The 57,671-nt window shown below is 32.6% G+C and carries 46 protein-coding genes, 1 tRNA gene and 1 pseudogene (1 of these 48 running past the window's edge); 18 read left to right on the forward strand and 30 right to left on the reverse strand.

Going from position 1 to position 57,671, the window contains the following annotated elements:
• From ABD766_RS14940 to ABD766_RS03505, 5 genes and pseudogenes are all read right to left on the reverse strand, one after another.
• Positions 1-115, reverse strand: a pseudogene (locus ABD766_RS14940) (PorP/SprF family type IX secretion system membrane protein); the annotation flags it as partial.
• Positions 116-161: 46 nt separating this feature from the next.
• Positions 162-12,404: a T9SS type B sorting domain-containing protein gene (locus ABD766_RS03490; RefSeq protein WP_344815398.1), complete on the reverse strand. Its 12,243-nt coding sequence runs from the start codon at positions 12,402-12,404 to the stop codon at positions 162-164.
• A gap of 248 nt (positions 12,405-12,652) precedes the next feature.
• Complete coding sequence (locus ABD766_RS03495; RefSeq protein WP_344815399.1) at positions 12,653-13,309, reverse strand: response regulator transcription factor; 657 nt, start codon at positions 13,307-13,309, stop codon at positions 12,653-12,655.
• The gene (locus tag ABD766_RS03500; protein WP_344815400.1) at positions 13,302-13,934 is read right to left on the reverse strand and encodes a response regulator; all 633 of its coding nucleotides are present in this window, start codon (positions 13,932-13,934) and stop codon (positions 13,302-13,304) included. The genes ABD766_RS03495 and ABD766_RS03500 overlap by 8 nt, the downstream gene beginning before the upstream one ends.
• A 127-nt stretch (positions 13,935-14,061) precedes the next feature.
• A complete protein-coding gene (locus ABD766_RS03505; protein WP_344815401.1) occupies positions 14,062-14,916 on the reverse strand; it encodes a leucine-rich repeat domain-containing protein in 855 nt (284 codons plus the stop codon).
• Positions 14,917-15,099: 183 nt separating this feature from the next.
• On the opposite strand from ABD766_RS03505, the gene ABD766_RS03510 reads away from it, so the two are divergent.
• Positions 15,100-15,576 carry a DUF1761 domain-containing protein gene (locus ABD766_RS03510; protein ID WP_344815402.1) on the forward strand — a complete coding sequence of 159 codons (477 nt, stop codon included), beginning with the start codon at positions 15,100-15,102 and terminating at the stop codon, positions 15,574-15,576.
• Positions 15,577-15,630: 54 nt separating this feature from the next.
• A complete protein-coding gene (locus ABD766_RS03515) occupies positions 15,631-16,809 on the forward strand; it encodes a GNAT family N-acetyltransferase (RefSeq protein ID WP_344815403.1) in 1,179 nt (392 codons plus the stop codon).
• Positions 16,810-16,899: 90 nt separating this feature from the next.
• Here ABD766_RS03515 and ABD766_RS03520 read toward each other — a convergent pair whose 3' ends face one another.
• Both ABD766_RS03520 and ABD766_RS03525 read right to left on the reverse strand, forming a co-directional pair.
• Positions 16,900-17,280 (reverse strand): DUF4345 domain-containing protein, encoded by a 381-nt coding sequence (locus tag ABD766_RS03520; protein WP_298302456.1) that lies wholly within the window; start codon positions 17,278-17,280, stop codon positions 16,900-16,902.
• Between the two features lie 5 nt (positions 17,281-17,285).
• Complete coding sequence (locus tag ABD766_RS03525; RefSeq protein WP_344815404.1) at positions 17,286-19,193, reverse strand: ABC-F family ATP-binding cassette domain-containing protein; 1,908 nt, start codon at positions 19,191-19,193, stop codon at positions 17,286-17,288.
• 66 nt (positions 19,194-19,259) lie between these two features.
• On the opposite strand from ABD766_RS03525, the gene ABD766_RS03530 reads away from it, so the two are divergent.
• On the forward strand, positions 19,260-19,646 hold the full coding sequence (locus tag ABD766_RS03530) for a DUF983 domain-containing protein (RefSeq protein WP_344815405.1): 387 nt from the start codon (positions 19,260-19,262) through the stop codon (positions 19,644-19,646).
• Here ABD766_RS03530 and ABD766_RS03535 read toward each other — a convergent pair.
• The 7 genes from ABD766_RS03535 to topA all read right to left on the reverse strand — a co-directional run bounded on the left by ABD766_RS03535 (position 19,609) and on the right by topA (position 29,333).
• Complete coding sequence (locus ABD766_RS03535) at positions 19,609-20,676, reverse strand: NAD(P)/FAD-dependent oxidoreductase (RefSeq protein ID WP_344815406.1); 1,068 nt, start codon at positions 20,674-20,676, stop codon at positions 19,609-19,611. The genes ABD766_RS03530 and ABD766_RS03535 overlap by 38 nt on opposite strands.
• Positions 20,677-20,767: 91 nt before the next feature.
• The gene (gene porN / locus ABD766_RS03540; protein ID WP_344815407.1) at positions 20,768-21,682 is read right to left on the reverse strand and encodes a type IX secretion system ring subunit PorN/GldN; all 915 of its coding nucleotides are present in this window, start codon (positions 21,680-21,682) and stop codon (positions 20,768-20,770) included.
• Between the two features lie 51 nt (positions 21,683-21,733).
• A complete protein-coding gene (porM, locus tag ABD766_RS03545) occupies positions 21,734-23,269 on the reverse strand; it encodes a type IX secretion system motor protein PorM/GldM (protein WP_344815408.1) in 1,536 nt (511 codons plus the stop codon).
• 54 nt (positions 23,270-23,323) lie between these two features.
• Positions 23,324-23,971 carry a type IX secretion system motor protein PorL/GldL gene (porL, locus tag ABD766_RS03550; RefSeq protein WP_298302439.1) on the reverse strand — a complete coding sequence of 216 codons (648 nt, stop codon included), beginning with the start codon at positions 23,969-23,971 and terminating at the stop codon, positions 23,324-23,326.
• A 56-nt stretch (positions 23,972-24,027) separates the two neighbouring features.
• A complete protein-coding gene (porK, locus tag ABD766_RS03555) occupies positions 24,028-25,428 on the reverse strand; it encodes a T9SS ring complex lipoprotein PorK/GldK (protein WP_298302436.1) in 1,401 nt (466 codons plus the stop codon).
• Positions 25,429-25,682: 254 nt separating this feature from the next.
• Positions 25,683-26,828, reverse strand: coding sequence for a formimidoylglutamase (locus ABD766_RS03560; RefSeq protein ID WP_344815409.1), 1,146 nt, complete (start codon positions 26,826-26,828; stop codon positions 25,683-25,685).
• A gap of 3 nt (positions 26,829-26,831) precedes the next feature.
• On the reverse strand, positions 26,832-29,333 hold the full coding sequence (topA, locus tag ABD766_RS03565; protein ID WP_344815973.1) for a type I DNA topoisomerase: 2,502 nt from the start codon (positions 29,331-29,333) through the stop codon (positions 26,832-26,834).
• Positions 29,334-29,699: 366 nt separating this feature from the next.
• On the opposite strand from topA, the gene miaB reads away from it, so the two are divergent.
• The 7 genes from miaB to groL all read left to right on the forward strand — a co-directional run bounded on the left by miaB (position 29,700) and on the right by groL (position 36,526).
• Positions 29,700-31,148: a tRNA (N6-isopentenyl adenosine(37)-C2)-methylthiotransferase MiaB gene (gene miaB / locus ABD766_RS03570; RefSeq protein ID WP_344815410.1), complete on the forward strand. Its 1,449-nt coding sequence runs from the start codon at positions 29,700-29,702 to the stop codon at positions 31,146-31,148.
• 32 nt (positions 31,149-31,180) lie between these two features.
• The gene (locus tag ABD766_RS03575; protein ID WP_298302427.1) at positions 31,181-32,440 is read left to right on the forward strand and encodes a sigma-54 interaction domain-containing protein; all 1,260 of its coding nucleotides are present in this window, start codon (positions 31,181-31,183) and stop codon (positions 32,438-32,440) included.
• 64 nt (positions 32,441-32,504) lie between these two features.
• Positions 32,505-33,008, forward strand: a complete 504-nt coding sequence (locus ABD766_RS03580) for an LptE family protein (protein WP_344815411.1) — start codon at positions 32,505-32,507, stop codon at positions 33,006-33,008.
• Positions 33,009-33,106: 98 nt separating this feature from the next.
• Positions 33,107-33,922 carry a tetratricopeptide repeat protein gene (locus tag ABD766_RS03585; protein WP_344815412.1) on the forward strand — a complete coding sequence of 272 codons (816 nt, stop codon included), beginning with the start codon at positions 33,107-33,109 and terminating at the stop codon, positions 33,920-33,922.
• Positions 33,923-33,925: 3 nt separating this feature from the next.
• Complete coding sequence (secG, locus tag ABD766_RS03590; RefSeq protein WP_344815413.1) at positions 33,926-34,300, forward strand: preprotein translocase subunit SecG; 375 nt, start codon at positions 33,926-33,928, stop codon at positions 34,298-34,300.
• Positions 34,301-34,560: 260 nt separating this feature from the next.
• Positions 34,561-34,836, forward strand: a complete 276-nt coding sequence (locus tag ABD766_RS03595; protein ID WP_344815414.1) for a co-chaperone GroES — start codon at positions 34,561-34,563, stop codon at positions 34,834-34,836.
• Positions 34,837-34,894: 58 nt separating this feature from the next.
• Entirely contained in the window at positions 34,895-36,526 is a 1,632-nt protein-coding gene (gene groL / locus ABD766_RS03600) for a chaperonin GroEL (protein WP_344815415.1), read from the forward strand.
• Between the two features lie 96 nt (positions 36,527-36,622).
• Here the strand turns inward: groL and ABD766_RS03605 are convergent, their stop codons facing one another.
• From ABD766_RS03605 to xrtF, 8 genes are all read right to left on the reverse strand, one after another.
• The gene (locus ABD766_RS03605; protein WP_298302409.1) at positions 36,623-37,291 is read right to left on the reverse strand and encodes a DedA family protein; all 669 of its coding nucleotides are present in this window, start codon (positions 37,289-37,291) and stop codon (positions 36,623-36,625) included.
• A 173-nt stretch (positions 37,292-37,464) separates the two neighbouring features.
• A complete protein-coding gene (locus ABD766_RS03610; protein WP_344815416.1) occupies positions 37,465-37,806 on the reverse strand; it encodes a heavy-metal-associated domain-containing protein in 342 nt (113 codons plus the stop codon).
• A 19-nt stretch (positions 37,807-37,825) separates the two neighbouring features.
• A complete protein-coding gene (locus ABD766_RS03615; protein ID WP_425556567.1) occupies positions 37,826-39,808 on the reverse strand; it encodes a TonB-dependent receptor plug domain-containing protein in 1,983 nt (660 codons plus the stop codon).
• A gap of 128 nt (positions 39,809-39,936) precedes the next feature.
• Positions 39,937-40,356, reverse strand: a complete 420-nt coding sequence (locus ABD766_RS14945; protein WP_425556556.1) for an HYC_CC_PP family protein — start codon at positions 40,354-40,356, stop codon at positions 39,937-39,939.
• 52 nt (positions 40,357-40,408) lie between these two features.
• Complete coding sequence (locus ABD766_RS03625; protein WP_344815418.1) at positions 40,409-41,764, reverse strand: MBL fold metallo-hydrolase RNA specificity domain-containing protein; 1,356 nt, start codon at positions 41,762-41,764, stop codon at positions 40,409-40,411.
• Positions 41,765-41,766: 2 nt separating this feature from the next.
• Positions 41,767-42,597: an ATP cone domain-containing protein gene (locus tag ABD766_RS03630; protein ID WP_344815419.1), complete on the reverse strand. Its 831-nt coding sequence runs from the start codon at positions 42,595-42,597 to the stop codon at positions 41,767-41,769.
• 40 nt (positions 42,598-42,637) lie between these two features.
• Positions 42,638-43,081 (reverse strand): exosortase F system-associated membrane protein, encoded by a 444-nt coding sequence (locus ABD766_RS03635; RefSeq protein WP_298302395.1) that lies wholly within the window; start codon positions 43,079-43,081, stop codon positions 42,638-42,640.
• A complete protein-coding gene (gene xrtF / locus ABD766_RS03640) occupies positions 43,056-43,613 on the reverse strand; it encodes an exosortase family protein XrtF (RefSeq protein WP_344815421.1) in 558 nt (185 codons plus the stop codon). Before xrtF ends, ABD766_RS03635 begins: the two co-directional genes overlap by 26 nt.
• A 71-nt stretch (positions 43,614-43,684) precedes the next feature.
• On the opposite strand from xrtF, the gene ABD766_RS03645 reads away from it, so the two are divergent.
• The 4 genes from ABD766_RS03645 to ABD766_RS03660 all read left to right on the forward strand — a co-directional run bounded on the left by ABD766_RS03645 (position 43,685) and on the right by ABD766_RS03660 (position 48,239).
• The gene (locus ABD766_RS03645) at positions 43,685-44,140 is read left to right on the forward strand and encodes a GAF domain-containing protein (RefSeq protein WP_344815422.1); all 456 of its coding nucleotides are present in this window, start codon (positions 43,685-43,687) and stop codon (positions 44,138-44,140) included.
• 155 nt (positions 44,141-44,295) lie between these two features.
• Entirely contained in the window at positions 44,296-44,565 is a 270-nt protein-coding gene (rpsO, locus tag ABD766_RS03650; protein ID WP_133533524.1) for a 30S ribosomal protein S15, read from the forward strand.
• A gap of 144 nt (positions 44,566-44,709) precedes the next feature.
• On the forward strand, positions 44,710-46,860 hold the full coding sequence (locus ABD766_RS03655) for a polyribonucleotide nucleotidyltransferase (RefSeq protein WP_344815425.1): 2,151 nt from the start codon (positions 44,710-44,712) through the stop codon (positions 46,858-46,860).
• Between the two features lie 107 nt (positions 46,861-46,967).
• The gene (locus tag ABD766_RS03660; protein ID WP_344815426.1) at positions 46,968-48,239 is read left to right on the forward strand and encodes a hypothetical protein; all 1,272 of its coding nucleotides are present in this window, start codon (positions 46,968-46,970) and stop codon (positions 48,237-48,239) included.
• Positions 48,240-48,445: 206 nt separating this feature from the next.
• Here the strand turns inward: ABD766_RS03660 and ABD766_RS03665 are convergent, their stop codons facing one another.
• A complete protein-coding gene (locus tag ABD766_RS03665) occupies positions 48,446-49,099 on the reverse strand; it encodes a hypothetical protein (RefSeq protein ID WP_344815427.1) in 654 nt (217 codons plus the stop codon).
• Between the two features lie 3 nt (positions 49,100-49,102).
• A complete protein-coding gene (locus tag ABD766_RS03670; protein WP_344815428.1) occupies positions 49,103-49,759 on the reverse strand; it encodes an LA_2272 family surface repeat-containing protein in 657 nt (218 codons plus the stop codon).
• 102 nt (positions 49,760-49,861) lie between these two features.
• On the opposite strand from ABD766_RS03670, the gene ABD766_RS03675 reads away from it, so the two are divergent.
• The 3 genes from ABD766_RS03675 (at position 49,862) to rpe (ending at position 52,718) form a co-directional block, all read left to right on the forward strand.
• Positions 49,862-50,824 (forward strand): hypothetical protein, encoded by a 963-nt coding sequence (locus ABD766_RS03675; protein WP_344815429.1) that lies wholly within the window; start codon positions 49,862-49,864, stop codon positions 50,822-50,824.
• An 83-nt stretch (positions 50,825-50,907) separates the two neighbouring features.
• Positions 50,908-51,771, forward strand: a complete 864-nt coding sequence (locus tag ABD766_RS03680) for a sigma-70 family RNA polymerase sigma factor (protein WP_007804760.1) — start codon at positions 50,908-50,910, stop codon at positions 51,769-51,771.
• Between the two features lie 284 nt (positions 51,772-52,055).
• The gene (rpe, locus tag ABD766_RS03685; RefSeq protein ID WP_344815430.1) at positions 52,056-52,718 is read left to right on the forward strand and encodes a ribulose-phosphate 3-epimerase; all 663 of its coding nucleotides are present in this window, start codon (positions 52,056-52,058) and stop codon (positions 52,716-52,718) included.
• A gap of 31 nt (positions 52,719-52,749) precedes the next feature.
• Here the strand turns inward: rpe and ABD766_RS03690 are convergent, their stop codons facing one another.
• Positions 52,750-53,169, reverse strand: coding sequence for a CBS domain-containing protein (locus ABD766_RS03690; protein WP_344815431.1), 420 nt, complete (start codon positions 53,167-53,169; stop codon positions 52,750-52,752).
• A 113-nt stretch (positions 53,170-53,282) separates the two neighbouring features.
• On the opposite strand from ABD766_RS03690, the gene ABD766_RS03695 reads away from it, so the two are divergent.
• Positions 53,283-54,227 (forward strand): tRNA dihydrouridine synthase, encoded by a 945-nt coding sequence (locus ABD766_RS03695; RefSeq protein WP_344815432.1) that lies wholly within the window; start codon positions 53,283-53,285, stop codon positions 54,225-54,227.
• A 66-nt stretch (positions 54,228-54,293) separates the two neighbouring features.
• On the opposite strand, the gene ABD766_RS03700 is transcribed toward ABD766_RS03695, so the two are convergent.
• The 5 genes from ABD766_RS03700 to ftsZ form a co-directional block, all read right to left on the reverse strand.
• Positions 54,294-55,169, reverse strand: a complete 876-nt coding sequence (locus ABD766_RS03700; protein ID WP_344815433.1) for a hypothetical protein — start codon at positions 55,167-55,169, stop codon at positions 54,294-54,296.
• A 121-nt stretch (positions 55,170-55,290) separates the two neighbouring features.
• Positions 55,291-56,088 (reverse strand): zinc-dependent peptidase, encoded by a 798-nt coding sequence (locus ABD766_RS03705; RefSeq protein WP_344815434.1) that lies wholly within the window; start codon positions 56,086-56,088, stop codon positions 55,291-55,293.
• Between the two features lie 135 nt (positions 56,089-56,223).
• Positions 56,224-56,297 (reverse strand) — tRNA-Arg (locus tag ABD766_RS03710).
• A gap of 71 nt (positions 56,298-56,368) precedes the next feature.
• Complete coding sequence (locus ABD766_RS03715) at positions 56,369-56,818, reverse strand: GatB/YqeY domain-containing protein (RefSeq protein WP_344815435.1); 450 nt, start codon at positions 56,816-56,818, stop codon at positions 56,369-56,371.
• Positions 56,819-57,096: 278 nt separating this feature from the next.
• Positions 57,097-57,671, reverse strand: partial view of a cell division protein FtsZ gene (gene ftsZ, locus ABD766_RS03720; protein WP_344815436.1) — the end only. Its footprint extends 1,369 nt past the window's final position; the window shows 575 of its 1,944 coding nt (coding positions 1,370-1,944); the start codon falls outside the window, past its right edge — the gene reads right to left on this strand; its stop codon occupies positions 57,097-57,099.

Below are 57,671 nucleotides of genomic sequence, written 5' to 3' on the forward strand. Positions count from 1 at the left end.
AAGCAGGATTCACATTAATCGTGTTGTACATGTATTGAGTGTACTGAGCATCTTGCTGTGAATAACTCACAAGGCTCATTAACAACATAGCGAAAAGTATTATTCTTGTTCTCATTTTTTGGGTGTTTATTCCGAGGATATTTCTATCCTCGTAAGATTAACTATTTTCTATTAATGTATAAGTATCCTGCTTTTTCTTTAGTAATTCCACTAGTTTTAGTGTATTTTATGATATAGAAGTAAGTTCCTTCTGGTAACTCTTCAGATTGTTTAATAGTAACACGTCCTTCAGAAATACCTCTAAATACTTTAGTATTATTATCATATCCTTTAGCATCATATACTAACACTCCCCAACGATTATATATTTCAACTGAATTATCAGGATATTTTTCAATACCTTCAAGAATAAAGTATTCATTATTAGTATCATTACCCGGAGACAAATAGTTATATATAACAATATCGCAAGAATCTGCACTATCATCAAAATCACATGGGTCTTTCACTGTAATTATAGCAATTGCAGTATCACAATTATTTGGATTAATAATATCGCAAATTTGATAAACAATAGTATAAGTACCTGTTGGTGTTCCTGGAGGCATGATTAAATTACCTGATGAATCTATTGTCGCACCATTAATACCACCATTATCAACCAAAGTAAATGTAACTTCAATTGGGATTAAAGGATCTTGATTTAGTGTATCATTAGTGTAAAGAGGAATAGTTGCTCCTATTTCAGAGTTTACAATATCATTATCTAAATCATCAACAGCATCAATAGGTGGTGCTGTAATAACAACTGTAATTGTTGCTTGATCACAATTCGTTGGATTCAATACTTCACATATGCTATAAATAACAACATAATTTCCAGCAGGTGTTCCACTTGGAATAGTTATATCACCATTATTAGCTATTGACAAACCAATAATACCACCATTGTTTACAACTGAAATTGTAACTTCATTAGGAATAATAGTTGAATTATTCAAAGTATCCTGGCCATTACCATTATTTACAAATATGTTTCCTGGAGTACCACCTTCATATCCATTAATTGGATTTGAAGATAAATCATCATTCTCAGCATTTATTGGCGCTGCACTAACAACTACTGTAACAGTAGCAGGGTCACAATTTGCTGGAATTGCTCCTACTTCACATAAATTATATGTAAAAGTATAAGTTCCTGCGGCTGTTTGTGGATTAACACCAACTTGTCCTGTTAAAGTATTAAAAGTAATTCCTGACGGCAATGTACTAGTTAAAGTAATAGTTACTTGAGAAGTATTAACAAGTACACCATTTAATGTATCATTAACTAATACATTAGGAATTGCTAAGCCACCGTCATATCCGTATACTGGAATAATATTAGTATCATCATTAGCAACTATAGGATTAAGAACTACAACTGTAGCAGTAGCAGTATCACAATTCGATGGATTAGCTCCTACTTCACATAATTGGTACGTAATTGAATAAGTACCTGATGTAGTATTTGGTGCTAATGTTAAAACTCCTTCTGAATCAATACTCAATGGTCCTGTGGTAATCGGGGTAACATCTGTGTTAGCTGCCGTTACTGGAACTCCATTTAAGGTATCATTATCTGTTACATCACCAACTGTTGTTGGAGCTGTTGTACTTGGTGTTTGAACTGGATAAGTGTTATCATCAACTGCATCAATTGGATTAAGTACCACAACTGTAGCAGTAGCCGTATCACAATTCGCTGGATTAGCTCCTACTTCACATAATTGGTACGTAATAGTGTAAGTACCTGATGTAGTATTTGGTGCTAATGTTAAAACTCCTTCTGAATCAATACTCAATGGTCCTGTGGTAATCGGGGTAACATCTGTGTTAGCTGCCGTTACTGGAACCCCATTTAAAGTATCATTATCAGTTACATCACCAACTGTTGTTGGAGCTGTTGTACTTGGTGTTTGGGTTGGGAACGTATCCACAACTGCATCAATTGGATTAAGTACTACAACTGTAGCGGTAGCCGTATCACAATTCGATGGATTAACTCCTACTTCACATAATTGGTACGTAATTGAATAAGTACCTGATGTAGTATTTGGTGCTAATGTTAAAACTCCTTCTGAATCAATACTCAATGGTCCTGTGGTAATCGGTGTAACATCTGTGTTAGCTGCCGTTACTGGAACTCCATTTAAGGTGTCATTATCAGTTACATCACCAACTGTTGTTGGAGCTGTTGTACTTGGTGTTTGGGTTGGGAACGTATCCACAACTGCATCAATTGGATTAAGTACTACAACTGTAGCAGTAGCAGTATCACAATTCGATGGATTAGCTCCTACTTCACATAATTGGTACGTAATTGAATAAGTACCTGATGTAGTATTTGGTGCTAATGTTAAAACTCCTTCTGAATCAATACTCAATGGTCCTGTGGTAATCGGGGTAACATCTGTGTTAGCTGCCGTTACTGGAACTCCATTTAAGGTGTCATTATCAGTTACATCACCAACTGTTGTTGGAGCTGTTGTACTTGGTGTTTGAACTGGATAAGTGTTATCATCAACTGCATCAATTGGATTAAGTACTACAACTGTAGCGGTAGCCGTATCACAATTCGATGGATTAGCTCCTACTTCACATAATTGGTACGTAATTGAATAAGTACCTGATGTAGTATTTGGTGCTAATGTTAAAACTCCTTCTGAATCAATACTCAATGGTCCTGTTGTAATCGGTGTAACATCTGTGTTAGCTGCCGTTACTGGAACTCCATTTAAGGTGTCATTATCAGTTACATCACCAACTGTTGTTGGAGCTGTTGTACTTGGTGTTTGGGTTGGGAACGTATCCACAACTGCATCAATTGGATTAAGTACTACAACTGTAGCGGTAGCCGTATCACAATTCGATGGATTAGCTCCTACTTCACATAATTGGTACGTAATAGTGTAAGTATCTGATGTAGTATTTGGTGCTAATGTTAAAACTCCTTCTGAATCAATACTCAATGGTCCTGTTGTAATCGGTGTAACATCTGTGTTAGCTGCCGTTACTGGAACTCCATTTAAGGTGTCATTATCTGTTACATCACCAACTGTTGTTGGAGCTGTTGTACTTGGTGTTTGAACTGGATAAGTGTTATCATCAACTGCATCAATTGGATTAAGTACCACAACTGTAGCAGTAGCCGTATCACAATTCGCTGGATTAGCTCCTACTTCACATAATTGGTACGTAATAGTGTAAGTACCTGATGTAGTATTTGGTGCTAATGTTAAAACTCCTTCTGAATCAATACTCAATGGTCCTGTGGTAATCGGTGTAACATCTGTGTTAGCTGCCGTTACTGGAACTCCATTTAAGGTGTCATTATCAGTTACATCACCAACTGTTGTTGGAGCTGTTGTACTTGGTGTTTGAACTGGATAAGTGTTATCATCAACTGCATCAATTGGATTAAGTACTACAACTGTAGCGGTAGCCGTATCACAATTCGATGGATTAGCTCCTACTTCACATAATTGGTACGTAATTGAATAAGTACCTGATGTAGTATTTGGTGCTAATGTTAAAACTCCTTCTGAATCAATACTCAATGGTCCTGTTGTAATCGGTGTAACATCTGTGTTAGCTGCCGTTACTGGAACTCCATTTAAGGTGTCATTATCTGTTACATCACCAACTGTTGTTGGAGCTGTTGTACTTGGTGTTTGGGTTGGGAACGTATCCACAACTGCATCAATTGGATTAAGAACTACAACTGTAGCAGTAGCAGTATCACAATTCGCTGGTACTGCAGTCTCACAAATAGTATATACAACTGGGTAAGTTCCAGATGGCACGTTAGAAGCTACCGTAATTGTCCCATCAGGATTTAAAGTCAATCCTACTGGCACACTTACAGGTGTTAATGTTATATCTGATGGAACTACTGGCAATCCGTTTAAAATATCATTTATTAATACACTTGGAGTACTGTCTCCACTTGATATTGTTGGTGGATTGTCATTAACTGCATCAATTTCAGATATTAATACATTAGCAGTAGCTGTATCACATACTAATGGATTTGCAACTTGACAAATTTGATAAACAACTGGATAAGTGCCATTAGGTGTTCCTGGCGCAACCGTTATTGTTCCGTCAGGATTAAATGTTAATCCAGCTGGTACACTTGTTGGTGTTAAAGTAACATCTGTTGGCACCACTGGTAATCCATTTAAAGTATCATTAACTAGTACACTTGGAGTTGTTCCTCCAATTGCACTTGGTATAGCTACCGGAGTATCATCAACTGCATCAATTGTTGTCACTACAACATTTGCTGTAGCTGTATCACAATTTGTTGGAACTGCAATTTCACAAATAGTATATACAACTGGATAAGTTCCTGCTGGTGTATTTGGATCAACTGTTATTGTTCCGTCAGGATTTAATGTAAGTCCTGCTGGAACACTTGTTGGTGTTAATGTAACATCTGTTGGCACTAATGGTGATCCATTTAAGGTATCATTAGCTAGTACACTTGGTGTAGTTCCACCTGGTGTTCCATTAATTGGTGTTGGTGTGTCATCAACTGCATCTATTGCAGCAACTACAACACTTGCCGTAGCTGTATCACAAACTGTTGGATTAGCAACTTGACAAATTTCATAAACAACTGGATAAGTACCATTAGGTGTTCCTGGTGCAACTGTAATAGTTCCGTCAGGATTTAATGTTAATCCGGCTGGAACACTTGTTGGTGTTAAAGTAACATCTGTTGGTACTACTGGTAATCCATTTAAAGTATCATTAGCTAGAACACTTGGTGTTGTTCCACCTGTTGCACTTGGTATAGTTGCAGGAGTGTCATTTACTGCATCAATTGTTGTCACTACAACACTAGCTGTAGCAGTATCGCAAACTGTTGGATTAGCAACTTGACAGATTTCATAAACTACTGGATAAGTTCCTGCTGGTGTGTTTGGATCAACAGTTATTGTTCCGTCAGGATTTAATGTAAGTCCTGCTGGTACACTTGTTGGTGTTAAAGTAACATCCGTTGGATTTAATGGTGAACCATCTAAAGTATCATTAGCTAAAACACTTGGTGTGCTTCCGCCTGGTGTACCATTAATAGGTGTTGGTGTATCGTTTACTGCATCAATTGTTGTTACTACAACACTAGCTGTAGCAGTATCACATATTGATGGATGAGTAACTTGACAAATTGTATAGGTTACTGGATAAGTTCCTGCTGCTGTTCCTGGCGCTACAGTTACTGTTCCGTCAGGATTTAATGTAAGTCCTGCTGGTACACTTGTTGGTGTTAAGGTTGCATCTGTTGGATTTAATGGTGAACCATCTAAAGTATCATTAGCTAAAACACTTGGTGTGCTTCCGCCTGGTGTACCATTAATCGGTGTAGAAGCATCATTTATTGCATCAATAGTAGCAACTACAATTGTAGTAACTGCTGTATCGCAAACTGTTGGATTAGCAACTTGACAAATTGTATAAGTAACTGGATAAGTTCCAGCTGCAGTTCCTGGTGCAACAGTAATAGTACCATCTGCATTCAATGTCAATCCTGCTGCTAATGGTAATGAAGTTAAAGTAACATCTGTTGGTACAAATGCAACTCCATTTAAAGTATCATTAGTAAATATTGTTGGAACCGTAGCTCCGGTTGTACCATTTACAACTGATGGTGTATCGTTTACCGCATCAATTGTTGTCACTACAACACTAGCTGTAGCTGTATCACAATTTGTTGGAACTGCAATTTCACAAATAGTATAAACCACTGGATAAGTTCCTGCTGGTGTATTTGGATCAACAGTTATTGTTCCGTCAGGGTTTAATGTTAATCCTGCTGGAACACTTGTTGGCGTTAATGTAACATCCGTTGGTACTAATGGTGATCCATTTAATGTATCATTAGCAAGCACACTTGGTGTAGTTCCACCTGGTCTACCATTTATTGGTGTTGGTGTGTCGTTTACTGCATCTATTGCTGCAACTACAACACTAGCCGTAGCTGTATCACAAACTGTTGGATTAGCAACTTGACAAATTTCATAAACTACTGGGTAAGTACCATTAGGTGTTCCTGGTGCAACTGTAATAGTTCCGTCAGGATTTAATGTTAATCCGGCTGGAACACTTGTTGGTGTTAAAGTAACATCTGTTGGTACTACTGGTAATCCATTTAAAGTATCATTAGCTAGAACACTTGGTGTTGTTCCACCTGTTGCACTTGGTATAGTTGCAGGAGTGTCATTTACTGCATCAATTGTAGTCACTACAACATTAGCTGTAGCTGTATCGCAAACTGTTGGATTAGCAACTTGACAGATTTGGTAAACTACTGGATAAGTTCCTGCTGGTGTGTTAGGATCAACAGTTATTGTTCCGTCAGGATTTAATGTAAGTCCTGCTGGTACACTTGTTGGTGTTAAAGTAACATCCGTTGGATTTAATGGTGAACCATCTAAAGTATCATTAGCTAAAACACTTGGTGTGCTTCCGCCTGGTGTACCATTAATAGGTGTTGGTGTATCGTTTACTGCATCAATTGTTGTTACTACAACACTAGCTGTAGCAGTATCACATATTGATGGATGAGTAACTTGACAAATTGTATAGGTTACTGGATAAGTACCTGCTGCGGTTCCTGGTGCAACAGTTATTGTTCCGTCAGGATTTAATGTCAGTCCTGCTGGTACACTTGTTGGTGTTAAGGTTGCATCTGTAGGGTTTAATGGCGAACCATCTAAAGTATCATTAGCTAAAACACTTGGTGTGCTTCCGCCTGGTGTACCATTAATCGGTGTAGAAGCATCATTTATTGCATCAATAGCAGTTACTACAATTGTAGTAACTGCTGTATCGCAAACTGTTGGATTAGCAACTTGACAAATGGTATAGGTAACTGGATAAGTTCCTGCTGCTGTTCCTGGTGCAACAGTAATAGTACCATCTGAATTCAATGTCAATCCTGCTGCTAATGGTAATGAAGTTAAAGTAACATCTGTTGGTACAAATGCAACTCCATTTAAAGTATCATTAGCAAATACAGTTGGAACTGTTGCTCCTGTTGTACCATTTACAACTGATGGTGTATCGTTTACCGCATCAATTGTTGTCACTACAACACTTGATATAGCCGTGTCACAAACTGTTGGATTAGCAAGTTGACAGATTTGGTAAACTACTGGATAAGTTCCTGCTGGTGTGTTTGGATCAACAGTTATTGTTCCGTCAGGATTTAATGTAAGTCCTGCTGGTACACTTGTTGGTGTTAAAGTAACATCTGTTGGTACTAATGGTGATCCATTTAATGTATCATTAGCAAGTACACTTGGTGTGCTTCCGCCTGGTGTACCATTAATTGGTGTTGGTGTATCGTTTACTGCATCAATTATTGTTACTACAACACTAGCTGTAGCGGTATCACATATTGTTGGATGAGTAACTTGACAAATTTGATAAACAACTGGATAAGTTCCTGCTGCTGTTCCTGGTGCAACAGTTATTGTTCCGTCAGGATTTAATGTAAGTCCTGCTGGTACACTTGTTGGTGTTAAGGTTGCATCTGTTGGGTTTAATGGTGAACCATCTAAAGTATCATTAGCTAAAACGCTTGGTGTGCTTCCGCCTGGTGTTCCATTAATTGGTGTAGAAGAATCATTAATTGCATCAATAGTCGCAACTACAATTGTAGTCACTGCTGTATCGCAAACTGTTGGATTAGCAACTTGACAAATGGTATAGGTAACTGGATAAGTTCCTGCTGCTGTTCCTGCTGCAACTGTTATTGTTCCATCTGCATTCAAGGTTAATCCTGCTGGTAATGGTAATGAAGTTAAAATAACATCTGTTGGTACAAAAGCAACTCCATTTAAAGCATCATTTGTAAATATTGTTGGAACTGTTGCTCCTGTTGTACCATTTACAACTGATGGCGTATCATTTACCGCATCAATTGTTGTTACTACAACACTAGCTGTAGCGGTATCACATATTGACGGATTAGCAACTTGACAAATTTGATAAACAACTGGATAAGTTCCTGCTGTTGTTCCTGGTGCAACAGTTATTGTTCCATCTGGATTTAATGTCAATCCTGCTGGAACACTTGTTGGTGTTAATGTTGCATCTGTCGGGTTTAATGGCGAACCATTTAATGTATCATTAGCTAAAACACTTGGTGTGCTTCCACCTGGTGTTCCATTAATCGGTGTAGAAGAATCATTTATTGCATCAATAGTCGCAACTACAATTGTAGTAACTGCTGTATCGCAAACTGTTGGATTAGCAACTTGACAAATTGTACAAGTTACCGGATAAGTACCTGCTGCTGTTCCTGGTGCAACAGTAATAGTACCATCTGAATTCAATGTTAAACCAGCTGGTAATGGTAATGAAGTTAAAGTAACATCTGTTGGTACAAAAGCAACTCCATTTAAAGTATCATTTGTAAATATTGTTGGAACTGTTGCTCCTGTTGTACCATTTACCACTGATGGTGTATCGTTTACCGCATCAATTGTTGTTACTACAACACTAGCTGTAGCGGTATCACATATTGTTGGATGAGCAACTTGACAAATTTGATAAACAACTGGATAAGTTCCTGCTGCCGTTCCTGGCGCAACAGTTATTGTTCCGTCAGGATTTAATGTAAGTCCTGCTGGTACACTTGTTGGTGTTAATGTTGCATCTGTTGGATTTAATGGTAATCCATTTAATATATCATTAGCTAGTACACTTGGCGTTGTTCCGCCTGGTGTTCCATTTATTGGCGTTGGTGTATCGTTTATTGCATCAATAGTTGCAACTACAATTGTAGTCACTGCTGTATCACAAACTGTTGGATTAGCAACTTGACAAATGGTGTAAGTTACTGGATAAGTTCCTGATGCTGTTCCTGGTGCAACGGTAATAGTGCCGTTTGTATTTAATGTTAAACCAGCTGGTAATGGTAGTGAAGTTAAAGTAACATCTGTTGGTACAAACGCAACTCCGTTTAAAGTATCATTTGTAAATACAGTTGGAACCGTTGCTCCTGTTGTACCATTTACTACAGATGGTGTGTCATTTACTGCATCAATTGTTGTAACAACAACACTAGATGTAGCCGTGTCACAAACTGTTGGATTAGCAACTTGACAAATTGTATAGGTTACTGGATAAGTTCCTGCCGATGTTCCTGGTGCAACTGTAATAGTACCATCTGCATTTAAGGTTAATCCTGGTGGTACACTTACTGGTGTTAATTTTGCATCAGTTGGATTTAATGGCAATCCATTTAAGGTATCATTAGCTAGTACACTTGGCGTTGTTCCGCCTGGCGTTCCATTAACTGGTGTTGGTGTATCATTAATTGCATCTATAGAAACAACGACAACTGTTGCTGTAGCTGTATCACAATTAGCTGGAACTACATTTAATCCAGAAATTGGATCTGCTTCACATAATTGATAAGTTATTGTGTAAGTTCCTGGCAGAGTATTTGCTGCTAGAATAACATCACCGTTAGCATTAATGCTTAAAGGACCATTTGAAGAAGGTGTTACATTAGTATTGGTAGTAGTAACCGCAACACCACTTAAAGTATCGTTTCCTAAAACATTTAAAGCTATAATAGGAGTAACTCCTGAAACAAATGTAACTGATGGGTCATTAACTGCATCAATTGTACAAGCTGTAGTTACACTATTATTAATTGCATTTGCATAAGAACCAGAATAAGAAGCTGCTGTTACAGTTCCATCAGAATTAACAGCAGGAGTTCCAACCCCATAAGTAGCATTATCATTACCATCAGCTGAAGCTGAATTGTAATATTCATTTGCATCGGAACATCCATCGTTGTCTGAATCGATATCAAGTTCATTTGGCAATCCATCTCCATCAGTATCACAAGACAATTTAGCTAATATTGAATAAGCCACTAAATCTAAAGTCCCAACACCTGTACTAGTTATTGTTATACTTGAAACAAGATTTGGACCCAAACCTTTCAACATTATTCGATGATCATTAGATGCACTTGAAAGAGTTAATGCTCCAGTCAAATTATTATAATTCAAATATGGAGATACTCCTCCAATATTAACGGATCTGAATGCAGTAGAAGGCAACCCATTAACGAGGAATGTATAATTAGCACTAGGACTTCCTCCTGGAATTGACGGATCAAGATCTTCAATATAAAGTGCAATTTCAGATGAAGGTACTGCTGGAACAAAATTAATTGTAAAACTAACATTATCTGCTTTTGCTACTCTTTGTTGACCTCCATTCTGATTGATGTAATAATTTATTTGAGAGTCATTAAAATTTTGAGAAGCAGCTTGACTTGAAGTTCCTGTATAAGTATATGTAACATTTGAATTTGTTGTACCTAGCCAAGTTCCGTTTGTATTTTGAGCTCTAAACCCTGTACATTCTTCAACAATATCTGTTATTCCATCATTATCATCATCTAAATCGTCATTGTTCGAAATGCCATCATTGTCTGAATCTAAAACAGATGTTGGCGTTACAGTTGAAGTGTTATTTGTAGGTGTTGGGTCTTCTTGATCACCTGTTATAGTAGCTGTATTACCACATCCTGTTTGACTTATAACTGTTGCAACAATTGATAAAGTAGCGTTTGCTCCACTAGCTAAAGTTCCAATAGACCATACACCAGTCGCACTATTGTATGTACCAACAGAAGGTGTTGCACTAACAAAAGTGTAACATGACGCTGACAGCAAATCATTAACAATAGTATTAGAACTCTGCGTTGGACCAGCATTTGAAGCAGTGATTGTAAAAGTGACATTACTACCCACTAACGGAATAGCATTACTCACCGTCTTATTAACACCTAGGTTAGCACAACCTAAAACGATATTTAAGTTAGTTGCTGCAGAAGTATATCCCCAACCCCAAGTATTAATTGTTCTAACGTTACCAAAGTCGGTACATTGATTTCCATCTGTATCATTACCAGCAACATTAGGAGCCGGAATTGTTTGAGCTAAATTTCCATCACCACTCCATGCGTGAGCAGGTGAAGTTGTCCCTAAAATAGAGTTGTTTATTCCTGTTCCAGTTTGATTATTTGTTTGTAGAGTACAATCAGCACCAACATTAGTTAAAGCAGAATCATCCCAAAACATCTGAGCATTTGCTATTGGAATAGGTGCAATAATACCAATTCTGATTCCATTTCTATTTAACTCAGCGTCATATAAAGGTAAATTGAACCTTCCTTTAAGAAATGTAAGTGCTAAATTAAGATTAGTTCCAGATGGGACAGCCACGCCTAAACCATTTAATCCATCCCAAGATATTGTATTATTTCCTGCAAGAACATCAAGCGCCTCTAAAATTCTATCGGCAGTTGCGTTCTGAAAACCTGGAACACCATTTAAATCAAGTAATAATTTAACATCACCTGGTTCCGCAACATTATAATTTATTAAATAAGGTCCACAACCTGTTACGGCTGGTGATAAAAAAGTAGGATTTGTAGGAATTGCTCCAACAGGATATAGTGTTGCATCTGGGATATTCAAGAAAACCCTATAACCGTTATTTAATCCAGGAGCAACTGCATCATTTCTTGATCGTCTTGTAGTTAACCAAGAACCAACGTTTGTTGTTCCGTAACTATTAAGAGCTACATTAAATGCAATTGGCTGAAAACCTGTTTCAAAATCTAATCTTACAATTGTTTGGTCGTTTGTATAACCAAATAATACTGGTTCTGCACTAGCTGTAACTAAATTTCCATACGTTGCAGAAACAGCAACAAAACCCCATTTATCAGAATTTACTCTACCATTAAACTTGGTATAAGGAGCAAAATTGTTGGCAACTGTTAAGTCAAATAACGCCCCTACGGCTCTATCTGCAGCCGTTGTTCTAGCTGTCACACCCAAATCACTACTACGATAAATCTCGATGAAATATTCACCGTCTTGTGTTGGATCGAAAATAATTGGATTGTAACCAGTAGGTACAGAACCTGCAATGTTTGGACCAGCTAAAGCTTGAGCATGAGTATCTATACTACCAGCAGAACCTAAAGTTGAATTCCATAATGTTGGACCAACAACTACAGCTAAATCTGAAGAACGTCTAATTCTCCAATAAATATCAGTTAGCCTCGGAGGACTTCCTGCAGCATATTGCCTCCAATCAAAACCAAAATAAAGATTTTGGGTAGCATTATTAGTAATGGTAAACTTTACACGATTGTCTTCAGGAGCATTGAAGTATGGTCCAGAATTCAAATCTGGAGCACTCAAAAGCGCCGTAATGTTTGCAGCATTTGGAGAAGTTGTAGGTGTACCTTCAGCAAAAACATTTAAAGATAGTAAAGCAAAAAATAAAAACAAGAAGTAAACTCTTACCACTTGTTTTCATAAAAGTAAAATTTCGCATACTTAGGTATGATTTGGTTAAAAACTTGTATTTCAATTACACACAAAAAAAATTACACTCTGCTAAAAGCGCAAAATTTTTGTGCGAAATTAGTTAAAAAATGTTAAATGTTGTTACTATAACATTAACTTTTTTTGTAGAATAAAAGCTACATTATCTGAAACCAATAAATACAAGGGATTAGAAAACAAAAACTTACAAAAAAAAATAAATTAAATTATTAATTGATATTTTCTTTGAAGAAATCAGAAAGAGCTATAATATTACCTACATCCAACTTTTCGAAAACTCTATTTTTGTAGGTACTAACAGTTGACATTTGGATGTTAAGTTTGTTGGCAATTTCAAGATTACCACTACCTGCTATAAGCATTTTGGCAATTTCGAATTCCCTATTGGAAAGCGAATCAATAGGGCTTAAAATAGGCTTACGTTTAGAATTATTATCAAGTTTGTTTTTAATATCTTCACTGTAAAAATAACCAGCATTTAAAACTTCATTAATTGCTTTAACTATTTTTTCTTCTGAACAATATTTATGAAGATACCCATCTGCGCCATTTTTAATGTATCTCAACCCATAATTTTCCTCCTCATGGCATGAAAAAATAAGTATTTTTGTTGTGCTTTGGATGTTCTTTAATTCTTTCATGACTTTGATATTTTCCATACCATTAATTATGATATCTAAAACAACAAGGTCTATATTTATAGTGCTTAAAACAACTGAAGCTTCCGAGTAATTTTCGGCATTATGAATTATTGCTTTAGGAAAAAAGGAATTAATTATTAACTCAATTCCTTTTCTTACAATAAAATGATCATCTACAAGTAGAATATTCAAATTCTCTTTTACATGTTCTATATTGCTATTCATTTTCTTTAAATAATTCTGATAATGAAACAACATTATTAATATTCAGTTTTTCAAAAATTCTGTTTTTATAAGTACTAACAGTTGACATTTGAATATTTAGTTTGTTTGAAATTTCTAGATTTCCTTCACCAGAAATAAGAAGCTTTGCAATCTCAAATTCTCTATTTGACAAACTATCAATTGCGCTTGTACCTCTCTTCTTTCCGGACTTTGAATTTATTTTTTCTTTAACTTGATCACTATAATAAAATCCTTTCTCAAAAATTTGATTTACTGCTTTAATAATTTTATCTTCAGTACAGAATTTATTTAAATACCCATCTGCACCATTTTGAATATATCTTGTACCATAATGTTTTTCTTCATGAGATGAAAAGATCAAAATTTTAACTTTATTTTGAATTTCTTTGATAGCCTTCATTATCTTAATATTCTCAACACCATTGATGTTTATATCCAATATTACTAAATCCAACTTAATGGTCTTCATAATATCAAGAGCGTCATCATAATTCTCTGCGCTGTAAACATTAGCCTTGGGAAAAGAACTCAACAATACAAGTTCAACTCCCTTTCGAACAACTAAATGATCATCTACCAACAAAATACTCATTACTGAATTCATGATAAAACTCTTTTTTTTTATGATATAATAAAACAATATGGATTCAAATATAGAAATTTTAATTTAACAAAAAAAACCTCAATGAATATTCACCAAGGTTTTAATTATGTAAAAAATACTTTTATTATTATTCTTCTGAAGCTACAGCTTTATCTTTATCCATTTCAACTTTTAAAGTAGAAGCTACTCCATATTGATCAACCATTGTTAAACTCAACATGTCTTTCTTTGCTAATTTTCTAGACACTAGTCCTTTAAAATTATTGTAAGAAATATTCATTTCTGTCAAATTTGATAGTTTTTCTAAATTTAATGGCACTTGACCATTCATTTTATTATCAAAAAGGCTTAAACTTTCTAAAGCAACAAGGTTAGAAACCAAACTACTTAATTCACCTGAAAATTTATTACTATTCAATTGAAGAACTCTAAGTGATTTTAAGTTGTATAAAGATTCAGGCAACACACCAGAAAAATCATTGTTGTATAGAGATAAAATTTGTAAATTTTTTAAAGCTCCAATTGTACTTGGCAATTCACCAGAAAGATTATTCATAAACAAATGAATTTCCTTTAAAGAAATCATTGAAGTTATTTCTGATGGCAAAGATCCAGATAATTTATTGAAAGAAACATCAAGTACTTGAAGTGACTTCAATTCGCCGATAGTTGTTGGCAAAGAACCTTCAATATTATTCTTAAATAAATTTAAAGTTTGCAAAGATTTTAAATTTGACAATTCTTGTGGTAATGTCCCTGACAAATTATTATTAGACAAATCAATAGCAACAACTTTATCGTCAATCACTTTTACACCAAACCAAGTGTTCACTGGATTATTAAGATTCCATTTTGTAATCCATTGTTCTCCATTAGTTGCCTTGTTTAAGCTAACTAAAGCGTTTTTTTCAAGCAATGTAACTTCTGCAAACATCGTTGCTGAAAAGAATAAAGTAACTAAAAGTGTAATTGTTGCTTTCATAATGGTTTGATTTATTGAGATGTAAAACAAATACATTCGTCGTTTATAAGCAAATAAAATCGACGAAATTCATTATTTTTTATAATTTTAATATATTTTATAAATTTTATCTTACAAATAATATTTATTTTTTAATTTATCTTTTTTTATATATTTGTTATACTAACCAATAAAACATTATATATGGAAATTAACTTTTTAGCATTACTTCTTGCTGCATTATCTACTTTGGTAGTTGGATTTATTTGGTATAATCCAAAAGTATTTGGAAACATTTGGATGAAAGAATCTGGAACAACAATGGAAAAAATGGAAGGAACAAACATGGTAGCCATTTTTGCAATGTCTATTCTTTATGCCTTCTTTATTTCATTTATTTTACAATTCTTAGTTATTCATCAGTTTGGTGTATTTGGCACTGTTGAAGGAAACGTTTCAGATCCACAGTATATTGAATTTATGAAAGCTCATGGAACTGCTTTTAGAACTTTCAAACATGGAGCTTTACATGGTTTTATGACAGGGCTTTTCTTTGCTTTACCTATAGTTGGAGTTGGCGCTCTATATGAAAGAAGAAGTTGGAAATATGTTTTGATTGCTGGAGGATACTGGGTTGTTTCTTGCATGATAATGGGTGGAATTATCTGTGCAATGCAATAATTTAACATTTAATTATAATCGAATCGCTCTACTTTTGTGGAGCGATTTTTTATTGTGAAAGGACTTACTTTTAAAATATATAACCACATTAAAGAACTCCCAAATAACTGGGATGATGTGGCTGTATCTAATGTTTTTCTTCAAACGCATTACTTGGAGGTTCTAGAAAAATCGGCACCAACAAATATGCAATGTTTTTATATTGGAATATTTGAAAATCACGAACTTATTGGTGTTTCGTTGGCTCAATATTTAGACTTGAATAAGTTAGAATCTTTTGGTGAAAGAGATAAGTGTTTTAAGACTTTTATTAGAAACTTTATTTTTAAAAACTTCGCTTCACATACTTTATTTATTGGAAATAATATGATTACTGGTCAAAATGGTTATGCTTTTTCTAAAGTAATTGATTTTGAGCACATCAGCGAAATTTTAATGGAATCTGCTAAAGAGATAACCACTTATTTCAAGAATAAAAAGATTAAAATTCATTTGGTTTCATTTAAAGATTTCTATGAACATTGCTCAGTTGAATTGAAAAAATTTAGTCTGTCTAATACATACGAGTTTAATACGCAACCAAATATGATTTTCTATTTGGACAAAAAATGGAAAAACAAAGAAGATTATATTGCTTCATTTTCTAAAAAATACCGCGATCAATACAAACGAGCTCACAAGAAATTTGACGGAATTGTTGTTAAAGAATTGACATTTGAAGAAGTAGTTTTACATGAAGAAACTATTTACGATTTGTACCATTATGTAGCTAAAAATGCACCTTTCAATACCTTCTTTTTGGCAAAAAATCATTTTTCTACAATGAAGAAGCAATGTCAAAATCACTTTCTGATTTTTGGTTACTTTCTAAAAGATAAATTAGTTGGATTTCATACAATTCTTCTTAATGGCACTGTGTTAGAAACCTACTTTTTAGGTTATGATTCACAAGTTCAAAAAGAAAATATGCTGTATTTGAATATGCTTTACAACATGACGGAATATGGCATTGAAAATGGTTTTGAAAAAATAATATTTGGAAGAACTGCTTTAGAAATAAAGAGTTCTATTGGTGCAATTCCAGTGAATATGTCGGGTTTTATTTATCATAATAATAAACTGATAAACAAATACATTGAATATATTTTTAAGAAATTAGAACCAGAAGCGGAATGGCAAATGAGACATCCTTTTAAGGAAGTTGGGTGTTTGAGGTTGGAGGATGGATGTTAGATGTTAGATGTTAGATGTTGGATGTTAGATGTTGGATGTTGGAGGATGGATGTTGGAGGATGGATGTTGGATTAGCTTCTTAGAATCTACTTATACTTTTGATTTTTTGAATTGATGAAAAGCGTAAAACCCTAAGATTAGTTCACCTATTGTTCCTAATAAAAATAGTGTTGATGGAATTCCGTCGAAGATAATGCTTACTATTCTTCCGAGAGCTAAACCAAACATGAATAGAAAGTTTGAAATTGTTGCCGTTTGCCAGAATTTTTCCTTTGTAATTCCGACAAACCATAAGGATGAAAAAGCAATGTAAACTCCCATAATTGCCTTGTAAATATTAAACTCATCAATGGTTAGTACTTTTACATCAAACCATAAGTCGGGTTTAAATCCATAAATCAATGCAATATTAGCTACAATAAAAATTGAAATGCTTAAATGCAGATTTGATGGTTTTATATATTTGTTCATGAGAATTATAAACTATCAATTTCTCCTTGTACAACTTCCCAATCTTCTAGTAATTTATCTAATTCGGCTTTTTTCTTGTTGTATGCTATAAAAAAATTAGCGTCTTCAAGGTGTTTGTTATAATTAGAAGCCAAAGCTTTATCATCATTTTGAATATCTTTTTCGAGTTGTTGAATTTGACTTTCTATCTTGCTAAGTCGATTTTGAAGTGACTTATTTTTCTTTTGATCTTCATAAGAAGTTTTTGAATTTTCTTTTGGAGCTTCTTTTTTAGCTACATCTTTTTTCTCTACTTCGCGCATGTTTTCCATGTTGCGTTGTTCTAAGAAAAAGTTGATATCACCAAGATATTCTTTTATTTTTTGGTCTTTAAATTCGTAAACGATGTTTGACATTCCTTGCAAGAAATCTCTATCGTGAGAAACTAGTAACAGTGTTCCTTCATATTTTTGAAGTGCCGCTTTTAGTACGTTTTTAGACTTAATATCTAAGTGATTTGTAGGCTCATCCATTACCAAAACATTGATTGGTTGAAGCAATAATTTACACAAAGCCAATCGGTTGCGCTCGCCTCCAGAAAGCACTTTTACTTTCTTTTCAACATCATCACCTCGAAATAAGAACGAACCCAACATATCTCTAACTTTAGAACGATTGGTATCGGTTGCAGCATCTTCCATCGTTTGCAATAACGTGATTTCTCCATCAAGATATTCGGCTTGATTTTGAGCAAAATAACCTACTTGCACGTTGTGTCCAAGTTTGATTTCACCTTGATATTCAAATTCGTTTACAATAGCTTTGATAAAAGTAGATTTTCCTTGACCATTTTGACCAACGAAAGCAATTTTACTTCCTCTTTCTACTAATAAAGAGATGTCTTTTAGAATGACTTTATCGCCGTAAGCTTTGGTAACATTTTCGGCTTCAATCACAACTTTTCCTGGAACTTTTGAAACTGGAAATGAAATATTCATAACCGAATTATCGTCTTCATCAACTTCAATACGTTCTACTTTATCGAGCTTTTTAATCAATGATTGCGCCATCGAAGCTTTGGATGCTTTGGCACGAAACTTCTCGATTAGTTTCTCTGTTTCTTCAATTTTTTTGGCTTGATTTTTTTGAGTTGCCAATTGTTTTTCACGAATTTCATGACGCAATTCTAGATATTCTGAATAAGGTTTGTTGAAATCGTATGCTTTTCCTAAAGAAATTTCTATAGTTCTATTGGTTACATTATCTAAAAACATTTTATCGTGAGAAACGATTACAACAACTCCTGGAAAATTTCTTAAGAAACCTTCTAACCAGATGATACTTTCAATATCTAAGTGATTGGTTGGCTCATCGAGAAGTAAAATATCATTGGATTGCAACAGTAATTTTGCAAGTTCAATACGCATTCTCCAACCGCCAGAAAAAGTATCGGTTTGGTCGTTGAAAACTTCTCTTTTGAATCCTAATCCTAATAGGATTTTTTCGGTATCACCAACATAATTATAACCTCCAAGTAATTCAAAACGATGCGTATAATCTGACAAATCTTCGATTATTTGACCGTACTCTTCACTTTCATAATCGGTTCTTGTAACTAGAAGATGATTGATTTCCTCAAGCTTTTTTTCAACATGTTTGATTTCAGTAAATGCTTCGTAGGCTTCTTCAAGAACTGTTCTTCCGTGTTCAAAATCGATATCTTGACGAAGGAACCCCATTTTGATTTCTTTTTCTGTAGCTATTTGACCTGAATCAGGTTTGAAATCACCAGCTAAAATCTTGAGCATTGTAGATTTTCCAGCTCCATTTTTTCCAACAAGTCCTACTCTATCGCCTGAACCTAAGCGAAAAGTTACTTCTTCAAAAAGATATGAACCACCAAAAGAAACCGATAAATTGTGAATATTAAGCATATAATTTGTGACAAATGTTACATTAAGAAAAGTACAAAGCTGTACCTTTGTTAAAAATTTTTGCAAATGTTAAAAAAAGGAAGCACATTAAATAGTATTTTAACAGGAACTTGTCCAAAATGTCATGAAGAAAGTATGTATGTGGAAAAAAATCCATATAAATTGAATACTTTATACAAAATGCATGAAACTTGTAGTCATTGCAAAACTCAATATGTAATTGAACCTTCGTTTTTTTATGGCGCAATGTACGTAAGTTATGGATTAACAGTTGCTATTGGCGTAGCAATATTTGTGATAACAAAATTAATATTAGGATTATCTGTAAAGGTTTCATTTATCTCTTTGGGAATAGGAATTTTACTTTTAATGCCTGTTACTGCAAGACTAGCTAGAAATATTTACATCAATATGTTTATTCATTTTGACAAAAACTGGAGACAAAATTCTTAATTCTTAAGATATCAATATTTTTATCAAGAGGTATTTGATTTTCAATATGATTGAATAAACTAGTAGCCATAGCCGGTGCTAGCATAACACCTCTTGTTCCCAATCCATTTAAAACATGTAGATTTTTATGAACTGGATGTGTTCCAACTAGAGGTCTTCTGTCCTTAACAGTGGGACGAACACCTGCATAATGTTCTATCACTTCGAAATCACATGTAATTAATTCTTTCAGATTGTCTATTAATTCTTTTTTAGCTGCTTCTGTAGGAATATTTGTTTTGTCTTCCCAATTGTAAGTAGCTCCAACCTTATATAAATCATTTCCAATAGGAAGAACGAAAATAGAGGATTTCATGATAACATCTAAATTCAAATTAGGAGCTTTAATAAGCAATAATTCGCCTTTAGTTCCGTCTAATGGTAATTTATTAAAAAATGGGTTTAAAAGCATTCCAAATCCTTCTGCAAAGACAATTCCTTTAGCTTTCAAATTTTTATAAACCACAAAATCATTATCTATAATTAGATTTGAATAATCAAAGGTATCCTCTAAGTAGGCATTTTGGTTAATAAGAAACTGTTTGTATGAATCAACTAATAAATTTGTATCGACATAACCAGAATACAAAACTTCACCGAAATTAAATGGCGAAGAAATTGAATTCCATTTCTTGGTGATTAAATTAGTTGAAAGAAATTTGGAAAGATTGGGTTTATCTGAAGCAGTGAACCAATTGTTTTGTTCTTCTACAGAATAAAATTTACGCAAAAGCGATAGTTTATAATCCAACTTAATTTGTAGCTTTTTTTCAAGATTTGCGTAAAAATTGTACAACAATTCTAATTGCTCCTCTGCTTGCCAAACCTCACTAAAACGTTTTAAAATAACTGGATTATACAAACCTCCAGCAATTCTTGATGAGTTTTGAGACTGATTGTTTACAACCAAAATAGTTTTATTATTTTGAATTGCAATTTCAGAAAAAGCAATACCCGCAAGACCAGAACCAACAATAATATAATCTAACATAAAAAGTTACTTAGAGATTGTAAAGATAAATAATGGACATAAAAAAACTCTTATCTTTCGATAAGAGTTTTATATTATTTGAAAACTAATATTAGTAGTTCCACATGTCTTGCTCAAAATTACGAATCTTCTCTTTTACTCTTTCTGATTCTAATAATTGCATTTGTGCATTATCTTTCATGTAATCTTGAATAGTTCTGTCACCATAAACATTTTCTTCTTTGTAAATGACACCGTTGAAACGTCTAGAATTTAACAAATGGTCAAATGTTAAAGGCATTGCAGAATTTTTGTCATTAAATGCTTTAGCTTCGTGCAAAATATCTCTTATTGATGGGAAATAAACCCAAAACAAATCAATTGTATCTGAATTACCTTTTGCTTTATCTCTTGCTTCAATTGCAATTGGACAAATAGCTAACATTCTATACTTTAATTCACTTTGACGCTTATCGAAATACCAAAAACCTTTGATTCTGTATCCAGAAACATCTTTTGCACTTAAAACTGTTTCATTAATAAACTCTGCAGATAAAACTTTTTTACCAGACTTATAGTCATCATAATAGTTATTAAATTCGTCAATACCAGCTTGAGTAGTATCTCTATATTTAAAAACAGATTCAATATCTTTCAAAGATTTTTTTGAATTAAAATAGTCATCACCATAAACTTCAGTGATTTTTCCACTTTTAATACCATTTAAAAGAACTTGAAAAAGAGATCTTCTTTCTTTACCAACAAAAGCAGTATCGATAGGATAGTATAGAGGAAAGTTAATTCTTTCATCAAGATCAATTAACTCCCAGGTAGTCTTACCCATCAAAACATCTCTGTCATGAACATAACCATAAGGTAGAGGTTTGTCATTATCAGACTCAAGTTGAGCAGCTGTCTTTTTACCTATCTCATCTGGTGTTTTAGCATTCAATAAATTAGATTGAGCAGAAGCAACATAAGTTCCTGCAACACTAAAAACAACTAACAAAAAGTTTTTCAATTTCATAATTTTTATTCTAAGTTATCTAAGTAGGTTTATAACGACAAACTTAAATTTTTATTGTATTTCGTAAATAGCTGGAGCAGCAGTTTTCATGGCAACACTTACACCACTAACTCTTGTTTTTATATCAGATACTGTGATTTGATCACCAGCTTTAGCTCTTGCTAATGCAGCCTTACATCTTCCGTCAACTTTGTTTCCATTAACAACAATAGAAGCTTGACCTGGAACTTTAAATGCAAATTGAGTAACTTCAAAATTTAAATCATAAACAAAATCTGGTAACATTGCTCCAATAGTAGAAGCCTCTAAACGAGATTTAGCACCTTTTTGATAACCTGGAGTACCTCCAATAGAACCAGCTGGAGCAGGAATGTTTTTAATTCTGAAAACTTTCTTGTCAGAAACCACTTTACCATCAGTCATTTTACCTGACGCAGTAACGGTTACTTCAGTACCAGCTCCTGGAGTTAAATTATATTTTCCTTTTCCGCCAGCAGATGAAACACCAGGACCAGATGCAGTTACATTATTATCACCAATACCTGCGAATGAAATTGTAAGTGGGTTTGGTAAACCTCTGTAAACAACATTCATTTTATCAGCAGAAATGTTAGCTGAATTTGGACGTGGTACAACAACATATTTACCTTGGAATTTTAATGGAATAGTTTTACCTTCTTCAACAAAAGTAAATTGACCACTAAGATTTTGCTCTCCTACTGCACCAGCAGTAGTTGAGATAATAGCTTGTCCATTTACAAGTTTTCCAGGACCTTGGAAAGAAGTTGGTTTTGTGTTTTCATCATAACGTCCTAAAACAACTTTACCAGTAACTGGCTCACCTTGGAAATATACATTCTTGTCAAGTGCAACAATAGCTTGGTAATTACTGTAAGATGCAGCTTGAACCGCAGCTTTTCCTAAAGCAGCACTAATAACATCAGATTCAGCTTTCTTAGCATCATTTTGCCAAGCAGTTAATTTAGCTAAAGATGCAATTGCTGGAAAACCTTTAAAGTGGTAATCTAAATATTTAATTTTTACTCCTTCTTTATTTGCAACTGGAGCTACATCAAACTTACCTGTAATCTCTTTCAAGATTGCAGCATATTTTTTTTCTCCTCCTAAAGCTGCATTCAAATCAGCTTTATATGCTTCAATAGCAGCAATAACTTCATTACCTCTTTTTGTGTAACCATCACCTGTAAACCAACTGTGATCTAAATTATCAGCTTTATCCATTGCTTCATAAGGTAACTTTCCACCTTCAGCTTCAACACCTTTTAATACTTCAGCTTTAAGAGTTCCAACAAAATCATAGAATTTTTTTGTTGCAGCTTCAACTTTGTGCGCAGTAACTGCAGCAACAGCAAACTCTCCTTTAGCCTCAGCTGCTTTGGTATCAAGAGCAAGCATCATTTGCTCATTTGTAGCTGTTGCTGATGCATTAGCTGCATCAAATTTTTCGTTCATCAAACCAAAAGCCGAAAGGACTTCTTTTGACATATTCATTGCCAACATCGCGATGAAAACCAAATACATCAGGTTAATCATCTTCTGTCTAGGGGTTAATTTTCCTCCTGCCATTTTTTCTAATTAGTTTTAATTGTTAATTTAATAAAATTTAGTTAAAAAAACTAATTATCCTTTATTGCTCATTGCAGATAACATTCCACCATATACATTGTTTAATGTAGATAAGTTAGAAGTTAATGATTGCATTTGGTCTTTTAATTTTAAGTTGTTTTCAGCAACTTCGTTATTGATTTGTGCATTTCTTTCAGCACTTTGTAACTGCGCTTGATACAAACTGTTCAATGTTTCCATTTGAGCAGCAGCTTTAGTCATTTCTTCAGCATATTTCTTTTGACCAGCCATAGCATCTACAGTTGGAGAAATTGATTTTGCAGCACCTTCAAAGTTTTTAATGCTATTTCCTAAGCTAGCCATCAACTCACCATCGATTTTAGCTTCTTTCAACATATTATCTAATTTTTGAGAAAGCAAACCTTGTGCTTCTTTTGGATCTTCTTTTTTAGCTGATTTTTCTTTAGCTTGACCACCTGCTAATTCAGGATAAACCAATGACCAATCTAATTCTGCTGGTGGAGCTTCAAAAGCCGATAAAGCAAAAATTGCAGCTTCTGTTAATAATCCAATTGTTAACATCACAGTACCTGTTAAAGGCCCTAATTCAAAGTGAGCAATTTTAAATAATGCTCCAACAATTACAACTGCTGCACCCATACCATAGGCGAAATTCATAACTTTAGGTGATAATAATCCCATAATAATAATAATTTAGTTAGTTAAGTTTAATATAATTAAGTTAGTTAATATACAATTTATCTTTTAATCTTTCCGTTTCCGGTTGTTTGAGTTCCCATGTAATCTTGAACTGTTCTGAAACCAATGTAGCTTCTTGCTGTGTCTTGATATTCGAAATCTCTTGTTCCTACTTGTAAGAAGTAAGCAACATCTTTCCAAGAACCTCCTCTAACAACTTTACGTTTGTTTGAAGTATCTGGAACATTTGGATTCATTGTTGAAACATACTCGTAAGCTGATGCATCATAAGAAGAATCTGTCCACTCTGATACGTTTCCTGACATATTGTAAAGATTGTATCCATTTGGCTCATAAGATTTAGCTTCTACAGTATATAATGACTGGTCTGCTGCATAATCTCCACGATTAGGTTTAAAGTTAGCCATGAAACATCCTCTATCATTTTTAGTGTAAGGACCACCCCAAGGATAATTTCCTGATTCTAGACCACCACGAGCAGCATATTCCCATTCTGCTTCTGTTGGTAAACGGAATGAGTTAATCAAATCTCTTCCTTTTTTCTTTTTAACGTAAATGTTTTTGTTCAACGTTCTCCAAGCACAAAATGCTTTCGCTTGTTTCCAGTTAACTCCAACTACTGGATAATCTCCATAAGCTTGGTGCCAGAAATAATCGTTGTGCATTGGCTCATTGTATGAGTAAGAGAAATCCTTAATCCAAGTTGTTGTATCAGGATAAACTTTAGTATTTTCAGTTTTGATGAATTTACTTCTTTTTCCAACTTTAGCTTTAGCTGCTGCTTGGATATCCATCCATGAATAGTGGAATTTCAATTTATCAACATCAATTGTTCTTAACCCATTGAATGATTCAGCAACTGGCAAATACATTGTATCCATTACCTCTACATAATATTCGTCTGGATATTTTTTTGTATCAGTAATTAATTTAACTTTTTTATTCAATCTTCTTCCTGCGTAAGGGTCATCAGTAGTTCCTACACTATAATAATTCTCATACATATACTTATCGTATGGAGTCATTTTAGCTGGATCTTGATCTGCAAAAGCGAAATCACCAATGCTACCTGCATTTTTTCCACCTTTACCTGAACCTGGTTTTTGACCAACTTCATCAGCAAGAATAGCTAAACGCACTCTAATAATTGAGTCCTTAACCCATTCAACGAATTGACGGTACTCGCTATTAGTAATTTCTGTTTCATCCATATAGAATGACCTAACAGTTACTGTTTTAGTTGGAGCATCTTGAACATTAGCTAAATCATCATCTGATTTACCCATAATAAAAGCACCACCTGGAACTAAAGTCATTCCGTATGGTTTTTCTGGATGCCATTTTTTTCCTTTTACTCCTACTAATTCTCCTTTGTCGTTAGACTTACCACAGCTAACTAGTAGTGTTAAAACAGATGCAAATGCAATGAACTTCTTCATATTAATTTGGGTTAATTATGTATTCTTATTTTAAGGGCGTAAACCTATCTATTATTTTTGAAAAAAACAATTATTTATATCTTAAAATTTTATTTTCTTGACCAAAAATACAAATATATATTTATTGACAAAATAAAATAATCGATAAAATGCAAATAATTGCGTTTATTTACGCTTTTTTGTTATTTTTATATAATTTTTCTTACAAATTTTATGTTTATAAGATTTTATAAGATTTTTATTTACAAAAGCACTTATAAAAAACTCTTACGTTGTGCTTTCCACCAACGCTCGGGAAACTCTTGGTTGCAAGCCGCCAAATAATCTTCGTGAGAACATGGTAATAACGTATTCTTTTTTAATTTATTGTGAGTATTTGCAAAAAATGGTATTTCAATCCACCAACGCTCAGTTTTATCACTTTTAAAAAACACAATATCCTCATCTTCAAAAGGTACTGTATATTTTATGTAATTTTCTTTGCTTCCAAATGGATACTCATTAGAACGATAATGTATACCTTCAATAAAATACCAAATTATTTGAGCAATCAAAACTGATTCTTGCTTACTATCATTGTGATTAAAAATACCCAAACAAGAAACTTTATCACTAATTCCGGCATATCTAGACAAAGAACATATTTCTTTACCATTAAAACCGTTTGGCTGAAAATCGGTGAAATTTCCTGAATCAGATGATTTTACTGAAGTTAAATCGAAACTTACTAAATCGGCATCACGAAAAACTGGTTCTGCTATTGCTATATTATTACAAACTTCTCCTAAACGATAAGCATCAAAGAATAATTTCTCCATCAAATCTATTTCTTCTTGAGAGTTGTAATAGGTTTGATAGCCAATGTTACTATAATTGAAAAGATTATTTGGCTCTTCAATAATTATTTTAGACAAATAAGACTCTGAGCTTATTAAAGTTTCCTGTTTTCCTAAATCGAATTTATTATCAATAGAAACCAAATTTACCATTTGCTCCAAGTCATCATAACCACGATACATTGCATAGGTTAAATCTTGTGACCCACCAATAACAATAGGAATAACTTTATTTTTAATAAGTTTAGAAACTACTTTTTGCAATGCAAAATAAGTGTCATCAGAAGAATTTCCTGCTAAAATATCACCTAAATCAGCAATAGTTTTACTCCAATTTCCTGGAAACAAGCTATATAATTCTCTTCTTACATTAGATAAATCAACTTCTTTCGAATCTTTTCCACGATTTTCAAGAACACCAATTATAGCAATATTTACTTTTGAAATATCTGGAAATTCCGCTTCAGTATGAAACACAACTTTACTAGACAAATGCTGAGATGACAATTGCATAATATCAATTATCAAATCATTATCTATAGGTGCAAGAAAATCAAATTCCATTTATTATTTCTTTTTGGTAGTTGTTTTTTTGGCTGGTGCTTTTTTAGCTACAGGTTTTTTAGCAGGTGTTTTTTTTGCAATCATTTCTTGAACTTCAGCTAAAGTCAATTTTGAAGCATCAACATCCTTACTCAATTCAATTTTGATTTTACCTTTGGTAATTTCACTTCTTCCCCAACGTGCTTTTTGAACTAAAATCCCTTCAGCTTCCCAATTGTGGATTACTTTATCTATGTTCTTTTGAAGTTTATCTTCAATTAATTCCTCAATATCAGCTTGAGACAAATTATCGAAATTATATTTTTTAGAAACGTTAATAAAAATTCCGTTCCATTTGATAAATGGTCCAAATCTTCCCGTTCCTTTCTGAACACCTTCGCCTTTGTAAACAGCTATTGGTGCATCAGCTTGTGTTTTTTCATCAATTAAAACCTTTGCTCTTTCTAAATCTACATCAAGTGGTTCTTCTCCTTTTGGAAGTGAAACAAACACTTTTCCGAAACGGACAAACGGCCCAAAACGACCTAAACTTACTTCAACTTCTTCACCTTTATAAGTTCCTAATACTTTTGGAAGTAAAAACAAATTCAATGCTTCTTCCAAAGTAATGTTTCCGATATTTTGCTCTGGACGCAAACTAGCAAATTTCTTATCTTCATCATCGCTATCGCCAATTTGAGCCATAGCACCAAATTTTCCTAAACGAACCAAAACCGTTTTACCTGATTCTGGATGTTTTCCTAAAATTCTTTCACCACTTTCTCTATCAGCATTAGCTTCGACATCTTTTACATTAGGATGGAATTTATCATAAAACTCTTGCATCATTGTTGTCCAATTGATGTTTCCTTCTGCAATTTCGTCAAAATCTTGTTCAACTTTGGCAGTGAAATTGTAATCTAATATTTTTTCAAAGTTCTTAACCAAGAAGTCTGTTACAATATTTCCGATATCGGTTGGAACTAATTTTCCTTTGTCTGAACCTGTATTTTCTTTCAGAATTACATCCGATACTTTTCCTGATTGCAATGTCAATTGTGTATATTTTCGTTCTTGACCTTCAAGAGTTCCTTTTTCCACATAACTTCTGTTAATGATTGTAGAAATAGTTGGTGCATAAGTTGATGGACGACCAATTCCTAATTCTTCCAATTTTTTAACCAAAGAAGCTTCTGTATAACGACTTGGTGGACGAGAATAGCGTTCTGTAGCTGTAATGTAATTGTTACTCAATTTTTCATTGACTTTCATTGCAGGTAACATTCCTTCTTGTTCTTCTTCATCTTCGTCATTTCCTTCAAGATATACTTTCAAGAAACCTTCAAACTTGATTACTTCTCCAGAAGCTGTAAAAACTTCTGAATGATTATTTGCCTCAATTCTCACATTGGTTCTTTCCAATTCAGCATCACTCATTTGAGAAGCTAATGTTCTTTTCCAAATTAAATCATACAAACGCGCTTGATCTCTATCAATATTTACTGTATGACGCGACATATCCGTTGGACGAATTGCCTCGTGAGCTTCTTGTACTCCTTTACTCTTATTGGTAAACGTTCTCGGTTTTGAAAACTCTTTCCCGTAAGATTTTATGATTTCGGCTTGAGCAGCATCCATTGCTTCTTTGGAAAGATTAACCGAATCCGTTCTCATATAAGTAATCAATCCAGCTTCGTATAAACGCTGAGCTAATTGCATTGTGATTCCAACTGGAAGATACAATTTACGAGCTGCTTCTTGTTGTAACGTTGAAGTTGTAAATGGTCCTGTTGGAGATTTTTTAGTAGGTTTTGTTTCTAAATCGCCTACTTTATAATTGGAACCGATGTTTTTGTTTAAAAAATCTTCGGCTTCTTTTTTTGTATTAAAGTTCTTTGGTAGTTTGGCTTTAAAAGCTCTTCCTGCTTCGTTAACAAATTCTGCCACTACAGAATAACTTGCAACTGGTTTGAAATTTTGAATTTCTCTTTCGCGTTCTACAATTAATCTCACAGAAACTGATTGCACACGACCTGCAGATAATCCACCTTTAATTTTACGCCATAAAACTGGCGATAATTCGTAACCTACTAATCTATCTAAAACTCTACGAGCTTGTTGAGCATTTACTAAATTATAATCAATTTCTCTTGGATTATCGATAGCTTTTAGAATGGCATTTTTGGTAATCTCATGAAAAACAATTCTTTTAGTTTTGTTTTTATCTAATTTTAATTCTTCTGATAAATGCCAAGAAATTGCTTCTCCTTCGCGGTCCTCATCGGAAGCTAACCAAACCATATCGGCATTTTTAGCTAAACCTCTAAGCTTTGAAACAAGTGCTTTTTTATCAGCTGAAACTTCGTACTTTGGCTTGAATCCGTTTTCGACATCTACTCCTATTTCTTTGGAAGGCAAGTCGGCAATGTGACCATAACTTGATTCTACTTGGTAGTCGCTACCAAGAAATTTCTCGATGGTTTTTGCTTTTGCTGGTGACTCTACTATAACTAAATTCTTTGCCATTATGTATTTTGTTTGTTCGGCAAAAGTATAGGTTTTTTTTAAATTTTTAGTTTTTGTAATCATTTTTAAAAATTACAAGCATTAAAATGGAATTAAATTTAGCCCTGATAACCTCACAAAATGTTTGATTTTTAACAAAGCTCAGGGAATGTTTCACATTTGGAATGGATATTCTTTTCATTTGTTGCCTGTGGCAAACTCGAAGGCAACAAATGAAAATATTGCAATGAAATGCGGAATACGGATAGCTGAAAAATGCCAAACCAATAGCTCCTTAATAAAAGAATGTTAAACATTATCTGCCATCTTGTCAGATTTTGTAATTTAGTATTATCTTTGTAGTCCGATTTAATCGAAGATTATTTTATGGAAAAAGAAATTGATGAAAAAGTACAAGGACAAAGTTTAGTTCTTGAGAATAAACCCGAAAACACAAAGAAACTTTATATTGAAAGTTATGGTTGCGCTATGAATTTTTCTGATAGTGAAATTGTTGCCTCTATACTTACAAATGAAGGATATAATACTACTCAAATATTAGAAGAAGCCGATTTGGTTTTGGTAAACACATGTTCTATTCGTGACAAAGCCGAACAAACGGTAAGAAAACGTTTAGAGAAGTATAATGCTGTAAAACGTGACATTAATCCGAAAATGAAAGTCGGCGTTTTGGGTTGTATGGCAGAACGATTGAAAGAACAATTTCTAGAACAAGAGAAAATTGTTGATATGGTTGTTGGTCCGGATGCCTACAAAGATTTGCCAAATTTACTTGCCGAAATTGAAGATGGTCGCGATGCTATTAATGTAATTTTATCTAAAGAAGAAACGTATGGTGATATTTCGCCTGTGAGATTGAATTCTAATGGCGTTTCTGCATTTGTTTCGATTACTCGTGGTTGTGATAATATGTGTACGTTTTGTGTTGTGCCATTTACTCGCGGTCGTGAAAGAAGTCGCGAACCACAGAGTATTATGACAGAAATTCAGCAACTTTGGGATACTGGTTATAAAGAAATTACACTTTTAGGACAGAATGTGGACAGTTACCTTTGGTATGGTGGCGGATTGAAAAAAGACTTTGATAAAGCAACCGAAATGCAACAAGCAACAGCAGTTAAATTTGAACAGTTGTTAGAAATGGCAGCTATTGGTTTTCCTAAAATGCGCATTCGTTTTTCGACTTCAAATCCACAGGATATGCATGAAGAAGTGCTTCATGTAATTGCAAAATATCCAAATATTTGTAAGCATATTCATTTACCTGTTCAATCTGGAAGTAATAGAATACTGAAGGAAATGAATCGACTTCACACACGTGAAGAATACATGAAATTGATAGACAATATAAAATCAATTATCCCGAATGTTTGTATTACACAAGATATGATTGCTGGTTTTCCAACAGAAACTGAGGAAGATCATCAAGATACCTTGTCATTAATGGACTATGTAAAATACAGTTTTGGATACATGTATTCGTATTCAGAACGTCCTGGAACTTTGGCTGGAAGAAAAATGGAAGATGATGTTCCTGAAGAAACCAAAGCAAGAAGATTACAAGAAATAGTTGATTTGCAAAGAATTCACAGTGCCTTTAGAACGCAAGAGTTTTTAGGTCAAACGGTAGAAGTTTTGGTTGAAAAAACCTCAAAAAAATCGGAGAATGATTTATCTGGAAGAAATTCACAAAGTATTACAGTTGTTTTTCCGAAAGAGCATTATAAAATAGGCGATTTTGTAAATGTAAAAATAACGAATTGCACTAGTGGAACGTTGATTGGTGAAGCGGTTGGTTATAGTGAAATGAATTAAAAACAAAAGATACTGAAATAAATTCAGCATAAATGGAAACAGTACAATCTATAAAACAACGATTTGAAATTATTGGAAATGATCCAAAGCTCAATCGTGCGGTAGAAAAAGCGATTCAGGTTGCTCCTACTGATATTTCGGTGTTGGTAGTTGGAGAAAGTGGCGTTGGAAAAGAAAGTATTCCAAAGATAATCCATTCACTTTCACATAGAAAACATGGAAAATACATCGCTGTAAACTGTGGAGCGATCCCAGAAGGAACTATTGATAGTGAACTTTTTGGACACGAAAAAGGATCGTTTACTGGTGCAACAGGAACGCGTGAAGGTTATTTTGAAGTTGCTGATGGCGGAACCATTTTCCTTGATGAAGTTGGTGAATTACCTTTAACCACTCAAGTTCGTTTACTACGTGTCCTAGAAAATGGCGAATTTATAAAAGTTGGTTCATCACAAGTTCAAAAAACGAATGTTCGAATTGTAGCTGCGACGAATGTAAATATGTTTGACGCCATCGAAAAAGGAAAATTTCGTGAAGATTTATATTATCGTTTGAGCACTGTTGAAATTGGACTTCCACCATTGCGTGAACGAAAAGATGATATTCATTTATTGTTTAGAAAATTTGCTTCCGATTTTGCGCACAAATACAAAATGCCAGCCATAAAACTAGATGATGATGCTGTAAAATATTTACTAAATTATCGTTGGGGTGGCAATATTCGTCAGTTGCGTAATTCAGCTGAACAAATATCGGTTTTAGAAACCAAAAGAGATATTTCGCTGCAAACCTTGATGTCTTATTTACCTCAAGAAGGAAGTCAATTACCGAGTGTTATTGGTGGAAAAAAAGCTGAAAATGATTTTTCTACCGAAAGAGATATTTTGTACAAAGTGCTTTTTGATATGAAAAGTGATTTGAATGATTTGAAAAAATTGACTTTAGAATTGATGAAAAATGGTGCAAAAGTGCAAGACATCAATCCAAATTTGATTCAGAAAGTATATGGAAAATCTGATGAAGAAACGTTTTTTGAAGATCAACCAAGAAATACAATAATTCCAAAAGCAGAAGAAGTTGAGCAAGAAGAATTTGAAGATGACGAAGATGACAACAACTATTTATTTGCAGAAACTGTTGAAGAAGAAGAAATTTTGAAATTGGAACAAAAAGAAATCGAGCTCATCAAAAAGTCTTTAGAAAAAAATAAAGGAAAAAGAAAAGCAGCTGCAGATGAATTGGGAATTTCTGAACGAACTTTATATAGAAAAATCAAACAGTATGATTTGTAATTCATTATAAAAGGATTAACAATTATTGAAATAAAAAAATATATCTTTGGCTTTTTAAATTCTGATGAGTAAACTAAAATACATAGTATTCCTTCTTGTTGCACTAACTTTAAATAGTTGTGGACCCTACAATTTCACTGGTACTGGGCCAATTGATGCAAAAACTGTTCAAGTAAACTATTTTCAGAATAATGCTCCATTAATCGAGCCAGGAATTGAAAGAACTTTTACTATCAAATTACAAGAAATATTACAAAACCAAACTAACTTAAACCTAACTAATACTGGTGGTGATTTACTTTATGAAGGTGAAATTACACAATATAATATTACCCCAATGACAGCTACTGCTGATCAAAAAGCAGCTCAAAGTAGACTTTCCCTTACGGTTAATGTTAGATTTGTAAATAAAAACAAAGAAGCTGATAATTTTGAAAAGACTTTTTCTTTCTTTGTTGATTTTGATGCCTCAGAAAACCCAACAGGCGCAAGATTAAACACTCTATTAGATGAAATCTTCACCAGAATTACACAAGACATTTTTAATGAATCTCTTGCTAAATGGTAAAATTATAGTTAGCAGTATCCAGTAACAGTTAGAAGTTAAATTTATAAATTTACAATCACAAACTGAAGACTGAAAACATAACTTGAAAACCGACAAAATTGAACTTAACTGACTACACCTACTTAATCAATAAACCCGACGCCATTAATGAGCGACACAATATTGCTTTGGAAAAAATTATTGAGGAATTTCCTTATTTTCAAAGTGCTCGAGTTTTGAGATTAAAACATTTGTACAATCAAGACAGTTTTAAATATAATTATGCATTAAAGGTAGCAGCAGCATTTACTACAGATAGATCTATTCTGTTTGATTTTATAACATCAGACAATTTTGTAACGGTTCAAAACGGTTTATATGATCAAAAAGTTGCCGAATTATTAAATATTGATGTAGTTGGCAGTGAAATTGTTGAATATTCAAGCACAGCTGAATCTGTAAATTCTTTAGAGCAATCAATATTATCATCTATTGCTAAAGCATCTCCTGATGAGGAAAGTATTAAAGAAAAATTAGAAATAGGAAAACCTTTAGAATTCACAAAAGAAGAAAAACATTCGTTTCAAGAATGGTTACAACTTTCAAGATTGAAACCAATTGAAAGAAAAGAAACACCAACAGAAGCAGAAATTGTTAGGAAGAAAAAATTGGAAATGATAGATAAATTTATTGAATCAAATCCGAAAATACCACCTGTAAATAAAGAAAGTAATTCAGTAATAGCAATACCTGTTACAGAGGATAAATCCTATTTAATGACCGAAACTTTGGCAAAAGTTTACTTAGAGCAAAAAAAATATCAGAAAGCAATTCAAGCATATGAAATATTAATTTTGAAATATCCAGAAAAAAGTAGTTTCTTTGCAGACCGAATTTCGGATATTAAGAATTTACAACAAAACAATAATAGTTAAGCAATGAGCACATTTTCAATTTTTTTAGTATTAATAACAATCGTTTGTTTCTTATTAATCATAGTAATCATGGTACAAAACCCTAAAGGTGGTGGTTTATCTTCAGCTATTGGAGGTTCACAACAATTAGGTGGTGTACAAAAAACAACAGACTTTTTAGACAAAAGTACATGGGTATTAGCAGGATCATTAATCACATTAGTTTTATTATCTAGTTTAAGTTTTACAGGAACTTTAAGCGATAACAAAAGTTTAATTGAACCAGCTCCACCTCAAACAGAAGCTCCTAAAACTGACAAAGCAGAAACTCCAGCCGCTAGCACTACTACAACTGCTACAAAACCTGAAGCTACACCTGCAACTCCAGTAAAAAAATAAGAAATATAGTATTATAAAAAAATCCCGTCTCGTACCAAAAACGAAGTCGGGATTTTTTTTTTTGCAAAAACTTTAGTAAAGTTCATTATTTACATTTTTCATATAATTAAATTATCAAGATTAAACCACAATAAAATCATCTTACAATCTGTCAACTTTCATTACCTTCGCTGAAAAATTGTCAGTTTTTAACCAATGGCACAATTTCTGACTATAAAATAGCAATCTTAAAATTTTAATTAATACAAAATATACGAATTATGGCATTAAACATTAAACCGCTTTCAGACCGCGTAATCGTGGAACCAGCAGCTGCCGAAACACAGACAGCTTCTGGAATCATTATTCCTGATACTGCTAAAGAAAAACCTCAAAAAGGAACTGTTGTTGCAGTTGGAAACGGAAAAAAAGACGAGCCAATGACTGTAAAAGTTGGTGACACAGTTCTTTACGGCAAATACGCAGGAACCGATTTAAAACTTGATGGAAAAGATTATCTAATCATGAGAGAAGATGATATTCTTGCAATAATTTAAAAGTAAGAGGTACGAAGTTAGAAATACAAAGTATTAAGTTTTTAAAAAATAAAATAAAATGGCAAAAGATATAAAATTCGATATTGAAGCACGTGACGGTTTAAAACGTGGTGTTGATGCACTAGCAAATGCAGTAAAAGTAACACTTGGACCAAAAGGAAGAAATGTAATTATTTCAAAATCATTTGGTGGACCAACAGTAACTAAAGATGGTGTTTCTGTAGCAAAAGAAGTTGAGTTAAAAGACCCTTTAGAAAATATGGGCGCTCAAATGGTTAAAGAAGTAGCTTCAAAAACTAACGATTTAGCTGGAGACGGAACAACAACTGCAACCGTTTTAGCACAAGCAATTGTAAAAGAAGGATTGAAAAACGTTGCTGCTGGAGCAAATCCAATGGATTTAAAAAGAGGAATTGATAAAGCAGTTGAAGCAATTGTTGCTGATTTAGGAAAACAAGCACAAGAAGTTGGTTCTTCTTCTGAAAAAATAAAACAAGTTGCCTCTATTTCTGCTAATAATGATGAAGTTATTGGTGATTTAATCGCTACAGCTTTTGGAAAAGTTGGAAAAGAAGGTGTAATCACTGTTGAAGAAGCAAAAGGAACAGAGACTTATGTTGATGTTGTAGAAGGAATGCAATTTGACAGAGGTTATTTATCTCCTTATTTTGTTACCAATCCAGAGAAAATGAATGTAGAATTAGAAAATCCTTACATTCTTTTGTACGATAAAAAAGTATCTTCTCTTAAAGAATTACTTCCTGTATTAGAACCAGTAGCTCAATCTGGAAAACCATTATTAATTATTGCTGAAGATGTTGATGGAGAAGCTTTATCAACTTTGGTTGTAAACAAATTGCGCGGTGCCTTAAAAATCGCAGCTGTAAAAGCTCCAGGTTTTGGTGATAGAAGAAAAGCAATGTTGGAAGACATCGCAATCTTAACTGGTGGAACTGTAATTGCAGAAGAAAGTGGTTACACACTTGAAAATGTAACATTAGAAATGCTAGGAACAGCCGAAAAAATTGCAATTGATAAAGACAATACAACTATTGTGAATGGTGCTGGAAATGCAGATTTAATCAAAAATAGAGTAAATCAAATCAAAGGTCAGATGGAAACTACAACTTCTGATTATGATAGAGAAAAACTGCAAGAACGTTTGGCTAAATTAGCTGGAGGAGTTGCTGTTCTTTATGTCGGTGCTGCTTCTGAAGTTGAAATGAAAGAGAAAAAAGATAGAGTTGACGATGCATTACACGCAACACGTGCTGCTGTAGAAGAAGGAATTGTTGCTGGTGGTGGTGTTGCTTTATTAAGAGCAAAAACATCTTTAGCATCAATTAAAGCGGATAATGCTGATGAAGCTACTGGAATTCAAATTGTTTTCCGTGCTGTTGAATCGCCATTAAGAACTATTGTTGAAAATGCTGGACTTGAAGGTTCTGTAGTAGTAGCAAAAGTTTCTGAAGGAAAAGGTGATTTTGGTTATAATGCTAAAACTGACGAATACGTAGACATGCTAAAAGCTGGAATTATTGATCCTAAAAAAGTAACTCGTGTAGCTCTTGAAAACGCTGCTTCTGTTGCTGGAATGATTCTTACTACTGAATGCGCATTAATAGACATCAAAGAAGAAAACGCTGGTGGTGGAATGCCAATGGGTGGAGGAATGCCAGGAATGATGTAATTTATAAGTACGAAGCACAAAATACGAAGTACGAAGTAATAAAAATAAAAAATCCGTCTTGTTGAAGAACTTGACGGATTTTTTTATTTGATAAATTTAATTTCTCTTTTTCAAAAATTTCATTAAGACTGGAATTGTTGTTACTAAAACTATTCCAATTACAATATATTCTATGTAATGTTTTAAGTCAATATTAAACTGTGATAAGAACAATTCATACAAATAATGACCTGCAAAAATCATTGTGAACGACCAAAGCAGTGAACCTAAAATATTGTAAAACATGAACTTCTTTTTTTCCATTTCTACAATTCCAGCTACTACAGGAGCAAACGTTCTTACAACTGGTAAAAATCTTGCAAAAACAATTGCTTTTGTTCCGTACTTATCAAAAAAATCTTTTGATTGAAACAAATATTTTTTCTTAAAAAAGAAACTATCTTCTCTTTTAAACAAGTAACTTCCGCTTTTCTTTCCAAACCAATAACCTACCATATTTCCTACAATTCCCATTACTGAAACTAAAGCCGCTAAAAAAGAAACATCTAGAAAATCATTTCCTGTTGAGAAATCTTTCATCAATAACTGACTGTAAATTCCACATAAGAAAAGTAAACTGTCTCCAGGCAAAAAGAATCCTGCTAATAGTCCGGTTTCGGCAAATACTATAAATAAAACAACGTAAAGTCCAATTTTTATTCCACCAAATTCTAATAGAATATAAAATTCTGGGTTAAGTAGTTGTTTCCAATCAAAATCATTCATAAATGTGATAAATAAGTTAATTTAATTTGAGCACGTGAAAGTAACGATTATTTATTTATAAGGCAATCTTATTCGCTTTTTTGACTTAAATATAACATATATCCTCACTATTTTATAAATTCTAAAAAATCCAAAATAAAAACTCTCTAATTTCTTAGAGAGTTTTATTTGAACTATTTTCTTTCATATTTACAACACTCATGAAGATTTTCATATACTTCATCCGTAGCTTTTACTTCATCAGTATCATGACCAACATTAGCAATGGCTTTTTTAACATCTAAAATTGAACATTTCTCTTCATTAATTATTAAATGTAATGTATTGTCATCTAAATGATAATCGGCGCTTTTAACTCCTTTTACAGAAAAAGCGGCTTTCTCAATTCTTTTTTTGCACATTTCGCAATTGCCTCCTACCGCAATTTCGAATTTGGCATTTTTATTTTTTTTTTCTTGCGCCTGTGTTGAAAGTGTTACAAAAAGTAGCATCATTCCCATTAATATATTTTTCATATTTTAATATTTTTAATAATTATTTTATTTTAAATCTTAATCCTGCGTAAAACATTTGTCCAAAAATTGGAGCATATACTATTGAAGTATCAAAATTTGCTCCAAAAGGATTATGCTCTCCTATAATTGCATTGGTTTGTCTATAATTTCCAATATTTTCTCCACCAAAATACATTTCAAACGTTCTTGATTGTTGGACTGTAACCTGAATATTTAAAGTTGAAAAAGAAGGAGAGAATTCTGGTAATCTATCGTTAATAGGATTGGTAATTGTTGTTGGCAATTGTTGTTTACCAAGCCAGTTAATAGTTGCATCAAATCGCCATTGTTGACCTTGATCACTTATATTTGTTTCATATTCAATGTTTCCGAATAAACGATGTTTAGCTTGTAAAGGTCTCTGAAAAGTTCCAGATAAATAATCTGTTGCTATATCATAATATTTATAAGCTGTTCTTAAATTGAAATTTCTAATAATCTCATAATTAAAATCAATTTGTAGACTATTAGCATAAGAAGAACCTTTTAAATTATAGAATAATACTTGTTGTGGACTTTGCATCACATCAACTATAGCTTGATTTTGAAAATCGGTTCTGTAAAAATCTAAAGTCATGTCGGCACTTTTACCAAATAACGTGAAATTTTGAGTAAAGCTTATTCCGTAATTCCAAGCAATTTCTGGATTCAATCCGTATATTTTCCCATTTGAATCTAGTGTTGAAAAAACTCTTGAACTTCCAAACAATTGTTGATTTTCGGCATAAATATTTGCTGCTCTTTTCCCTCTTCCTGCAGAAAATCTGAAAACTGATTTTTCCCAAGGATTATATTTCACATGCAATCTTGGCGTAAAGAACACTCCTAACCTATTGTGATAATCCAATCGACCACCAAGTGTGTAACTTAATTTATTGAGATTGTCAAAATTATATTCAAAAAAAGCACCAACAGAATTATCAATTCTACTAACATCAATTAGGTTTACAAATTCGGCATATTTATCATAGGTAAAATTCAATCCTGTAGAAAATTTATGCATTGTATTATTAATGATGGAATTAAAAATTAAATTCGAATAATAACTTTGTTGTTTGATATTATACTGATTCAACCCAAAATATGAATCTTGATTATGGCTACTGAAAGCGTTTTGAAAACCAATACTTTGATAAGGCATATCTTTAAAAACATACCCGATTTTGGATGTAAAATCAAGTCGTTCAGTATTGATTTCAGAACCCCAATGATTGGTTGTTAGCTTATCAAACTTTGGATCAAAGTCATATTCTCCGGTTTGTTTTTCATCTTTCATAAATTTTATATTAAAAAATGAAACCCAACCTGTTTCTGGATTAGAATATTGCCAACGATTTGTAAAGTTTACTTGCTTCCCAATTGGATTATCAAGAAAATGATCATCGTTCATATCGTTTTTAGTAACACGTGCATTTCCGTGAACGAACAAACTTGTTGCCCATTTGTCGGAAATTTTTTTATTAAAATGTGTGTTTACTTCATAACGAGAATCGGTTGAACCATATACATTCAAAAAAAACGGAATGTCTTTAAGTGGCTTCAACAATTCAGTATTTATTTGACCCGTAATACTTTCGTATCCGTTGACAACACTTCCGGCACCTTTTGTAATTTGGATATTATCAACCCAAGTTCCTGGCGTAAATGATAAACCATATGCCTGAGAAGCACCTCTTACTGAAGGAATGTTTTCCTCTGTAATCATTAAATATGGTGAAGTTAAACCTAACATTTTTATTTGTTTGGTTCCTGTCAAAGCATCAGAAAAATTCACATCAATTGATGGATTTGTTTCAAAGCTTTCTGCCAAATTACAACAAGCTGCTTTAAGCAATTCTTTACTTGTAACTACAGAAGTATTGGCTGTTTTTGTAAGCGATTTTTTTATTCCTTTTTGCTTGATATCAATTTTTACTTCATCTAATTTTTCTTGTGAAAATGTAGCAGTAAAAACAAACAACATTAGGAATATTGTTATTTTTTTCATTTTATGCTGAATTTATTTCAGCATCTTTAGACACTGAAAATGATTAATATAAATTCTATTTGATTCTCAAAGAGGTCGAGAATCTGAACTGAATTCAGATTAAATCAAGCGTAAAAAGTGTATTGACAATAGAGTTGATACAATGGCGGCGCATTTGCATCACAGTAATAAGTAAGATATTGAGATTTTATACTACTTTCAACTGACTCAAAATAAATTTGTTTGAAAGAAGTTGTATACAAAAAGATATCAAAATCAAAAGAAATTGATTTAAATGCAAATTTTTCAGAGTTGTCTTTTAGATTTAATTCTTTGTCTGAGCAACACTTTTTGCCTGTAACTTCTTTTTTTGCACAACAAGATTTTTCCTCTATTACAGGCATCTCGCAAACTTCCTCATCAGAAAACACTGAAGATATTGCCGCTATTTTCTCGCCACAATAATGCACATTAAAAGCCAATCCTGAATTGGAAATTAACAGGAAGAAAGCTAAAAGTAACGCTATGTGCTTCTTTATTTGCATGGTGCAAAGTTAATCAATAGTAGGTAATTATCTGTAAAAGTTTGTTAAAAGTTTACAATTCAAACTCTTGTCCCATTAATGGAATAGAACAATTAAAGTCAAATCGCTCCTTAATTTTAATTCTAAGTTCATCTGCTGGCTGATTTTCTCCATGAACTAAAAACACTTTTGCTGGTTTACTATGCAATTCTGAAAGCCAATTCAATAAACCTTGTTGATCGGCATGAGCTGACAAACCTTCAATTTCAACAATATTTGCTTTTACATCATAATATTTTCCTCGAATTTTTATATCAGTAGCTCCATCTAATAATTTTCTTCCACGCGTTCCTTCTGCTTGATATCCAACAATAATTATTGTTGTTTCTATTAAACTAATGTATCGTTCTAAATAACTTAAAACTCTTCCTCCTGTTATCATTCCACTTGCAGCGATAACAACTTTTGGTTGTTTATCATAAATCATGTTTATTGTTTCTTGATAATCCGAGTTCATAAAAAACATTTTACACATTGCAACACAATCTTCATCAGATAGTTTGTGCCACTTTTTATTGTTTTCAAAAACATCCAAAACGCTAATTCCCATTGGAGTATCAATAATATAGGGAATATTTGGAATTCTATCTTCCTCTTTTAATTGCCAAAGTAAGTACATAATAGTTTGAGCACGTTCTACAGCAAAACTCGGAATTATTACTGTTCCTCCTTTAGAATATGTATTATTTATATATGCTTCGAGTAGTGACTTTACATCTTCTTCTGGATGAATTCTATTTCCATAAGTACTCTCTAAAAAAATATAATCTGCTTTTTTTGGTTTAGTTGGTGCATACATTAATACATCATCATCACGACCAATATCTCCAGAAAAAACTAAGGTTTTGCCTTCTAAAACTAAAGTAATAGAGCAAGCACCAAGGATATGTCCTGCATTAGTAAAAACAGCAGAAATTTCAGCATCTAAACTAATCGTTTCATTTTCTTTTATAATTCTAAAATATGGAAAAACACTTTCTGCATCATCAATATTATATAAAGGTTCAGCAATTTCGTGTTTTGAATATTTACCTTCATTAGCTCTATTTGCATCTTCCTCTTGAATTTTAGCACTGTCTAATAAAATTAATTTTGTGATATCTTTAGTTGGACTCGTACAATAAATTTTACCTTTAAATCCTTGATTAACCAATCTTGGCAACCAGCCACAATGGTCTAGATGGCCGTGGGTCAGCAAAACAAAATCTATTGTTGATGGCAAAATAGGAAGTGGTTCCCAATTGAGTTCTCGCAATGGTTTTATTCCTTGAAATTGACCACAATCCACTAAAACTCTAACTCCATTGCTTTCTATTAATGTTTTAGAACCTGTTACAGTTCCAGCACCACCTAAGAATGTTACTTTCATAATTATAAATATTTACATAATTCTGTGACTTCTTTTAAAACATTTTTTATTCTATTAGAACTTAATCCTATTCGCTCTAAACTCTCAGAATTATTAATTAAATCTATTGCCAAAATAATCCCCAAAATCAACAACTTGTCTTTTTCTACCAATGAAAGAGTTGTCAAACAAGTTATAGGATATAGTTTTTTGTTATCGATTTTTGATCGTAAATTATCATTTTTGGGGAAATCCCAACTCAACATGTTTATCCCCGAACAATTTCCGAAAGTAATTGCATCTGCGCTAAATCTATTGTTGGTAACTAGCCAACATTTTGAAATTTTATCATTATTTGTAAAAATAGAATGTTTTCTATCTTTCAAATCGTTAAATCTAGACAGAATATACATTGGAACTTTTACATCAGAAATCGCATCCCTTCCAGCATGAAACTTACATTCAATCATGCTGAATTCATCATTTTTTTTAACAATAACATCTATTTCATGGGAAACACATTTTCCTTGAAGAGTTTGATTTGTAATGGTTTTATAATCCTCAAATGCAAAAAGTCTAGCAACATACTTTTCAAAGAAAAATCCAGCTGGACCAAGCATTTGTATTGCAGGTCTTAAATTATACTGAGCTGCATGAGAATTAGATGCTTTCTTAAGCAATCCAAAAGCCATTTTATAGATTTGTTTGGTTGGAATCCCATCATAAATCTGGCCTTTTATTTCGTTTAAAATACCATTAACAATCGAAGAATCTGCGCCTGATTTTAATAAAGATTTTTTAAGTTTATCAGGTTCAAAATCAACGACATCTCCAGAATGTTTTATTACTTTCATTGTTTATTATTTACCTACATAAAGGTACAAAAAATTACAACTACTTCATTTTTTTCTGATAATAAAAAGCTGGAATAAAGAGCATTATAAAAATTGGTTGAATAATAAATCTTCTAATGTAAAAAAGATTCATTTTATTAGTTTCTCCAAATTTTAATAGAACAAAAAAGAAACTCACCATTAAAATGATTCCCAAAATAGAATACAGAAAAATGGAAAACTTAATGATTTTTGCATCATTAAAAATCAACCGAAGTAATCCCAAGGAAATAATGGAGTTTAAATAAAATCTAAATCCTAAACTAAAAAATAATTTTATTACATCAATTTTAGGCAATGGTAGATTATTATAATTCAATTTAAAATAATCTAAAAATGGATCATAAAAAATTGTGTCTTCAAATGCTCTAATGGCAATTAGAAGAATAATCAAAAACAAAACAGCCGACAACTTCAGCTTATTTTTTAATAGATTTTGTAGCATAAGAAGAATATTTATTAACCCAAATCACCCAAAGTAAAAAAACAATTCCGTAAATAAATAGTGGAAAGATTACACCATGCAAAATATGCTCATACTCCGGAAAATGAAATATTGCCATACAAAGTAATGTAATTCGCAACACATTAAACAAGTGAATCATTATTGTTCCTATTAATATAAAAACTAAAGTTTGCTTTAATCTTCCAGTAAATGCAATTACAAAACTTATAAATAAAATCACAACACTCACAGCATTACAACCTTCGATGATTCTTGCAACCCATTTATCATGATAAAAAAGTTTTACACTTGCTTCTTTCAAATTGGGCATAGTATAGGAGTTATCATCAAAAACTGAAAGCAACATTTGAGATTGATTAGCGACAATTTGTGTAATTTTATCTACCTCAAAATTCTTTTGATCAAATTGATTTAAATAACTTTGATACAGAAGCGTTAACACCAAATAGGAGAGCAAAAACTTAGTTAAGAAAACTAAAAATGGTTTAAACTGAATAATGTATTCTTTCAAAATATAATTTTTAACAAATTTTAGGTAAAAGTAAGAAATTGCATTGGTTACTTTTGCAAAAAAAATAGAATATGAAATTTGATGAATTAAAACCAGAAGTGATTAGCATTCTGTCAAGTGAAAATGCTGATAGAGATGAAAAACTTAAAAATCTTTGCCAATTTTTATCAGATAATGTTGATTATTATAATTGGGTTGGATTTTACTTTGCCAATCACGAAAACAAAACTTTACATCTTGGACCTTATGTTGGTGCCGAAACAGATCATACTGTAATTCCATTCGGAAAAGGAATATGTGGTCAAGTAGCAGAATCGAATGCCAATTTTGTAGTTCCAGATGTTGCAGCTCAAGATAATTATATTGCTTGTAGCTTTACAGTTAAGTCTGAAATTGTAGTGCCGTTGTTTGTAAACGGAATCAATATTGGACAAATAGACATTGATAGTCATGTGATTGACCCATTTACAGAAAAAGACGAACGTTTTTTAGAATTTGTGAATACTGAAGTGGCAAAGCTTTTTTAAAAGTTGGATGCTAGATGTTGGATGTTAGATGCTGGGAGATTATTTTTTGGGATTTGGAATTTAAAAGATTGGATTTTTAAAATTTAATTTTATCTTTGCACACGAATTAGGAAAATCCTTTTTCATACATAATAATCATTTAATATAATATTGGAATGTATTTAAGTAAAGAAACAAAAGCTGAAATCTTCGCTAAACACGGAGGAAAAGCTGAAAACACTGGATCTGCTGAAGGGCAAATCGCATTGTTCACATTTAGAATCTCTCACTTAACTGAGCACTTGAAAAAAAATCGTCACGATTACAACACTGAGCGTTCGTTAGTTCTTTTAGTAGGTAAAAGAAGAAGTCTTCTAGACTACTTGAAGAAAAAAGATATCAACAGATATCGTGAGATTATTAAAGAATTAGGTATTAGAAAATAATACATATCTTAAAGAGGTGCTTGCGCGCCTCTTTTTGTTTTATAATATAAATAAGAAAAGTTTCGGTTTTTCATTGGGTTACAGACAACTACTACACAACAACTACAACACAACTAACCTAATAGTTTAAACGAATTAAATTTTATGATTCCAAAAGTAACCCAAGAAACAATCGATTTAGGTGATGGAAGATCTATCACAATCGAAACAGGTAAATTAGCAAAACAAGCCGATGGTTCGGTTGTTGTAAGATGTGGCGACTGTATGCTTTTAGCTACAGCTGTATCAGCAAGAACTTCAAACCCAGCAGTTGACTTTTTACCTCTTACGGTAGATTACCGTGAAAAATTTGCAGCAGCTGGACGTTTTCCAGGTGGTTTTTTCAAAAGAGAAGCTCGTCCTAGTGACAGTGAAGTATTAACAATGCGTCTTGTTGACCGTGTTTTACGTCCGCTTTTCCCAGACGATTATCATGCTGAAACACAGGTGATGATTCAATTAATGTCTCACGATGACAATGTTATGCCAGATGCATTAGCAGGTTTAGCAGCATCAGCAGCATTAGCAGTTTCAGACATTCCTTTTTACAATTTAATTTCTGAAGTACGTGTTGCACGTGTAGATGGTAAATTTGTAATCAACCCAAGTAGAACTCAATTAGAATTATCTGACATCGACATGATGATTGGTGCTTCATTAGATTCTGTTGCGATGGTTGAAGGAGAAATGAAAGAAATCTCTGAAGCAGAAATGGTTGAAGCAATTAAATTTGCTCACGAAGCTATCAAAGTTCAAATTCACGCTCAATTGCGTTTACAAGAAGCATTTGGCAAAAAAGAAACTCGTACATACGAAGGTGAAAAAGAAAATGAAGAAATCTACAAAAAAGTAAAAGCTGCAGCATACGATAAAATCTATGCTATTGCTAAAGTAGGTTCGGCTAAACACGAAAGAAGTGCTGCATTCGCTGAAGTAAAGGAAGAAGTAAAAGCTTTATTTACAGAAGAAGAATTAGCTGCTGACGGAGATTTAGTATCTAAATACTTCTATAAAACCAATAAAGAAGCAGTTCGTAACGTAATTCTTGAATTAGGAATTCGTCTTGACGGAAGAAAAACTACAGAAATCAGACCAATTTGGTGTGAAACTGACTATTTACCTTCTGTTCACGGTTCTTCATTATTTACACGTGGTGAAACTCAAGCTTTGGCAACAGTTACTTTAGGAACATCTAGAGAAGCTAACCAAATTGATTCACCATCAGAACAAGGAGAAGAAAAATTCTACTTACATTATAATTTTCCACCATTTTCAACTGGAGAAGCTAAACCTTTAAGAGGAACTTCAAGAAGAGAAGTTGGTCACGGAAACTTAGCACAACGTGCTTTAAAAAACATGATTCCTGCAGATTGTCCTTATACAATTAGAATTGTATCTGAAGTTTTAGAATCTAACGGTTCGTCTTCTATGGCTACAGTTTGTGCTGGAACAATGGCTTTGATGGATGCTGGAGTTCAAATGGTAAAACCAGTTTCTGGAATTGCTATGGGATTAATTACAGATGGTCAAAATTTTGCAGTTCTTTCTGATATCTTAGGTGATGAAGATCACTTAGGAGATATGGACTTTAAAGTAACTGGAACAAAAGACGGAATCACTGCTTGTCAAATGGATATCAAAATTGAAGGATTGAGATACGACATTATGGAACAAGCTTTAGGTCAAGCTCGTGATGGACGTATGCATATTTTAGAAAAAATTACAGAAACTATTGCTACACCAAGAACTGATGTTAAAAAACACGCTCCAAAAATCATCACAAGAACAATTCCTGGTAACTTTATTGGTGCTTTAATTGGACCTGGTGGAAAAGTAATTCAAGAATTACAAAAAGCTACTGGAACTACAATTGTTATTAACGAAGTTGACGAGCAAGGTGTTGTTGAAATCCTTGGAACAGATCCTGATGGAATTGCAGCAGTTTTAGCTAAAATTGACTCAATTATCTTTAAACCAGCAATGGGTGAAGCTTATGAAGTGAAAGTAATTAAAATGTTAGATTTTGGTGCTGTTGTAGAATACACAGCTGCTCCAGGAAATGAAGTTTTATTACACGTATCTGAATTAGCTTGGGAAAGAACAGAAAATGTTTCTGATGTTGTAAATATGGGCGATGTGTTTATGGTGAAATATTTAGGTGTTGACCCAAAAACTAGAAAAGAAAAAGTTTCTAGAAAAGCCCTTTTACCAAGACCTCCAAGAGAAGAGAAAAAAGACGAAGCTCCGAAAGCATAATCTTTAAAATTTTAATACTTTAAAACCTTGAAAAACTAATTTTCAAGGTTTTTTTATTTTTACACGCAACCTTTTCCTTTTTTTCGCATCTATAAAATAAAAAAAATATGAAAATCTTTACAAGACTTACAGTTGCGATTCTAATAGTACTGTTTTCAAGTTGTGAAAATGAACCTGTAGAAATTCTAAAAGACACACTTCGCAAAGAAGATGAACTATTTAAACTAATTAGAAATATTGTTACAATTGGTGACAATCCTATAGAAAACAACATATGTGTTGATTTTATATATCCAATGGTTGTGATAAAATATGATCAATATATTAATCCTATTCAGACCATAACATTGTATAACGACAATCAGTTTGAACAACTTTTGAATCAATTAAATCAAAATCAATCTGTAAGTATAAGTTATCCTATTGAAACGACTCTACCTGATGGAACAAGTATAAGTATTAATAATGATGAAGAATTAAAAAAATCATTATTATCATGTGAAGATCAAAATTTAATTAGTTATTGTTCAGGAATGTTAAAAAACCCTGTAACATGTATCTATGAAATACCATACATAGAAGAAGAATTAAATAATGATTATGCAGGTGCGGTTATATTTGTAAATGAAGATTTTACCATAACATTATTTCATTTAAACAATAATTATGTTGGCACATGGAATGTATTAAAAGTAAATAACATACTTCATGTTAATATTAATCTTGATGGCACTTCTGCTGTTGCACAATATTGGAATCATAATTATCGAATTGCAGATATAAATGAAGATTATCTTATTTTATCAACCTCAACACAAACCAGAAAACTAAAACTAAAATGTTCTAATTTATTAGATTATGAAATAGGTGATGTAGGACCAGCAGGAGGAATAATTGCTTATGATAAAGGAGAATTTACTAATGGTTGGCGCTATATTGAAGTTGCACCTAATGATTTAACTGGGCAAGAAGAATGGGGTTGCATTAATTCTGAAATTGTAAATGCTCAATTTGATCTTGTTGGAGCTGGACATCAAAACACCATAGCGATTGCAAATCGACATAAAAACTTAATTAATTATTTCACAAACCCAAGTGTGTGTAGCGCTTTTAATAATGGGACAGTTTGTGCCATTTCCTCTTTAAATGAAATTATTGCTAATAAAAGAGATTGGTTCATACCTTCATTAGAAGAACTCCAGTTACTTTATACTAATTTACACTTAAATGGAATTGGTAATTTCTCTACTGGTTACTATTGGAGTTCCTCTGAAGGAAGTTTATCTGAATCAAAAGCTGTAAATTTTAATACAGGTGGATCTTTTCTATTAAGTAAAAATGCACCAAATATAAATACCAGATTAATTAGAATATTTTAATTTTATCGAACAATCATTTAAAATTAAGTTCAACTTCGAACCAATGTTAAAATATCAATTTAAAAATAATCAGAATGACATTAAAACGAGTCCTTTCAACTTCAATATTTTAATCGGAATTGAATTCAATATTTTCAATAATTAATAGTTATTTGATTTAGTTTGCAAACCCCAATTCATTTAGTTGAGTTGGGGTTTTTAATTTATTAAAATTTATAGCTAAACTGAAAAGACAAGCTGCTATTACCAAAATCATTATCAATCCTTTTTGAAAACCAATTGTAGGGTGTAAAATTATAAATAACTTGAACTCCAATTCTGTTTGATGTAATAGAAACTCCTTGAGCGGCATACAAACAGCTCAAAGCTTTGGTATTTGTATCAATGCGATATGTTAGATTTCCGTTTTCATCGGTATAATATCCACTTTCGTTCTCAGGATTTTCCTTGTCTTCAAAAGAAAAAAAACTAGCTCCAAAGGTAGAACTCCACTCTATCGTTGCGCTTTTTTGAAAAATAGTAAAACGATATAGTTTATTCATTCTAAAAGCTACCATAACACTAATACCTTTTGGCTTGACATTAAAAACTGAATCTTTACCACGATAGACAAAACTATTTTTTATGGTTGGCACCACTATAGTAAAACCTAAATCTAATAAATCGTTGTGTTCAATTCTTGTTCTATACCAAAAACCGTATTGCTGAGAGACATCAATTTTGGATTGTAAATTTCCCAAGGGTATTAAAATTCCGGTTTCAAATTTATATCGCTCATATTTTGTGGTATCTTTTACAAACTCTTGGGCGTTAGAGTTAATACAAATAAAAATTAAAATGATATTTATTATTGTTCTCATAACTTACCAATTTAAAAAAGGCATCGACCTTTTACTATTTATATTCCACAAACCAATTTGCAATCCTTTCTGCTTTTTGGTTTTATTTATAACGCCAAGTTGAACTCCATAAAAATTTTCAGTTTTATTAAATACTCCAATTTGCAATCCGTTATTAATTTCAGAATAATTACTAAAAGACACGAATAATCCGTTAGATTTTTTTGAATAATTTAGAAGAAAACTTCCATGAATACCATTCATATTTGTTGCATAATTATAAAATCCATTCAATGAAATTCCATTACAAGAATGACTTGTACTAAACAAAGACAACTGTAAACCATTGTATACAATATCTTCATTCTGATTAGAATGGCCAGAACTGAGACTAATACCGTTAATTGTTGCTGTTGATGACTCAGAAAAACCTCTTCTAGATGGATCATCAAACATAAGTATAAAGATAGATAGCGGATTAATTTCGATGTTTAATCCATTAATTTGGCTTAATGTATTTTCGTCACCCATATTAATACCTAAACCAATAGCTATTCCGTTAACCCTTATATCCTTATTACTTCTAGGAGTTAAACTAAAAACCGTTGAACTAATAGAATCATTTTGTGAAAAAACTGATAACGAAACCAGAAATAGAAAAATCAAAAATCTTTTTTTCATAATAATAGTTTTAAAATTATAGTTCAAAACTATTGCGATTAATACAAGTGTATTGGCGATATTTAATAAATAAAATTTATATATTTGTGATTATCGCAAATTATGACGAATCAAGAACTACTTTTAAAAGAAATTAGAAAGCACCTTTCAAGTTCAGCTTCCTTAAATGATGAAATTTCTGCTATTCTAAATAGTAGTTATGATGCCGCACACCGAAGAGTTTCGGGCAAGAGTAAATTTTCTATTGATGAAACATTGCTATTGGCAAATCATTTTAATATTTCGCTAGACAAATTATTTTTAAAAAACGATAAAGTAATTGTTGAAAAAACCATAGAAATAACTTCGATAAAAGACATGCTTTCGTATTTTAAAAAATCGGCTGAGCGTATTGAACAATTGGCAACAACCGAAAAAGCAACTTTATATTATTCTGCTAAGGATATTCCGCTATTTTATTTTATGGAAGGAACTATAATGTCAAAATTTAAAGCCTACGTTTGGTTGACGTTGTTAAATCCGAATCAATCTAACGTATCTTTTGAGAACTTTGTTATTGACGAATCGTTTATGGAACACACGCATAAATTGAAAAAAATATATGAAAAAGTTACTGTAAAAGAAGTTTGGAACGATACAACAATCAACAGTAGTTTGCAACAAATATTATATTTTTACGAATCTGGCTTGCTGAATTTTAAAAATGCAACAGCATTGTATTTAGATTTAAAACGGATTTTGAATTTGATAAAAGACAAATCAAACAAATCTAATTCGAATTATTCTATATACTACAATGAGTTGATTTTGTTGAATAATAATATGCTTATTGAAACTGAAGAAAAGCTCACGATGTTTATTCCTTATACATTGTTAGGCTATTTTATTACTGACAACAAAGAAAGTTGTAAAAATGTGCATCAGTTTTTTAATCAGCAAATTCTAAATTCTAAAGCATTGAACCAATCTGGAATTAAGGAACAAAATTTGTTTTTTAATCGTGCCAACCGAAAAATTGATTATTATATAGAACGATTAAACAATCAGGTTGATTTACTTTTTTAAAAATTATTAATGATTTTGTAACTTTTTTGTAACTCATAACGTATAATTACCTGAACACTTTAAAGTAAAGGAGAAAAATATACATGAGACAACTTAAAATCACCAAGCAGGTAACTAATCGTGAAACTGCTTCTTTAGACAAATACTTACAAGAAATTGGTAAAGTTGACCTTATTACTGCTGATGAAGAAGTAGAATTGGCACAACGTATCAAAGCTGGTGACCAACGTGCTTTAGAAAAATTGACTAAAGCTAACTTACGTTTCGTGGTTTCTGTAGCAAAACAATATCAAAATCAAGGTTTAACACTTCCTGATTTAATTAATGAAGGAAATCTTGGTTTGATTAAAGCTGCACAACGTTTTGATGAAACTCGTGGTTTCAAATTCATTTCTTATGCGGTTTGGTGGATTCGTCAATCGATTCTTCAAGCGCTTGCAGAGCAATCTCGTATCGTTCGTTTGCCATTAAATAAAATTGGTTCTATCAATAAAATCAACAAAATGTATGCTTTATTAGAGCAATCTAATGAAAGACCACCTTCTGCTGAAGAAATTGCAAAAGAACTTGATATGACAGTAAATGATGTAAAAGAGTCAATGAAAAACTCTGGTCGTCACTTATCAATGGATGCACCTCTTGTTGAAGGAGAAGATTCTAACCTTTATGACGTATTACGTTCTGGTGAATCTCCAAATCCTGATAGAGAATTAATTCACGAATCATTACGTACAGAAATTGAGCGTTCGTTAGAAACTTTAACTCCAAGAGAAGCAGACGTAGTTCGTTTGTATTTTGGATTAGGCGATCAACATCCTATGACTTTAGAAGAAATTGGAGAAACTTTTGACTTAACTCGTGAGCGTGTGCGTCAAATTAAAGAAAAAGCAATCCGTAGATTAAAACATACATCAAGAAGTAAAATCTTGAAAACATATCTTGGATAAATTCCAAAAATAAAATTCCAAATTCCAATTGTTGGGATTTGGAATTTAAAAATTTGAAATTTCCATAAAAGCAACAACAGTTTCAAAACTGTTCGTTTTTTGATTGATGATTGAAACTCCGGCTGATTACCGGAGTTTTGTTTTTTAATCTGAACTCGTTTCAGATTCTATTGAACTCGTTTCAGATTCTCAACAAAGTAGTTTCAGATTCTTTAAATATAATTTACCTTTGCAAGTACAAAAGAATTTGAAATAAATTCAGAATAAACAACACCAACTACAAAATGAAAAACACTTTAATTGCACCATCAGTTCTTGCTGCTGATTTTGCCAACTTACAACGCGACATCGAAATGATTAACAATTCTGAGGCCGATTGGTTTCATATTGATATTATGGATGGTGTTTTTGTTCCGAATATTTCTTTTGGAATGCCAGTTTTAGAAGCTATTTCTAAACATGCTAAAAAAACAATCGATGTTCACTTAATGATTGTTGATCCTGACAGATACATTAAAACTTTCGCTGATTTAGGTTCGAATATACTAACAGTTCACTATGAAGCTTGTACGCATTTACACAGAACATTACAAGCTATAAAAGCCGAAGGAATGAAAGCTGGAGTTGCTTTAAATCCTCATACCAATGTAAGTTTACTTGAAGATGTGATTAAAGACATTGACATGGTTTGCATAATGAGTGTAAATCCAGGTTTTGGTGGACAATCATTTATTGAAAACACCTATAAAAAAGTAAGACAACTAAAAGAGATTATAACTAGAAACAATGCCTCAACTATCATTGAAATCGATGGTGGTGTAACTAGTAAAAATGCTGTTCAATTAGTCGAAGCTGGCGCAGATGTTCTAGTCGCAGGAAATTTTGTTTTTAAAGCCGAAAATCCGCCAGAGACAATTTCTGAATTAAAGAAAATGACTTCTATATAAATTATAAATGCTCCAATTGGAGCATTTATTTTTAGTATTGGTCTATTAAATACTTTATTAAATCGGTTGTGGTTACAATTCCTACCAAAAGTTCATCGAGAACCACTGGCAAAGCATGAAACTCTCTTTTAGACAATATTTCTGCTACTTCTTTTATTGTGGTGTCTGGAGAAACTTTTACTAAATTTCTTGCCATAACTTGCTCCACAGAAAACATATTGTAAACGGTTACATCAACTTCTAATTCATCATCGTCAATAGCATCTGCAAAGGAAATTCGCAATAAATCGGTGTAGCTTAACATCCCAACAATATGATTTCCACTAACAACAGGAATATGTCTGATATGATGTTTTTTAAATAAACTTTCTGCTTTTGTTAAATCATCCGTTAGATTTAACTTTATAACATTTGATGTCATTATGCTTGACACTGGTACATTTTTTTTCATAATCAAATGACTTTAAAATAATTAATTAAAGTTACCACTTGATACAAAATATAAATATGACAAAAATCAGATAGTTGATAAAAGATTATTAAGTTTGCACAACATCAAATTTCATGAGTTATACCTTATTATCTTCGCCCTTACAAGGATTTACCGACTTTCGTTTTAGAAATGCTCAAAACAAGTATTTTGGCGGAATTGACACTTTCTATTCGCCTTACATTCGCTTGAACGGAAAACTAGTTATTAAGTCATCTTATGAGCGTGATTTACTTCCTGAAAACAATAACACGCTAGAATGCATTCCGCAAGTGATAACTAACGATGCAGACGAATTTTTATTTGTTGCAAAATATGTTCAGGAATTAGGTTATAAGGAATTAAATTGGAATTTAGGTTGTCCTTATCCGATGGTAACAAAATGTGGAATGGGTTCGGGATTGATAAAAGAATCCGAAAAAATAGATGCCATACTTAATAGAGTTCATTCGGAATCTGACATTATTGTTTCTATGAAAATGCGATTGGGTTATGATACTACAGATGAAATTCTAGATGTTTTACCAATTCTTGACAAGTATCCAATTAAAAATATTGCCATTCACGCTCGTATTGGAAAACAACTTTACAAAGGTGGCGTTCATCTTGATGCTTTTCAAAAATGTATTGACACTACTAAACACAAACTATATTACAATGGCGATATTACTTCGGTAGCAAAGTTTAGAGAAATGCAAGAATTATTTCCTACCATTGACCATTGGATGATTGGAAGAGGATTAATTTCAGATCCTTTTTTACCAAGTATGATTAAAGAAAACACTTTAGAATATCCTAAAAACAAAATGGAATTATTTAGTGATTTTCACGAAACACTTTATCAAGGCTATAGCGAATCATTATCTGGTGCAACTCATATTTTATTGAAAATGCACCATTTGTGGGAATACTTTTCTACCACTTTTGATAATCCGCATAAAGTTGAAAAAAATATTAGGAAAGCAAAAAGCATTCGAAATTATGAAGAAACCGTGAAAGCTGTTTTTAAAAATGGTTGATTTTTAAGTTGGTAGTTTATTGGGTTTCTATCAAATGTCAAACTTTAACTCCGAGTTAATTTGGTCTTATTTTCTAGTTTTTAAATCAGAAATAATGTATTGATATAAATCACCTCCACCAGTTTTTTTATCAATTTCATCAGCTATAAATAAGGTGTTATTGTCCTTAAAGCAAATGGCTTCTTTTTGAGAAAAATTATCAAGTTGATAGGATGTTACTTTTCCTTCAAAGAAATTATCACCATTAAAATTTTCGAAAACCCAAACGGTATCATGACCTAAAATGGCCACTTTTTTATGGTCTTGACTTATTGCAGCACTTGTAATTACGCAAGAATCATAATCGCTACAAGTTTTAAATTTTCCAAGTAAAACGGCTTGATGATTTCCAGGAATATTTGGAATTTTATACAGAAAAGTTGTTCCGTCAAAATTTTTACTTCTGTTTTTTGTTACCAAATAAAAGTGGTTGTCCATTTCGAAAAAACCTTCGCAATCATAAAATAATTCCTTTTTATTAGGCGGAAAATCGGTTTGTTCAGGATAATTAAATGTGATGGAATAATCTGATGCTACTTCGGATTTCCCAAGGTTTTCATTATTTATTTTAAAAATCGACAAGTCTTTTCGGTCGTTATCATTATTTCCAAAATCTCCGACATATAAATTTCCTTTGCTGTCAGAAGTAATATCTTCCCAATCGTTGTTTACAGCGTTAGTTATTGTAATTGTTTGTAAAGCTTCTCCATTTTGGTCAATTCCGTATATTTTATTAGGATTTCCGCTATCTTGGATTGCCCAAATTAAATCAGAATTAGGCACTGTTTTTATTCCAGAAACTTCCTTAATTTTTTTAGGAAATGAGAATAACAAAGCTTCTTTTTTAGTTGCAGTTGTACAAGAAACAAAAGCCAAAAGCAATAAATAATTTACTATTTTCATATGTTTAAATTTTATTTTTTAGAGGTAACATATGGTATCACCTTTTTAATAATTGTTGTTTGTTTGCAACAAACTTGTTGTTTGTGGTGATTTCATATGTTTAAATTTTAATTTAATAAAGCTAGTGCTTATGATTCAACATTTTGCTTACATTTTCGAAAAGTTTTGGAAATTCTTGTTTGAATAAATGAGGTGATTCAAAATAATGTTCGATAATAACAGCTAAAAATTCAAAATGATTAGTGTAAGCGTAAATTCTGAAATAATCTGAATTTACTAATCGTTCTTTATTGGCAGGATACTCAACTTCTCTTCGAATTCTATCATACATTCTTGAAAAAATTATGGCACTTGTGTCTTGACTGTTCATGCCATGAAAATGAAGCACGTGAGCAAATTCGTGGATTCCGAGATTTAAATTATCGTTTTTAATTTCGTAACCAGCTTTAAAATCTTCCCATGAGAAAACAATAGCTTTCATTCGCGGATTGAATTCACCTTTGTGATAAGCATCGTTAATTTCTGAGTAATAAACCGATGGATAAACGATTACTTTATCAATATTGGTGTACAAATAATTTCTCAAACCGAAGGTTAACATTACAGACGTCGAGGCAATCAAAACCTGAACTTCATCAGTTATAATAAAATCTTCTTTACCTATGAATTCATATCGTTCTATAAAAGTTGCAACTCGATGTTCGAAGTATTTTTTCTTTTTATCTGAGAGTGAATTGTAATAATCAAATTGCTTGTTTAAAACATAAGATTGATTAGCATCCAATGTTTTTAAAGTTGGATAAAAATGAATGTAAAATGGTTTATTGAAAAGCACACCATATTTTTCCTCGATTACTGAGTAAACAACAAAGAAAAAAAATGCTGCTACTCCAGCAAAAAGAAGGTATAATATAATCAAATGATTCTTTGTTTTTGTGACCACGGAAGGATTGACTTCGTCCAACCTTAAAGCTCCGCTTTAAAAATGATTTATTCTACAAAAAGACACTTCAAGCAAGCTTGGTATCTTTTTCTAAAATAAATCATTCATTCGTGACCGCGGAAGGATTCGAACCCTCAACCCTCAGAGCCGAAATCTGATATTCTATCCAGTTGAACTACGCAGCCAATTTAGTAAAAAGTGATTAGTGAAAAGTGAATAGCTAATTACTAATCACTTTTTACTAATTACTTATAAATTAAACTAATAATTTTTTAACAATAGCTGAAATAGTTTTTCCTTCTGCTTGTCCGCCGATTTGTGCTGAGGCTAATCCCATTACTTTTCCCATTGAAGCGATTCCTGATGCTCCAGTTTCTGCAATGATTTTAGAAACGATAGCTTCTACTTCAGCTTCTGAAAGTTGTGCTGGAAGGAATTGCTCTATTACAGTAATTTGTGCTAATTCTGGTTCAGCTAAATCAGGACGGTTTTGTGTTTTATAAATTTCGGCGCTATCTTTTCTCATTTTTACAAGTTTCTGTAAAATTTTGATTTCGTCAGCTTCTGAAATTTCTTCTTTTGAACCTGTTGCAGTTTGTGCTAACAATAATTCTGATTTGATAGCTCTTAATGCTTCCAATGCCACTGTATCTTTAGAACGCATGGCATCTTTCATTACGTCCATTATTTTTGATTGTAAACTCATTTTATATTAGATTTTTGATATTAGATATTAGATTTTATTCAAATGGATTGCTTATTAGCCCTGATTGGAACAAGTATCCTTTTATTTTGTTGCATTCGAGAACCTCAGGCAACAAAATAAAAGATACTGTGGAAAGCAGGAAAATGGATTACAAAAATGCGCAAACCATTCGCTACTGAAATTCTTCAGCATGCATCCAAAAAGCCACACAAAGGTAAAAAAAATAACCCGAAATTTCAATTGAACTTTCGGGCTACCCATTTTTAATTAACTTATGATTAATCTACATTATCGTGTAAGAATGAATTATTAGAACGTAACTGAATATCGTCGTTACTATCTGTTCCTAATGACATTCTTGAATTGTTGTTTAGGTTTTGATTTTCTGTTAAATCTACGCCTAATCTTTTGTATGCTGGTTCTCTTTCAAGTTCGTCAACTCTCGATGGATTGTTGTGAAACTTGTAATTGAATTCTTTTAATTTACGTCTTCTTTCGTCTGCACGAAGTTTTAAAGTTTCTTCGATAGTCATTTCCATTGGAGAAATATCATCTGAATGTGTAGCATAAGTTGGTTTTGCTGGCTCAGCTACTTTCATTGTGAAATTTAATGACTCTTCGATTGGCTCTTCCAACTTAGCAGCTGGTTTAGAACTCAATAAATCGTTTTCAATTTCCATATATTCTTCAAGAGAATATTTGATAACTCCGTTTTGATTTACTTCAGTTACTGGAACAAATTCAACGTGTTCGTTAACCTTGATGTCTTTAGTTTCGGCAGTTAAATCGAAAATAATTCTATCTTCTTCAATTGTATTTTCAACTGGTTTAGTTATTGGCAAATCGAAAGAGA

The sequence above is a fragment of the Flavobacterium cheonanense genome, from assembly GCF_039539185.1.
In the GTDB taxonomy this organism is placed as follows: Bacteria; Bacteroidota; Bacteroidia; order Flavobacteriales; family Flavobacteriaceae; genus Flavobacterium; species Flavobacterium cheonanense.

Excerpts from the sequence above, each read along its gene's own strand:
- ABD766_RS03495 (WP_344815399.1), bottom strand. The coding sequence starts at position 13,309 with ATGAATAGCAATATAGAACATGTAAAAGAGAATTTGAATATTCTACTT.
- ABD766_RS03500 (WP_344815400.1), bottom strand. The coding sequence starts at position 13,934 with ATGAATTCAGTAATGAGTATTTTGTTGGTAGATGATCATTTAGTTGTT.
- ABD766_RS03505 (WP_344815401.1), bottom strand. The coding sequence starts at position 14,916 with ATGAAAGCAACAATTACACTTTTAGTTACTTTATTCTTTTCAGCAACG.
- ABD766_RS03510 (WP_344815402.1), top strand. The coding sequence starts at position 15,100 with ATGGAAATTAACTTTTTAGCATTACTTCTTGCTGCATTATCTACTTTG.
- ABD766_RS03520 (WP_298302456.1), bottom strand. The coding sequence starts at position 17,280 with ATGAACAAATATATAAAACCATCAAATCTGCATTTAAGCATTTCAATT.
- ABD766_RS03525 (WP_344815404.1), bottom strand. The coding sequence starts at position 19,193 with ATGCTTAATATTCACAATTTATCGGTTTCTTTTGGTGGTTCATATCTT.
- ABD766_RS03530 (WP_344815405.1), top strand. The coding sequence starts at position 19,260 with ATGTTAAAAAAAGGAAGCACATTAAATAGTATTTTAACAGGAACTTGT.
- ABD766_RS03535 (WP_344815406.1), bottom strand. The coding sequence starts at position 20,676 with ATGTTAGATTATATTATTGTTGGTTCTGGTCTTGCGGGTATTGCTTTT.
- porN (WP_344815407.1), bottom strand. The coding sequence starts at position 21,682 with ATGAAATTGAAAAACTTTTTGTTAGTTGTTTTTAGTGTTGCAGGAACT.
- porM (WP_344815408.1), bottom strand. The coding sequence starts at position 23,269 with ATGGCAGGAGGAAAATTAACCCCTAGACAGAAGATGATTAACCTGATG.
- porL (WP_298302439.1), bottom strand. The coding sequence starts at position 23,971 with ATGGGATTATTATCACCTAAAGTTATGAATTTCGCCTATGGTATGGGT.
- porK (WP_298302436.1), bottom strand. The coding sequence starts at position 25,428 with ATGAAGAAGTTCATTGCATTTGCATCTGTTTTAACACTACTAGTTAGC.
- ABD766_RS03560 (WP_344815409.1), bottom strand. The coding sequence starts at position 26,828 with ATGGAATTTGATTTTCTTGCACCTATAGATAATGATTTGATAATTGAT.
- topA (WP_344815973.1), bottom strand. The coding sequence starts at position 29,333 with ATGGCAAAGAATTTAGTTATAGTAGAGTCACCAGCAAAAGCAAAAACC.
- miaB (WP_344815410.1), top strand. The coding sequence starts at position 29,700 with ATGGAAAAAGAAATTGATGAAAAAGTACAAGGACAAAGTTTAGTTCTT.
- ABD766_RS03575 (WP_298302427.1), top strand. The coding sequence starts at position 31,181 with ATGGAAACAGTACAATCTATAAAACAACGATTTGAAATTATTGGAAAT.
- ABD766_RS03580 (WP_344815411.1), top strand. The coding sequence starts at position 32,505 with ATGAGTAAACTAAAATACATAGTATTCCTTCTTGTTGCACTAACTTTA.
- secG (WP_344815413.1), top strand. The coding sequence starts at position 33,926 with ATGAGCACATTTTCAATTTTTTTAGTATTAATAACAATCGTTTGTTTC.
- ABD766_RS03595 (WP_344815414.1), top strand. The coding sequence starts at position 34,561 with ATGGCATTAAACATTAAACCGCTTTCAGACCGCGTAATCGTGGAACCA.
- groL (WP_344815415.1), top strand. The coding sequence starts at position 34,895 with ATGGCAAAAGATATAAAATTCGATATTGAAGCACGTGACGGTTTAAAA.
- ABD766_RS03605 (WP_298302409.1), bottom strand. The coding sequence starts at position 37,291 with ATGAATGATTTTGATTGGAAACAACTACTTAACCCAGAATTTTATATT.
- ABD766_RS03610 (WP_344815416.1), bottom strand. The coding sequence starts at position 37,806 with ATGAAAAATATATTAATGGGAATGATGCTACTTTTTGTAACACTTTCA.
- ABD766_RS03615 (WP_425556567.1), bottom strand. The coding sequence starts at position 39,808 with ATGTTGTTTGTTTTTACTGCTACATTTTCACAAGAAAAATTAGATGAA.
- ABD766_RS14945 (WP_425556556.1), bottom strand. The coding sequence starts at position 40,356 with ATGCAAATAAAGAAGCACATAGCGTTACTTTTAGCTTTCTTCCTGTTA.
- ABD766_RS03625 (WP_344815418.1), bottom strand. The coding sequence starts at position 41,764 with ATGAAAGTAACATTCTTAGGTGGTGCTGGAACTGTAACAGGTTCTAAA.
- ABD766_RS03630 (WP_344815419.1), bottom strand. The coding sequence starts at position 42,597 with ATGAAAGTAATAAAACATTCTGGAGATGTCGTTGATTTTGAACCTGAT.
- ABD766_RS03635 (WP_298302395.1), bottom strand. The coding sequence starts at position 43,081 with ATGCTACAAAATCTATTAAAAAATAAGCTGAAGTTGTCGGCTGTTTTG.
- ABD766_RS03645 (WP_344815422.1), top strand. The coding sequence starts at position 43,685 with ATGAAATTTGATGAATTAAAACCAGAAGTGATTAGCATTCTGTCAAGT.
- rpsO (WP_133533524.1), top strand. The coding sequence starts at position 44,296 with ATGTATTTAAGTAAAGAAACAAAAGCTGAAATCTTCGCTAAACACGGA.
- ABD766_RS03655 (WP_344815425.1), top strand. The coding sequence starts at position 44,710 with ATGATTCCAAAAGTAACCCAAGAAACAATCGATTTAGGTGATGGAAGA.
- ABD766_RS03660 (WP_344815426.1), top strand. The coding sequence starts at position 46,968 with ATGAAAATCTTTACAAGACTTACAGTTGCGATTCTAATAGTACTGTTT.
- ABD766_RS03665 (WP_344815427.1), bottom strand. The coding sequence starts at position 49,099 with ATGAGAACAATAATAAATATCATTTTAATTTTTATTTGTATTAACTCT.
- ABD766_RS03670 (WP_344815428.1), bottom strand. The coding sequence starts at position 49,759 with ATGAAAAAAAGATTTTTGATTTTTCTATTTCTGGTTTCGTTATCAGTT.
- ABD766_RS03675 (WP_344815429.1), top strand. The coding sequence starts at position 49,862 with ATGACGAATCAAGAACTACTTTTAAAAGAAATTAGAAAGCACCTTTCA.
- ABD766_RS03680 (WP_007804760.1), top strand. The coding sequence starts at position 50,908 with ATGAGACAACTTAAAATCACCAAGCAGGTAACTAATCGTGAAACTGCT.
- rpe (WP_344815430.1), top strand. The coding sequence starts at position 52,056 with ATGAAAAACACTTTAATTGCACCATCAGTTCTTGCTGCTGATTTTGCC.
- ABD766_RS03690 (WP_344815431.1), bottom strand. The coding sequence starts at position 53,169 with ATGAAAAAAAATGTACCAGTGTCAAGCATAATGACATCAAATGTTATA.
- ABD766_RS03695 (WP_344815432.1), top strand. The coding sequence starts at position 53,283 with ATGAGTTATACCTTATTATCTTCGCCCTTACAAGGATTTACCGACTTT.
- ABD766_RS03700 (WP_344815433.1), bottom strand. The coding sequence starts at position 55,169 with ATGAAAATAGTAAATTATTTATTGCTTTTGGCTTTTGTTTCTTGTACA.
- ABD766_RS03715 (WP_344815435.1), bottom strand. The coding sequence starts at position 56,818 with ATGAGTTTACAATCAAAAATAATGGACGTAATGAAAGATGCCATGCGT.